Genomic DNA, 57,671 nt, shown 5'->3' with positions numbered 1-57,671 from the left:
AACAGTGGGAGCAGGATAACATCGATATCCGGCTTATTTTGAAAGGCGGGGGATGTGAGAATAAGAACATTCAGTACAGCCTGCCCGCTGAGCTGGAAGGACTGGGTAAAGCAGGACGGGATCTCGAAGGAATCCGTAAATGTATTCTTCATGCTGTATATCAGGCTCAGGGACAAGGGTGCAGCGCGGGATTCATCGGCGTCGGAATCGGAGGAGACCGGACAACAGGCTATGAGCTGGCCAAGCAGCAGCTGTTCCGTCATATTGACGACGTGAATACCAATCCTGATTTACAGAAGCTCGAAGAATATATTTTGGAATCAGCCAATCAGCTGGGCATCGGAACGATGGGCTTTGGTGGTGAGGTAACACTGCTGGGCTGCAAAATTGGAGCGATGAATCGTCTTCCGGCGAGCTTCTTCGTATCGGTTGCTTATAACTGCTGGGCATTCCGCAGACAAGGGGCGCTAATCGATCCGGACAGCGGTGAAATTCGTGATTGGCTGTATGAGAGCGGCAGCGGGATCTCCATGCAAACAGAGAGTGAACAAGAAGCATCAGCAGCGAAGGAGCTTCAGAAGCAGGAAGCCAAAAACCGTGAAATCGTGCTTCAAACACCGATCAGCGAAGAGCAGATCCGCAGTCTCAAGGTAGGAGATGTGGTTGTGATTCGCGGGGAGATGCATACTGGCCGTGATGCGCTTCATAAACACTTGATGGATCATGACGCTCCACTGGATCTGAACGGTGCGGTTATTTATCACTGCGGTCCTGTCATGCTGAAGGATAATGAAGGCTGGCATGTCAAAGCAGCTGGACCTACCACAAGTATCCGTGAGGAGCCTTATCAGGGTGACATTTTGAAGAAATTCGGCATCAGGGCAGTAATCGGAAAAGGCGGCATGGGACCTAAAACGTTAGAGGCTTTAAGGGATCACGGCGCTGTATATCTCAATGCAATCGGCGGTGCTGCCCAGTATTATGCAGAGTGCATTAAGAATGTCAATGGTGTTGACTTTATGGAGTTCGGTATTCCCGAGGCCATGTGGCATCTGGAAGTAGACGGGTTTGCCGCCATTGTCACGATGGATTCTCATGGCAGCAGTCTGCATGCCGATGTGAGCAGAGATTCCGCAGCGAAGCTGGAGCAATTTAAAGAACCGGTATTTGTATAAATTTAAAATGAAATAAAACAATGAACGGCGCTGCCTAGAACGAAGTGCTCCCCTAAGATACACAGGTGAAACAACAGGCCTGTTTACCGTAGGGGAGTATTTATCATTCTGTATGGATTAATTATAAAATTCACAATGTTAACGTAGAGTGAGAACCGATCTGGAGAAGCGAAGCGCTCGGCTCAAAGCTTTCCGAAGGAAAGCTAGTATCGGAAGCATAAGCTATCCCCGGATTTATCATTACAAAGGTATTAATTCAAAAAAACCGGGGATAACAGCGATCGGAAGATGGTTCTCAATCGAAGTGGACCTGTTGGAATTTATAATTTCAATTTATGTATTGAAATGACCTGGTTGCGCACCGCAGGACAGAGGTTTATGATGAAACCAAAATACAGTGCCGGTTTTTAGGAGGAACGTTGTGAAATCTTTTGGATTGTCTTTTGCTGCCTGGTTTGAAAAATACACGTTTATCCTGATTCCGGGATCGTTGGTCGCAGGATGGTTTCTATCAGAGATGATATCTTCATACGCCTATCTCATTCCTTATATGTTCGGATACATCACATTAGTCATGGCAATGGGCTGTGGTATAGGTCACCTGAAGGCCGTGCTGAAACGTCCATTACCAGTTGTGCTGACACTGCTTCTAGCTCATGCGGCGGCCCCCCTGCTTGCGTATGGGACGGGAGCGGTCATATTTGGACCTGAATCAGCGTACACAACTGGTCTGATTCTGTTCGCCATCATTCCGCTGGGAGTGTCCTCTGTGCTGTGGGTAGGCAGCTCAGGAGGCAGCGTACCTTTTATATTGTCCGTTGTCGTTCTGGATACCATGCTCAGCCCGATTATTGTTCCGTTATTAATGAACCTGTTTTCAGGAACGTCCGGCATGGAATGGGAAATGAGAAGTCTAATTATCGATCTGTTTACCATGGTGGTGTTCCCGACCGCGATTGGCGTCTTATTGTATGAGGTGTCCAAAGGCAGGGCCAAAGCCTGGTCGGCACCAGCAGCCCAGCCTGTATCCAAGCTCGCGTTTATGCTGGTCGTTATGCTCAATGCAGCGGTCATAGCACCGCAGGCACAGAGTATCAAGCAGGATCTCGGCATCGTTGTGCCGGCAGTCATCCTGCTCATTATTCTATGCTACGGGCTTGGCTATGTCGGGTCCTTTCTTGATCCTAGACGTACAAAGGAACTGAGCATCACACTGACATATGCTTCCGGCATGCGAAACATTTCGCTCGGCATGGTGCTCGCGACCGCTTATTTTCCTCCCTCAGTCTCTGTTCCGGTCTTGCTGTCCATCATGTTTCAGCAGCCGGCTGCGACCGTGGTACACGCCATTATTAACAGATTAAAGACTACATCTGCAAAGGACGGGAATCATGAAACCTTTTCGTAACCGTTTGACGTTGATCATCATGACACTCATTGGACTCTCCATGCTTGGAGCTGGACTGGCCATGGCGAACGTATTTAAGCAGTCTCATATTCAGCTCCTGGAAGAAAATATGGTAAGGGAAATCAATCTGATTCAGGCGACGCTTGAGTTTCCTTCCCATAATGGTTCCGAGGCGGTCACGTATTACACACAAAAATCCAAAGAGCTGCAGCAATTGGTAGAGGCCCGTGTCACGTTTATATCGAATAACGGAACGGTTTTGGGAGATTCGGAATCTGAACCGCAAAGCATGGATAATCATGCGCTCAGAGAAGAAATGGTACAGGCCCAGAAAGAAGGGACAGGGCGGACCATCCGCTACAGCTCAACACTGGGACAGGATATGATCTATGTTGCACGTCCTGTCAGCGAAGGGGGATTTGACGGCTATATTCGCTTGTCGAAAAGCCTGGTTGAGGCGAACCAGGGGGTACGGCAAGGATGGATGGTTATGGGTGCAGGACTGCTGGTTCTGTTTGTGCTTGCCGCTCTGATCAGCTACCGAATCGCAGCAGGACTGACCTCTCCCCTGGAAAAGATTACTCGTGTGGCCCGGCAGATTACAAGATTGGACTATGATGCCCGGGTCGATATTCAGCGGAAGGATGAAATTGGCCAGCTCGCTCATGCTATAAACGGTATGGCGGATAGTCTTCAGCTGCAGCTCAAGACGATCCGTGACAACGAGAGTCTGCTGCAGAGTGTGCTCAACAACATGACAGGCGGCATTCTGATGATCCGTCATGACGGCCTTGTCATGCTGATTAACCGTGCAGCGGAGGGTATGCTGGGCATCAGAGCCGAGCAGCTCACAGGCAAAAACTACAGAGAGATGAAGCAGCATTACGAATTGACCATGCTGATTCAGGAAGGATTGGAGCATCGAACGCATTTCCGCGAGGAACGGAATTTGTATTTTCCTGTGGAATCCACGGTCCGGCTGGATGGTGTGAGCATGACACAGGAAGATGGATCATATAGGGGGATGCTGTTTCATCTGCAGGATGTGACCGATATCCGGAGACTGGAGCGAATGCGCAGCGAGTTTGTGGCGAATGTGTCGCATGAGCTGAAAACACCGCTTGCCGCAGTGAAGGGCTTTGCTGAAACCTTATTAGGCGGTGTTAGTGACGAGAAGACGTCCAGATCGTTCCTTCAAATTATTTATGATGAATCGGAACGGTTGAACCGGTTGATCCGCGATATTCTGGAGCTGTCCAAGATCGAATCCAAGCGGAGTGCTATGGAGTATTCGCCGATTCATCTGTCTACATTTTTTGAATCCATGTTTGAATTTATGAAACCTTATGCAGATAAGAAAAGAATTCAGCTGAAAATGGAGGTGCCGGAAGAACTCTTTATCGAGGGAGATGAAGACAAGTTAAGACAGATATTCACCAATCTGCTGTCCAATGCGGTCAGTTATTCCCAGGAAGGCGGACGTGTGCAGCTTACAGCAGAGGAGATGCAGGAAGGTGATAACTTACGGTTTACCGTGAAAGATTCGGGGATTGGCATTCCCAAAAAGGATCTGCCGCGTATCTTTGAGCGGTTCTATCGGGTAGACAAAGCACGCTCGAGAGTTTCTGGCGGTACAGGACTCGGATTATCCATTGTGAAGCACCTGGTTGAGCTGCATCAGGGCAGTATCAAGGTGGAGAGCGAGCCGGGGATGGGAAGTTCTTTTATTATTGAGATGCCGCTGCTGCAAGAAGGATAACGGCGTTAACATAGGGATAACATTACGTTGATACAATGAACTAGATTAGGAAACCATAAACGTAAGGACGGGATAAAGATGGCTCAACGATTGCTTGTCATCGAGGATGAACCGACGCTTTCTCGACTTTTGTCATACAATTTGAAGCAGGAAGGCTTTGATATCACGGTAGAAGAGCATGGGGTTGAAGGGTATGAGCGTGCCAGCAGGGAGGAATTTGATTTGATTCTGCTGGATGTGATGCTCCCGGGCATGAATGGATTCTCCATTCTCGAAAAGCTGCGTCAGCAGGGGAATTCCACGCCTATTATTATTTTGACTGCAAAAAATGCCGAGGAAGAAGTCGTTCAGGGGCTGAAGATGGGGGCAGACGATTACATTACGAAGCCTTTCGGCGTATCGGAACTGGTTGCGAGAGTTTCTGCGGTCATGCGCCGTGTATCCGGTCATGCGTCTGAAGAGATTCGCAGTGAAGAAGAATCAGGCAATGTGATTACATTGGGGCAGCTGCAGATTTATCCGGATAAATATGAAGTCAGGCTGGGCGGCCAGAACATTAACTTAAGGCCCAAAGAGTTCGAAGTGCTGCTGTATCTGGCACGGAAACCTGGTGTCGTACTCACACGGGATGATCTGATGAACGTTGTATGGGGGTTTGATTATATTGGCGGCCAGCGGACCGTGGACGTTCATGTCAGCTCTCTCCGCAAAAAGCTGGAGCTTGATCCTGATTCGGTATTTATTGATTCCATCCGCGGGGTAGGTTATAAACTTGTAGTAAGACCAAAGTAGCATTTTTTGGTCTATTTTACATAGAGTTAATCAAAAACTACAATACCATTAACACTTTCTGAATAAACTGCGTCTTAGGAACCAATATAAAAGGAGTGGACCCTTTATGACGCTGCTTCTAGCCAAGCCCAAGAAAACCCTGGAAGATTTACCATCGAAACAGCAGGGGAATTTGAAAACCTGGAGACAGGTGCCTGCCATTGGAGATCGTGAAACCTGTCTTCAGGTGATGCATTTGTTCGAACAACACCCTGAAGTGCCTTGCATGGTGGTATGCCATGAAAATGGACAACCGAAAAGCCTAATCATGCGGGACAGCTTCCACAGACTGATGAGCGGACGGTTTGCCCGGGAAATTTTTGATCAGCGTCCGGCAGCCGGTGCAGCTGACAAGCATCCGATGATTGTAGATGCTTTGCAGTCATGGTCTCATATCCTGAATCAGGCGCTGGAAAGACCTGAGTCCGACTTCTACGATTGTATTGTGGTTATAGGAGAGGATCAGCTTCTGGGTGTTCTAACGGTCCGTGATCTGCTGCAGCACGCCTCTGAAATTCAGAAGCAGACCGAATCAAGGCGTGAAGAGATGATCACGGACAGCAAGCGGCATACGATGAGCATTGAAACATCCTTGGGTGAAGTGAAATATGCGGCTGGCATGACAAGAGAGAAGTCAGAAGATATGCAGAAATGGTCGGTATCAGGGAGAGAAAACCTGGAGCAGGTCCAAGCCGCTTGCCGGAACCTGATGAATGAGATGGAAAAGCATGCAGCGTTTGCAAGGCAGCTCCTCACTCATACGGATGGAATATCCGGGATCACGGATCAGATCAGCGAGCTTGCGAATCAGAGCAGTCTTTTGGCATTAAATGCATCGATTGAAGCAGCACATGCGGGTGAGCATGGCCGTGGCTTTCAGGTCGTAGCTGGTGAGGTGCAGTCGATGGCCAGGCAGACACGTGAACTTTCAGGCCGTATTGCCAGCATGCTGGCTCAAATCTCACATCTGGTGACGGATACCGCCAAAGCCGCCGTCTCCAGCCTGCAGGAGATCAACAACTGTGAGACCTTGATCTCGGCCGGCAGCAGCTCCTTTGTTCAGATGGAGCGGGCCAGTGTTGAGGTACGGGAGGCGGGAAGCGAAGTTTACGAGCTTACAGAAAAGGCTACAGCTGTCATTCACCGCATTCAGAATGAATTATCCTCGATCCAGCGTGCCGCGAAAGCAGATATACCTACCTGAGACTTAAAGTTTTACACTGCGTTAACACTTCTCTTACTTTGTAATGACAAATGATTTATATAATGGGTGTCTGACGGAAAACATGGATAAAGCAATTCTTCTGAATCAAACCGAAGGAGACACGGATAATTTATGGCATCCATTATTGAAATCGACCAGCTGGACCTTTATTACGATACATTTCATGCCTTGAAAAAAGTAAATCTCAGCATTCCCGAAAAGGCAGTTACAGCTTTCATCGGCCCTTCCGGCTGCGGGAAATCCACCCTTCTGCGTACCTTGAACCGGATGAATGATATGGTAAACGGAGTCCGGATCGAAGGCAGCGTCAAAATCAGCGGAAAAGATGTTTACAGGGAAGACATATACGTAGAAGAGCTGCGAAAGCAGGTCGGTATGGTATTTCAGCAGCCGAACCCGTTCCCTAAATCCATCTACGATAATGTAGCCTACGGTCCTCGTCTTCATGGCATTCGCAGCAAGGAGGAACTGGATGGCATTGTTGAGCGGAGCCTGAAGCAGTCTGCACTATGGGAAGAGGTAAAAGATTTCCTGAAGCGCTCTGCGCTCAGTCTGTCGGGCGGACAGCAGCAGCGTCTCTGTATTGCCCGTGCGCTTGCAGTACAGCCTGATATTCTGCTCATGGATGAAGCCACTTCTGCTCTTGACCCTATCTCAACATTGAAGATTGAAGAACTGGTACAGGATTTGAAGAACGAATATACCATCGTAATGGTTACACATAACATGCACCAGGCTGCCCGGGTCTCTGACCAGACGGTATTCTTTCTGAACGGTGAGGTTGTGGAATCAGAGCAGACAGAGGTATTGTTCTCGACACCGGCAGATTCGCGTACGGAAGATTATATTTCCGGACGTTTCGGGTAAGCCGTGTTTTACAAAAAGTGATTGGGAGGATACACAATGATCCGGAGAACTGGTTTTGACCAGCAGCTTGAAGAACTAAAGAACCTGCTTAAAAATATGGGTTCACACATGGTAGAGGCTCTCGATCTGGCCGTTTCGTCCCTGCAGAATATGGATGCAGATAAAGCACGCAGGGTGGTAGAGCAGGATGCACGCTTAAATGCAATGGAGGAGCAGATCATGGAGATCGGCTCCAGACTGATCGTTACACAGCAGCCGGTCGCCAAGGATTTACGCCGAATTCTGGTTGCTTTCCGAATTGCCAGTGATCTGGAGCGGATGGGAGATCTCGCCCGGGATGTCGCTAAAGTAACCATTCGCCTTGAAGGAGAAACATTGATCAAGCCGCTGGTGGACATTCCAAGAATGACAGAGATTGTCCGGGGCATGGTGACCGAATCCATCGAATCCTATTTAAAGGAAAATACAGACCTCGCTTACAAAATGGCAGGGGATGATGATCAGGTAGACCATCTGTACAGTGTGATCCTGCAGGACTTGTTCAAATATATAAGCACCGCACCGGAAGGCGCAAATCAAGCGATGCTGCTCGTCATGGTAGGCCGTTATATTGAGCGGATTGCAGACCATGCTACGAATATCGGGGAGAGCACCGTATATCTCGTGACTGGCAGCCGGCCGGATCTGAATCAATAATCATAAGCAGTCAGTCAGGGTACTTCCTGGCGTGACTGCTTTCTTTTTTCGATTTGAGGGGAACCTATGGTATCATGTGGGAAGGAAACGACAAAGAGGGGCAGGTGCCATTGTTGGACAAGTTGATTGTCATTGATGGAAACAATATTATTTACAGGGCGTTTTTTGCCATGCCGCCGCTTAGTAATGCCAGCGGCCAGCAAACCAATGCCGTCTACGGATTTACAACAATGCTGCTGAGGCTCATTGACGAGCATAAGCCAACACATATAATGGTCGCATTTGATGCGGGTAAGGAAACGTTCCGGCATGCCGACTATCAGGAGTATAAAGGCAAACGTGAGAAGACTCCGCCCGAGCTATCGGGACAATTCCCGCTGCTCAAAGAACTGCTCCAAGGACTGGGCGTTCCCCAGTTTGAGATTGCGGGATATGAAGCCGATGATATTATCGGAACCCTGACTCGTCTGGCAGATCAGGAGAAGCGTCAGGTCATGGTGGTATCCGGGGATAAGGACATGCTGCAGCTGGCATCCGAGCATGTCACGATCGCGATGGTCCGTAAAGGCGTGACAGATATTGAACCCTTTGGCCCTGCAGAAATTCAGGAACGGTACAACCTCACGCCTGAACAGATCATTGACTTAAAAGGTTTGATGGGGGATACGTCAGATAACATTCCGGGCATTCCGGGTGTCGGCGAGAAGACAGCCCTGAAGCTGCTGCATGAGTTTGGCTCGGTAGAGCAGGTGCTGGAGCGTTCCGATGAGCTTAAGGGCAAGATGAAGGAGAGAGTCCAGGAGCATGCCGATTCTGCGGTGCTCAGCAAGAAGCTGGCGACCATATTCCGTGAAGTTCCTCTGGAGCAGACCTGGGAGGATATGAAGTTCGACGGACTCCATCCGGAAACCGCAGGACCTGCGCTTGCAAAGCTGGAGTTCAAATCGCTCCTGGAGCGGCTGAAGCTGGATGACGGAGGTACCTTATCTGCTGAGGCTGCTTCCCAGCCAGAGGCGGAAGTACAGGTTTCCATCGTGGATGAATCCAATTTGACCGAAGTACTGTCCAAGCTGGACGAAATTAAGGTGCTGCATGTTGAGACTCATGGCGATAATCCGCATCATGCAGATGTCGTGGGCATCGTGCTGGCATCGGCGGAGCAGCAGTATTTTATTGCCTATGACTTCATAAAAACCGAGGCAGCGCAGCCGCTTCGTGACTGGCTCGGGGACAGTGCTGTACCCAAACGCGGATATGATCTGCACCGGATCGATTTGGCGCTGCACTCGAAAAATATTGCTTTTGCAGGCGCTCAATTTGATGTTCATTTGGCCGGGTATTTGCTGGATCCGACAGAAGCCAATCAGACGCTGAGCAGCCTAGCGGCGAAATACAGCATGTCTTACCTGGCTTCGGACGAGGGTGTGTTCGGCAAGGGAGCGAAATGGAAGGTACCGGATCAAGATACACTGAGCCGCCATCTGGCGCGCAAATGCGCTGCTGTCGCTCAGATTGTGCCTCTGCAGGAAAAAGAACTGAGCGATAACGGCATGCTGCCGCTGTTTCATGAGCTTGAAATGCCGCTGTCCCGGATTTTAGCAGACATGGAGAAGCAGGGCATCGCTGTCAATGCAGATGAACTGAAAGAGCTCGGACGAGAATTTGAGGGACAGATTGCGAAGCTTGCAGCTGAAATTTATGAAATTGCCGGTACGGAATTCAATCTTAATTCCCCGAAACAGCTGGGAGAAATTCTCTTTGTCAAGCTGGAGCTCCCGGCTGTCAAGAAGACTAAAACAGGTTTTTCAACAGACGCCGAGGTACTGGAAAAGCTGGCTCCCTATCATGATATTGTCCGTCTGATTCTTCAATACCGTACGATTGCGAAACTGCAGTCTACCTATGTAGAAGGACTTCTGAAAGAAATATCGGATGTGACGGGAAAGGTGCATACATTTTACCGCCAGACAATTGCCGCCACAGGACGTCTCAGCAGCCAGTATCCGAACCTGCAGAACATTCCGATTCGTCTGGAGGAAGGCCGCAAGCTTCGTAAGGTGTTTGTTCCTTCAGAGCCAGGCTGGTCTATTCTCGCTGCGGATTATTCCCAGATTGAGCTTCGGGTTCTGGCGCATATTTCAGACGATGACCGCCTGAAGGAAGCTTTTGTACAGGATATGGATATTCATACCAAAACAGCGATGGATGTTTTTGGCGTTAGTCCTGAAGAGGTTGACGGCAATATGCGGCGGTCTGCGAAGGCTGTTAACTTTGGCATTGTGTATGGCATCAGCGATTACGGACTGTCTCAAAATCTGAATATTCCGCGTAAGGAAGCGGCCAAATTTATTGATCAATATTTTGAGGTCTATCAAGGTGTTCGGCGGTATATGGATGAGATCGTCAAGCAGGCGAGAGGAGACGGTTATGTAAAAACACTCTTAGAGCGAAGACGCTACCTTCCGGAAATTAATGCGCGAAACTTCAATATCCGTTCTTTCGCTGAACGTACGGCCATGAATACACCAATTCAGGGTACAGCGGCCGATATTATCAAGCTGGCTATGGTCAAAATGGATGCGGCACTAGCTGATAACAAGCTTAAGAGCCGGATGCTGCTTCAGGTGCATGATGAACTGGTGTTTGAAGTGCCGCCGGAAGAGCTGGAGCTGATGAAAAAACTCGTGCCTGAGGTGATGAGTCAGGCGCTGAAACTGGCTGTGCCTCTGAAATCAGAGGTCAGCTACGGCGAGAACTGGTATGAGGCAAAGTAAACTGCCGATAATCGGTAGTCGTGCTTTTGCTCCTGCATCCGTTATAATAGGGATGAGGTGAAGACATCATGCCGGAACTGCCGGAAGTAGAAACTGTTAAACGAACTTTGAATGAACTGATTCAAGGTAAACATATAGATCATGTCACCGTGAAGCTGCCGCGAATTATTCAGCGGCCGGATGATATTGAGGCATTTGCCTTTATGCTGAAGGGTCACACTGTAGAACGAGTTGAGCGCCGCGGAAAGTTTTTGAGGATTGTCATGGACGGACTCGTACTGGTCTCCCATCTGCGGATGGAAGGAAGGTATGGGCTGTATGAGAATCACGATCCAGTGGAGCTCCACACTCATGTTATTTTTCACTTTGATGATGGAACAGAGCTGCGCTATAAAGATGTACGCCAGTTTGGAACCATGCATCTGTTTGCACCAGGTGAAGAATTCAAGAATCCTCCGCTGAGCCGGCTTGGTTATGAACCGCTGGATAACACCTTTACACTGGGTACTTTTCAGGAAATGCTTCTGACCAAAAAAACTAAAATCAAGGTGGTTCTGCTCAATCAGGCATATGTCGTGGGAATCGGCAATATTTATGTGGATGAGGCGCTGTTCAGAGCAGGAATACACCCTGAAAGAACAGCGAATTCACTTACATCTGACGAACAGTCGTCATTGTATCATGCGATCGTGGCTACACTGAGTGAAGCGGTGGAGGCCGGAGGCTCATCCATCAAATCATATGTGAACGGCCAAGGTAAAGCTGGAAGCTTCCAGCACAGTCTTCGGATTTACGGCCGGAAGGACGAGCCGTGTGATCAATGCGGGAATCCCATCGTGAAGACTGTGGTTGGTGGACGAGGTACACATTTCTGTCCTTCCTGTCAGCCGAGCCCTGTGAAATCAAAAGCTGTAAAATAGGCGTGCACCCATCTCCTCCTGAGCCCATATATTATGGGGAAATCAGCCCGAGCAGGATACATTCTCGCTATGTTCGAAATGTATCGTCTGACAGTCGGGCCGGAGGAGGTATATGGGTGCTCGGTCTTGTTTTAACACCTGTAGTGCTGGCCCTGGCTTTGAGTTTGGACGGATTCGGGGCCGGCATTACATATGGCATACGTAAAACCAGAATTCCACTGCTGTCTGTTTTGATCATTTCAATGTGCTCCGGTCTGGTACTGTGTATTTCCATGCAGGCCGGTTCTCTGTTAGAAGGGGTTTTATCCCCGGATTCCGCTTCTTTTCTGGGAGCACTTATCCTTATTCTTTTAGGAGGGTGGTCCTTGATTCAGGGGCTGATCGGCAGAGGCACAGAGGATATTGAACCAGATGAGGATGTGCAGGAAGAAAAGAGCGAGTTACACATCGCCAAGAATGAAAGGGTGTTTACACTCGAAATCCGCAAGCTGGGACTGGTGATCCAGATATTGAAGAGTCCTTCACGAGCAGATTTGGATCGTTCAGGAAGCATCTCGGCCTGGGAGGCGATGCTGCTGGGCATAGCCCTCTCTCTGGATGCCTTTGGTGCCGGACTGGGTGCAGCAATGATGGGGCTTTCTCCTTGGCTGACATCCGGTATCTCGGCGTTCTTTTGCGGTATGTTTCTGATTCTTGGTATGAAGACGGGATTTAAGGCTGCCTCCGCTCGAGGCATCCGGTTTATTTCTCTCATGCCGGCGTTGTTGTTAATAGGGATGGGAATAATGAAGTTGTTATGAGGTGAATTCATGAATATCGGTTTAACCGGAGGAATTGCAACCGGCAAAAGCACCGTGTCCTCCATGTTTCTCCGAAAGGGCGCGCTGCTGGTGGATGCCGATGTGATCGCCCGGGAGGTCATGCTCCCGGGACATCCGGTTCTGGCAGAAGTGGCGGCTCATTTCGGATCCGGAATTCTTCTGCCTGACGGGCATCTGGACCGCAAGCGGCTGGGGGAGATTGTATTTAATGAGCCGCAGGAACGGCTTGTGTTAAATGGAATCACACACCCGGCCATTCGAGGAGAAATCAAAAGACAAATCGAAGAACACGAACAGAAGAGTCCGGACCGGCTCATCGTTGTGGATATCCCGTTATTGTTCGAGTCCAATCTTCAAGCACTGTATGATCAGACCGTACTTGTGTATGTACCTAGGACACTACAACTGGACAGGCTGATGAAGCGTGACGGGCTGAGTCTGGAACAAGCAGAATCCCGGGTTAACAGTCAAATGGACATTGAGGAGAAGAAGAAACTTGCGGATGTTGTCATTGATAACAGCGGCAGTCTGGACGATTCACAATCTCAAGTGGACAAGCTGTGGAACAGGATGAGCGGACGATGATCTGGCTCAAGAAAAAAAGAGTGCTGCTGCCGGTCCTGTTATCATTCATTGCGGTTTTGTTTCTCAGCAGCCACTGGATGACCTGGCTTTATCCGATCTATTATAAAGATCAAATCCGGGAGCATGCATCTTATTATGAAGTGGACCCTTTTCTGGTGGCTTCCATCATTCGAGTAGAGACGAACTACAAGCCAGGCAAGGAATCCAAAAGAGGTGCACTTGGAATCATGCAGCTGATGCCGGATACCGCAAACTGGGCGATGGAAATGGCGAAGCTGCCTGCGGTTACGCTGGATGATGTCAAGCATGAAGCAAGTGCCAATATTCAGCTTGGGACCTGGTATATCAAGAAGCTGCATGAAGAGATGGACGGGAATCCGATTGCCGCCATTGCCGCGTACAATGCGGGTCCGGGAAATGTAAGAAGCTGGATTAAAAAAGGGCTTTGGGACGGGAGTTATGAAGATGTAAGAAACATTCCTATAGGTGAAACCCGGCACTATGTGCAGCGGGTGATCTATTATTACAATCAGTACAATGATGTGTACGATCATTTTTGATATTTGGATTTCATGACAGCAAAAAAGAGTGCTGGACAGGCTTTCACAAGCCTGTCTAACACTCTTTATGAGATAAAGAATCAATTATTGACCGGAAAATTGACCAGCCAATTGCTGCTCAGCCAGGGTTACCAAACGCTTGGTAATGTATCCCCCGATCGAACCGTTCTCGTAAGAAGTCATGTTACCTTGGTATCCGTCTTGTGGAATGCTGATGCCCAGTTCTTGAGCAACCTCGTATTTCATTTGCTCAAGAGCACCTGTAGCACGTGGCACTACCAGGTTGTTGCTGCTGTTTCTGTTACCTTGTCCCATTGATGTTCACCTCCTTGAGTTGGTAAAAGTATTATGTCTCGAAATTACAATCTTCATAACTTTAACGGACATGCATTTTATGGAAAAGTTAAATCGAAAGGAAGTGATCAGCATATGAAATGTCCTTACTGCGGTTTTGCAGGAACGAAAGTGCTGGATTCACGGCCTGCGAATGAGAATAAATCCATCCGCAGGCGCCGGGAGTGTGAGCAGTGCAGCCGCCGTTTTACAACCTTTGAAATGGTGGAAGAGACGCCGCTTATGGTTATTAAGAAGGATGGCAGCCGGGAAGAGTTCAGCAGGGAGAAGGTTCTCCGCGGCTTGATCCGAGCTTGTGAGAAAAGGCCTGTCTCGGCAGATCAGCTGGATTTGATGGTTTCTGAAGTGGAGAAGTCACTGCGAAACACGGCTGCGGCCGAAGTGGAGAGCAACGAAATCGGTGAGCTTCTAATGGAACAGCTGTATGCTGTGGATGAAGTCGCTTATGTCCGTTTTGCTTCCGTGTACCGCCAGTTCAAAGATATTAATATGTTTATGAAAGAACTGAAGAGCCTGCTGTCCAAAGATCAAATGCCTGGCAGTCAGTCCTAAATGATTTGAAGAGTCCTCCTGTGTGGAGGATTTTTTTTGTGGAAAGATATAACTTTTTGTGACCAAAACGCGTCCAACATTGTGTTTAAGGTAAAGGAGGTCAGTGCAGGATGCAAAGTCGATCGCTCCGGCCGGGCGAAGATATTACCCAGGCAGTACAGAATTACGGGAAAATGCTGTTTAAAATCGCTATGATTCATCTTGGCAGCAAAGAAGATGCCGAAGAAGCGATACAAGAAACGTTCATCAAACTAATGAAGCAGGAGCAGGGATTTCAAGATCAGGAGCATGTCAAGGCCTGGCTGATTCGGGTATTGATCAACCATTGTAAAAATATGCGCCGCAGTCTGTGGAAGAGCCGTGTGGTGATCATGGACGCTCTAGAGGACTATTTTTACCATCCTGAGGAACGGTCCTTGATGGAACATGTGCTGGGGCTTCCCTTTAAGTACAAGACGGTCATCCATTTATTTTATTATGAAGGCTATTCCGTCAGACAGATTGCGGATATTGTGCAGATCAGTCAATCGGCGGTTAAAATGCGGCTGGCACGAGGAAGAAAGCTGCTGAAGATGGACCTTGAAGGGGTGATGGAAGCATGACACATAAAGAATACAAGCAGCTGATGGATAGAGTGGAACCAGATTCTACATTTGAAGAACGGATGGTGAAGAGCGTTATGGGACAAAGTAACAGTAATACAGGGGCAGGTCTTATAAAGAAAGGTAACAGAAACAGAATGCCTATCGTAACGGTGGCACTTGGTGGGGCGTTCGCACTCGGGCTGGTCGTGGTGCTGATGAACAGCTTGGGCGGACAACAGCCTGTTAACCTGGCAGAGCCGGTTCAGGTCAGTCCGTCAGGGACGGAGCAGCAAAATGTGGAGCCCTCCGGGAGTAATGAAGCTGTAACGATTCCGGCGATCGAGCTGCCCAAGGAAGACAGTGGTGTTCAGGCAAAAATGATCGGACTTGTTGTTTATCAGGGGCAAATCTATACACAGTCGCGCACAACACTGAGTCCTGAAACCGCGAAGGAACTGCTGGGTGATAAGCTTGGACGCACGAGGGCAGGTATCACGGAATGGAGCAAGGAAGAGGATTATACAGAGCTTGCTTCTACCATTGGAGAGGCGGACATTTATGCCGTGAACGGGTACGATCCCGGATTCCGGATCATGTCTTATACTGAGATCGACGGTCAGGTTTTTGCGGAATTGTATGAGCATTTAAACGGGATTACAGTTGCAAGCGGTGAAGACCTGATTGGCCCGCTGCACATGCAGGGGAATGTGGCATCGGTTCAGTGGGAGTCGTATGATAGCTGGAATATGGGCGAAGGCAACAAGCAGACGCTGGAGGCAGATGAAAGTGCTGTCGCAAGCTTCCTGGATGCCTTGTACACTGCAAAGCCGGTGGCTGAGGAAGCATTGGCTGATCAGGATATCTATTTGGCTGAAGGTGATGTTCAAAGGTTTGTTTATATTACTTTGGAAGATGGCACGACCGTTCAGCTGCGGCTGTTCAAAAATGGCGGTTACGTGAATTACGGCATGGTACCGGTGTTGTTACAGTTGGATGAGGCGAGTTTTTCGGCATTCTGGGAAGTCATGAAATAAACAGCAAACAAGCTCTTTTCCCCCATAGGAGGGAAAAGAGCTTGTTTTGTGCTGCATGCGGCGTGATGGTGACTCTGATCGGTTGCAGATCCTTGGCTAAGGTGCCAGGTGTCTTGTTAAAGACCTTGCCTAAGATCCGCCCACCCAAGACACCTGTTAAAGGCCTGACTCAACGTTGTACCTCCAAATGGTTTAGACCAGCTTCAGGTATTCCACAATAGTGAGCAGCCCCAAATCAAAGTTCTCCAAGTTGAAATGCTCATTCGGTGCATGCAGATTTTCATCCGGCAGACCAAAGCCCATCATGACTGCAGGTGCGTTCAGCGTGCTGGACAGCTTCTCGACGATCGGAATGGAGCCGCCGTCTTTGGTGAACAGTGCCCGGGTGCCATAAACTTCTTTGAAGGCATCTGCAGCTTTCTGCAGCAGCGGATGGGAAGGGTCCACGTTGAAGGCGAAAGCTTTCTCCTTGGGCTTGAATGTAAGCTTCGCACCGGGTGGCGTGTGTGCCTTCAGATGCTTCTCGATCGCATTCAGCACGGCCTGCGGATCCTGGTCTGCGACCAGACGGCAGGTAATCTTGGCATGCGCTTCTTTTGGAATTACCGTCTTGCTGCCTTCACCCTGAAAACCGCCGTATACGCCGTTCAGTTCCAGTGTCGGACGAGCGCCGACGCGTTCCACAAACGAGAAGCCTTCTTCGCCGTACAGAGAATCGAGTCCGAGCGAATCCTTCAGCTGCTCTTCATCAAACTGCTGCTTCGCAAATTCTTCCCGCATTTCCGGTGACAGTTCCTGTACACCGTCATAGAAGCCCTCAACACTTACCCGTCCTTGCTTGTCATGAAGGGAAGACAGGAGTTCAACGATAGCATGGAGTGCATTCGGCACACCGCCGCCATATGTACCGGAGTGAAGGTCTGTGTTCGCCGTTTCCAGCGTCAGCTCAAGCGAGCAGAGTCCGCGGAGTCCTGTCGAAATCGCTGGCTTGCCCGGAGCGAGCAGGGAGGTGTCGGAGATGAGGATAGCATCAGCCGCCAGCTTGTCTTTATGCTGCTCCAGATAGAGCGGCAGGTTCGGGCTGGATACCTCTTCTTCCCCTTCGATGCAGAATTTCACGTTGACGGGCAGTGATTTCTCCTGCTTCAGAATAGCTTCAACGGCTTTTACATGAAGGAACAGCTGCCCTTTATCGTCCGTTGCTCCGCGCGCGTACAGCTTGCCGTCACGAATTTCTGGCTCAAACGGCGGCGTCTGCCATAGATGAAGCGGGTCCACAGGCTGCACGTCATAATGGCCGTAAATCAATACGGTCGGCTTGCCCCCGGCATGTAGATAATCCGCAGTGATGATCGGATGACCCGCTGTCTGATGAATCTCCACATGCTCCAGGCCTGCGGCGTTCAATTTCTCTGCAAGCCAATCTGCGGCTTTTGCGACATCTTCTTTATGTTCAGATATAGCGGAGATGCTCGGAATGGACAACCACTCCTTCAATTCGTTCAGATGTTGCTCACGGTGTTCGGCAAAATATGCTTTATAATCAGCGCTCATGTAATGATCCTCCTTGATGTGGATGGCTTTGGCATACTCAATTATGCCCATACCGTCTATTTTACCCTTTTTTCAGGAAATACGAAATGAAGGGGGCTTGAAGAAATAATTTTTGAAAAAAAGTAGTTGCAAACTTAAAGATGACATGATACATTATTAGAGTACTGTTTTGAACGGGCTAATTAGCTCAATGTAATGGATGCTGTGAACTGAATGCTGCGAGTCGTTATGCTACAGCAACAATGTTACTTAGTTCGAAATCCCATAATTATAAAAATTCGGGGCCTTAGCTCAGCTGGGAGAGCGCATCGCTGGCAGCGATGAGGTCAGGGGTTCGATCCCCCTAGGCTCCATACATGTTATTGAACTTTCAGCCTATATTAGGCTGTTTTTTTATATGTTGCAGGGATGGTGAGCGCTTTTTCTTATTGAACGCACTCCGTGTCAATGTATTATTGTGTTTTGTACGATTCATCATACAAAACAAGTCATCATTTAGTGAATTCGTCCGTTTTTGTACGAATCATCGTACAAAATTAGAGGTTTCAAAGGTAAATCGAAGTTAATTGTACGACAAATCGTACAATTAACTTCGATTACTATAATTAGTTAAAATATTGTATGATAAATCATACAAATAAACGATGTGGCGAAGCACGCCCCGATCATTTCTGCCTGAGCAGGAAGGATCGGGCTTTTTTATATTCAAAAGGAGGCGAAGATGATGAGTTTTGAAACTGAACATGCTAACTGGATCCACTGGCATTCCAGTCGTCGTACGGGAGAGCGTAAAGATGCATTGAAGCGGGGGCATGGTTATGGGAACCAACTGTTTGCAGAAAAGGTCTGGTGGCCACTGATGGGGCATTTTCGTGATTTGCATCCAGAGTACGAGGTGTTGGATTGGCGTGGACGGTCATATTTTGTGGATTTCATGTGGATTATGGGAGCGCTTCGCTTTGCATTCGAGATTATGGATTTTGGATCGCACGGCAAAGACCGAACAAAATATCGGATGGATCTAAATCGAGCATTGTTTCTCCAGTCTCAGCAATGCCACGTCATATCCATTTCACTTGATGAGATGAAAGAAAATCCTTCGTTTATTCAATCGATTCTACGTAATATGCTGGCACCATATTTAATATCTGGCAAGCCTCTACTACAATCGTTCGGCAAAATTGAACAATTGTTGATACGTTATGCAGCATGTCATAATCGAATCGTAAGACCTGTGGAAGCGGCAGTCGATTTGAATCTTCATAAGCAAACGGTCATCAAGTACTGCCGAGAGTTGGTAAGCAAAGGGAGACTCCGCCCTATTTCATCCGGCAGTTCAGGTAAAGTGTACAAATATGAATTTATAGGATCCATATTAAGTTTTGAATTGATGTGATATGTCTAATTATTTTTTATCCAAATTTGTCAAATGTGGTGCGAGAAAGAGAAACCGGTTTTATCGTTACGGGTGAAGTGTATGGTTTTGATTTGAACTTTGTCATTCCCTGTCATGGAATATGCTGGTATAATAATTCTGTTTTTGTCGTAACATTATTCAACATATTTCATCATTTATTTATCGTGATGCAGGGGGAGACGGGGAAGTAATCATGGGGGCAAGAAAACGGGATTTACGATCAAGAAGATCGGCAGCAGGACTGCTTAAAATGGTACTGATCATGGCAATATTGATGCTTGTCGCAGCGCCCTTCCAGTCAGAGGAAGTTCAGGCGGCAAGTGTCTGGACCGTTTACAAAGATGCACAGAAGCTGGAGGCCCGCGGCAAATACAAGGAAGCAATTGCCAAGTATAAACAGATTGCACCGGTATTTGTAAAGGATAAGGAATACGGGAATGCCGCTCAAATGTACCGCCGGATCGGCGACTGTTATAAGGGATTGAAGCAGTATGACAACGCGGTCGTGAACTGGGATCTGGAGGCGGACTATTCGGGCAAGGCAAACCAGACTCAGATCAGCATTGCAGCTAAACGCAAAGCCAATATGCTGCGCAGCACGGCAAAGCTGTATGTAGAGCAGCAGGCAGGACAGGGAACGACCTATAAAGGAACAAAATTTGTTCCGGCTAATGGCGCATTGATCGGCGCGTACGCGGAGATGGACAAAAAGGTGAATGATCCGAAGCAGGGCAAATATTTCACCAAACAGTTCCCTGTTATGACTGGAAAGAAGCACGCTGCCTATCTGCTGTATTTCAACTACGGCAGTGATCCGGTTCTGCTGGCCAAACACCTGGAGCGTGCGGAGGCTAGCGGTACGGCACTGCAGATTGGTGTGCAGCCCATTCATGGACTGGAGCAGGTGAAGGATGATGCCTACCTGCGAAATTTTGCGCGTATGATCGGTGATACAGAGGTTCCGGTTTTTCTGCGTTTTGCCAATGAAATGAATGGCGGCTGGGTGAAGTGGAACGGTGACCCGAAGAAATATATCGAGAAATTCCGTCTGGTCGCCAAGGTGTTCCGGGAAGAGGCTAAGGACAATGTGGCTATGGTCTGGGCACCAGGTGCTAATCCTACGTATACAATAGAGTCATATTATCCGGGCGATGCCTATGTGGATTGGGTCGGTGTAAGCCTGTATTCGATTTTCGACCCGTCGCTTGATCCGCTGAAGCAGGGCGAAGACCGGTCGAGCCATCTGGATAAATTCGATTATATCTACAAGCTTTATGGAGATCGCAAGCCGGTGTTCATCTCTGAGGGCGGCGTGTCTTACATGTACCCGGAGAAGCGTCAGGATAAAACCTCATGGGCCGTGTACAAGATGCAGGAATTTTACGCTTCCCTGCCGATGGTTTACCCGAAAGTGAAAGGTGTCTTTTGGTTCGACAGCAATGGCAATGCGACAGAACGAATCAAATATTATATGCTCTCTGCGAACAGCAGGCTGCTCCAAGCATATAAAGATGCCGTCGCGAATCCATTTTACTTAAGCTCGATCGGTGAAAAAGCTTCCGTGTCCTATAAGCAGATCAACAACAGCACCATTAACGCAGGCAAACTAAAGGTGTCTGCTTATGTAAAAACCTGGGCACCTACGTTATCCAAGGTCACCTATAAGATTGGCGGCCTAACGGTTGCCACAACCTCTGCACCGCCTTGGAAGGCGGAAGTTGACTTTAGGCCCTACAAAGGCAAGAAGATTGAGCTCTCCATACAGGCGTATGATTCCAGCGGCAAGCTGGTGACGACGCAGAAAGTAAAGGTCACGGTGAAATAATCGGGATCCACAGAATGTTAACGGACACTACCAAATCCAATCTAGGAGACAACCATGTATAAAGTACTCTTAGTAGATGATGAATTTATGATCTTGGACGGCATTTCTTCGGTTATTGAATGGGAAGTTCTGAATACCGAACTGATTGGAACCGCCCAAAATGGACAGCAGGCGATGAATATCGTTAGGCAGAACCCTCCAGATATCATCATTACAGATATTCGTATGCCTGGAATGGACGGTCTTGAGCTGGTGCGGACGGTTCATGCCATTCATCCGGATATTATGTTTATTTTATTGACAGGGTATTCCGAATTTGAGTATGCCAAGACGGCTATGCAGTATGGCGTAAAGCACTATCTTCTGAAGCCCTGCAGTGAAGAGAGTCTTAGCGAGGCGATTGGTGAGTTAGTCGAATCCAGAATGATAGAGGATGATAAAGAGGCCTTCGTTCAATCTGTTCGATATGGGCTGGAAAGGATTAAACCCTACGCAAAAGAGCAGTTTCTCAAAGAATTTTTGACGAACAAGACCTATGGCACAGAAGAATGGCACTATTTTGGTGAATTATTCGGATTTCAATTCCAAAGCCAGCAGGTCCGTGTGCTTCTATTTCAAATTGACGGTGAGCATGAATATGAACATCTATTTGCCGTGAAAAATATTACGGAGGATGTATTTCGTAATCCGATGTTGAGCTCAACGGTGAGCAAGCATGTCCTGATACTTATTGAAGATACACTCACGGAACCGGAGCTGTTTGAACGAATTCAAAGCATTCGTTCTATTTTCACGAAATATTATAATCTGGATCTGACGGCTGCGCTAAGTGATTCCGGCGAGCTGGCGCAAGTCCGCAGGCTCTATAAACAAACGATTGACTGCTTGAGTCATCAATTTTACCTCGGTAAAGGGAGTCTGATTACTAGAAGAGATATTTCCAACTCGTTGGACCAGGGGCGGCAGGAAGATTTCAGCTATGATGAAGAAAAGCTGATCATGGTGATCAAAGCAGGACATTGGGACGATGCAGAACGTGAGTTGACACAAGTTTTCCAGCGGTTGTCCGAACTTCGTATGGACTCCGCGGAGACCAAATCCTATATCATTCAGCTGTTCATGGGCATCATTCGCCTCGGCAGCTCCGACCGTATAGCAGAATATCTAGGCAGGTTAACGACCGTTATCGAGTCCAGTACGTTTCAATCGGTCCAGGAGCTTGTCATGTCAATATCAAGAGACATTGCACTCGAAAGATTTGAGAGAACACGCAGCCAGCATTCCCAGCTTGTCCAAAGCGTCGTACAAATTGTTCATCAGCGACTGCATGACGAGCAGCTGACCCTGCAGATGGTATCCAATGAAATTTACATGAATCCTGATTATGTGAGTAAGGTTTTCAAACGAGAAATCGGGGAGAAATTCACGAATTATGTGATGAGGCTCAGAATGGAAAGGGCCCTGGAACTATTAGAACAGGACAATGAGATCAGAATTAGCCATCTGGCTGAAATGGCCGGATTTGGAGGCAATTCGCCTTATTTTAGCAAGGTATTTAAAAAGCATACAGGCTTATCTCCATCCGAGTACAAGCAGCAGTATTTTTAAAAGATATGAATGATTTCATCTGCAGCGCTGCAGCGGCCGCCATAAAAGATGATTCCTGGTTTACACAGGAATCATCTTTTTTTATATTCGCGAACAAGTCGGTTTTGTGCACAAACAGAACGGTTATGAGCATGGGAATTTTTATGAAAACGCTTTAAAGTGAAGATTAGCTGCAAGAGAAGCTTAATCATTGGCAAGGGGGATATGAATGGCACAACCTCAACGACAGTTGGTTCAACGGCCCGAGATTCAGCAGGGAAAGATGAGTTTTTTGAAAAAAGAACTGATTCGCAACAAATATGTCTATATCATGCTGATCCCGGTCGTACTCTACTACCTGATTTTCGCCTACGGACCAATGTATGGACTGCTTATGGCATTCCAAAAAACATACAGTCCGATTAAAGGCATCTTGTCGGGAGAGTGGGTTGGACTGGACAACTTTAAAATGTTTTTTAACAGCTATTATTTCGAAAGACTGATCAGCAACACGCTCATTCTTAGCTTGTACAGTATTCTGCTTGGTTTTCCAGCTCCTATTATCCTTGCACTTCTTCTTCATGAGGTCAGGAAAAAGTGGTTCAAACGAACCGTACAGACTGTCAGCTACCTGCCTCACTTTATCTCGGTTGTTGTCGTCGTCGGTATGCTCAAGACGTTTTCATCTCTGGACGGCGGATTGTTTAACGTAGTGCGCGGTTTGTTCGACCTGCAGCCCATCATGTTTCTGGCTGAAAAGGATATGTTCCGGCCGATGTACATCCTCTCTAATATTTGGCAGGGGGCGGGATGGTCTTCCATTATATTTCTAGCCGCGCTCAGCGGGGTGGATCCACAGCTGTACGAGGCAGCCAAAATAGACGGGGCAGGCAGATGGAAGCAGCTTTTGCATATCACGCTCCCGGGCATTATGCCTACAATTGTAATCATGTTTATTTTGAGGATGGGTGCGATTATGAATGCAGATTTTCAGAAGATCCTTCTTATGCAGACGGCGCCTACTTACGAAACTTCAGATGTGATCTCAACATTTATTTATCGTACAGGGATTCTCGAAGGCAACTATACGTACTCCACAGCGATCGGTTTGTTCAATGGAATTATTAACTTTTCGCTGCTGCTTCTAGCTAATGCACTTAGTAAAAAGGTCAACCAAACAAGTCTCTGGTAGAGGGAGGGAAAGTTTATGAAGCGTTCTACCGGTGAACGTGTGTTTGATGCAGTAAATATCATTTTTCTAATCTTTGTCATTGCAGTTTCTTTATATCCTATGCTGTATATCCTGAACTCTTCCGTAAGTGATCCGGACCGGTTAATCCGTTCCCAATCCTTTATGCTGCTTCCTGAAGGGTTTCAGCTGAAGGCCTATCAATATGTCTTTCAGAATCCCAAGATTTACACCGGTTATATGAATACCTTGTTCTACGTTGTGGCAGGAACGGCTTTGAATCTATTAATGACATCGCTGGCCGCCTATACCTTATCCCGAAAAGATCTGCTGGGCAGAAAATTTCTGATGAAGCTCATCACGTTCACGATGTTCTTCGGCGGCGGAATGATTCCGACTTTTCTGCTTGTGAATAACCTGGGTCTGGTTAACACTCCATGGGCGATGATCGTGCCTACGGCGATAAATACATTTTATTTCTTGATCATGAAAACCAGTTTTGAAGCTCTGCCGATGGAAATGATCGAATCGGCAAAGATGGATGGCGCCACAGATTTCACCATACTATTTCGTATCGTGCTGCCGTTATCCAAGTCTATCCTGGCGGTCATGCTGCTGTACTATGCTGTGGATCACTGGAATGATTTTGTGACACCTCTGTTATACCTGCGGGATCAGTCACTTTATCCCATCCAGATTATTCTGCGGGATATTCTTATTGGAAGCAGTACAGAATCCATGGGTGCAGGTGTGGATACCGGCTATGCCATCGGGGAGAACATCAAGTATGCAACGATTATTATCTCTACACTTCCGATTATGCTCGTATATCCGTTTATCCAAAAATATTTTGTTCAAGGCGCTCTCATCGGTGCTGTGAAACAATAAAGAACTAATGAAAGAGGAGGCAGTTTAATGAAGAAAAAATGGGGGTCACTCTTGTTGTCTGGACTGCTCGTTGGCAGCCTTTTAGCGGGCTGCACTGGCGGAGGTAAAAACCAAGAATCTGAAAACAACAACAACCCGGGCACGAATGATGGGGAAGTACAGGAAGCATTGACAGAAATTCCTCTGCCGATTACAGACGAAAGCTTTACCATTGATTATTGGCGTGCGAATGATGCCAAGCTTACAGCATCGCTCGATAATTTCGGAGAAATGGCATCTTATAAGAAAAAAGAAGAACTTACAGGCATCAAAACGAAATTTACACACCCGCCGCTTGGCCAGCAAAAAGACCAGTTTAACCTGCTCGTTTCGACCAATGAGCTGCCGGATATTATTTACTACAACTGGGCAGATGCTATTGGCGGACCCGAGAAAATGATTGAGGATGGACGGATTATCCGCCTCAATGAACTGATCGATCAATATGCGCCTAACTTGAAAAAAATCATTGATTCAGATCCTGACGTGAAAAAGCAAATTTCTCTCGATGATGGAACCATTTATATGTTCCCGCTGATGAAACTGGATGCTCTGAAGCTGAACGCAACCTCAGGTCTCATTATGCGTAAGGACTGGCTGGATAAACTCGGTCTGGAAGCACCAACGAATATTGACGAATGGTATACCGTATTAAAGGCGTTTAAAGAAAAGGATCCGAACGGTAATGGAAAAGCGGATGAACTGCCGTTCACCGGCAACTGGGGTCCAGGTAATCTGACGAAGCTGCATGACTTTGCTCCTGCTTTCGGTGTGGTCGGCGGATTCCAAATGAAAGACAACAAGGTAGCGTTCGGTCCGATCGAACCCGGTTACAAGGATTTCCTTGAGACGATGGCTAAATGGTATAGTGAAGGACTGATTGATCCGGAGATTATGACCAATGATGGAAAAGCCTTTGATTATAAGATAACCAATCATCTGGCTGGTTCTTATAATGGCGGTGTATTCAGCGGGATGGGTAAATATTTTAACCTGATGAAAGATGACCCTGATTTTAATGTGACAGGTGTGCCATGGCCGGTTTCGGATAATGGTACAGCTTACGCAACGTTCAATATGGAACAGAAAGTACTCTCTTATGGAGAAGCGATTACTTCAAGCGCTGATAAAGATAAACTGAAATACATTGTACAGTGGATGGATTTTAATTACAGCCCTGAGGGCCATGATCTGTTCAACTTCGGTATTGAAGGAGAGAGTTACAGCAAGGAAGGAGATGCGATCAAGTTTACAGACGCCATTGTTGATAATCCGGACGGACTCACTTATGATCAGGCATTATCCACGTTTGCACTATCCATTATGGATGGTCCAATTAATCAGGACAGCCGGTATCTGGATGCGCTGATGTTTAATGAAGGCCAGCGTTCTGCTAACACAGAGTGGATGAAGGCCAGTTCGGAGCTTACGCTGCCTCCAATTCGTCTCAGTGCAGATGAAGCCAGAGCCAGCACCTCGATCATGAGTCAGGTGAACACCTACCTGAATGAAACCATGACAGCAATCATTAATGGCAGCAAACCCATCTCGGAATTTGATAAAATGGTAGAGACGATCAAAGGTATGGGCATAGATGAAGCCATCAAGGTGCATCAGGCTGCTTATGATCGCTATCAGAGCAAGTAAGCTCCAATTATACTTATACTGATTCATGCTGGGACTGCCAGGAGAAACATCTCCTCTGGCAGTCCTTTAGCAGTATAGGTGGACCCCTTGCTCTAACATTTCAAGTGTGGTTCGTAACTTTGAACCATAAAAGGGGCACCGGCTATGAAAGCATACAGGCATATGAGATTTAAATATAAACTGCTGGTCATTTTGTTATCCATGCTGGCCATACTTGTATCTTTGAATTTTGGATCGCTATACTTCACGTATTCTGTGTACGACAAGCAGCTGTATGAGAAGTCATCGCTCTACTTGAATATGTCTTCAAGAGCTGTGGATATGGAATTGAAAAAGCTGGAGTCGATGTCCCTCAATATTGTTTCAGACAAGCAAATTCAGGAGAGCTTGAAGGAGCTTGCGGATGGCGATATTCCTGATTATGCGGCATATTTGTACAGGAATACCATGATGGACCGGTTATGGAGCCATATCAGCGTATCCGTTCCGTATGTCCAGTCGGCACATATAGCGGATTTGACCGGCAGAGAAGTCAGATACGGGGATACAGTGGCTTTCTCCGAAGAAAAATACGATCGGGTGAGAGAAGAATCTGTGACCGGAGAAGGGGCCATGCGCTGGTTGAACCCGGATGAAGCGGATCCCATGCTGATTATGGTAAGACAAATTCGAGCATATGAACCATTAACGCTTGAACCGATAGGCATCTTATATCTGCGCATCGATATTGAACGGCTGATCAAGGATTATGCGGGAAGAAATGATGATAACGGCATCATTGTTCTTAAATCAGAAAATGAAACCGTTTTCCCAGCGAGAAGGGTGGATTACAGCTTTACTGCCCAGTTAAACTCCCTGGCACCTGGTGCCAGTTATGAAGTCATGAACACTACGGAAGGTGAGGCATATTTCGTATCCCGTGCCCAGTCCGCTTATACAGGATGGATGTATTATCATGCTCTCCCCTACGATGTAATTTTCAACACCATCCATTGGCTGAAGCGGTCGCTCATTCTGTTATTCAGTGCAGTGGTCATCCTGGTTGCTGCTGCAGGCATGAAGCTGGCTCGCGGGATGACCCGGCCGATCGAGTCTCTGATTAAGCAGATGAAAGATGTGCATGATCTGGAGAGTATGGATCAGAGCTTGAACACAAGAACGGAAGTACAGATGGACGAAGTCGGTCTTCTTCACCGTACTTATCGTCTGATGCTGGCGCGAATCAACATGCTGATCAAGGAGAATTATGCCAAACAGCTTGTGATCCATGAAACGGAATTCAAAGCACTTCAGGCTCAAATGAATCCTCATTTTCTTTACAATACGCTTGAATCGATCAATTGGCTGGCCAAAAAGAACAAGCAGGATCAGATTTCAAGAATGGTAATATCTCTGGGTTATCTGCTTCGTTCATCGATTAGTCTGAAAGATGATGTGATTACCTTGAGAGAAGAGCTTCAAATTGTGGAGCATTATGTCATCATTCAGAAGTACAGATTCCGTGACCGACTAAACTTTAGTGCTGACATCCCGGAAAGATGGCTGCATACCAAAGTGCCGAAACTTACACTTCAGCCTCTGCTGGAAAATGCCGTTTTGTATGGACTGGAGACCATGGTGAATTCATGCAGTATTCGGATTTATATGGAGGAAGAGGATGAGCGCCTGGTTGTCATCGTGGAGGACAACGGACCCGGTATGAGTGAGGAATTCCTGCAGCGTATGATGAAGGGAGAAGTGAAAACACGGGGGACAGGTATAGGCCTTATGAATATTAGGGACCGTATTAAGCTTACTTTTGGAGAACAGTACGGGATTGAGGTTGAAAGTACATCAGGGGTGGGCACAAAAGTAAGGGTGCTGATTCCCTATACGATGGAGGATGAACCATGAGAAGATGCTATCGCTGCGTTGTCTTCCTTCTGCTGGCTGCAATTATCATGTCTGGCTGTGTTGGGCAGCAGGGTGACTTATCCAACACCATTCAGGAGCCAGTTACATTGAAAATTTCATGGTGGGGCAGTCAAATTCGCCACGATGCAACCATTCAAGTGATTGAGATGTATGAAGAGCAGTATCCGCATATTCAAATTGAATATGATTACAGCTCATTTAATGAGTACTGGAAAAAACTGGCGCCCATGGCTGCGGGAAATGCGCTGCCAGACATTATACAGATGGATGTCTCCTATTTGTCTTTGTACACTTCCTTGGAGCTGATAGATGATTTGTCACCTTATATCCGCAGCGGGATGATCGATACACAAGATGTTAAGGACCAGTTTTTATCAGGCGGAAAAGTCCATGGTAATCTGTTCGGCATCCCTTTAGGGGTAAATGCCTTAAATGGAGTTTATGACCCGGAAGTTTTTATAGCCCATGGGATAGAGCCGCCTGATCAGGATTGGACATGGGATGATTTTGAGGCTATGGGGGAGTCGTTAAGGGGTAAGGGAGTGTATCTCGGAACGCAGTTTACCCCGGAACAGTTTTTTGCCTATTATTTAAGACAGCATGGTGAAACCATGTTTGCTGCAGACGGGGCTTCACTTGGTTATGAAGATGATGGACTATTCATCGATTTTTTCGGTCGGCTTCAAAGGCTGGCACAGCAACAGCTAATATATGCTCCTGATATTTGGACTTCGAACAGCATTAAACCCAACGCTGACCCTTTTTATGAAGGTAAGGCTTTGTTTAACTGGGGATATTCCAACCAGTTTATCGGGAAGGCTGAGTCGAATGGGAGTAGATTGAAAATCATTCCACTGCCGGGTCCGAACAGTGACAAAGGTCTATTTTTGAAACCGTCAATGCTCTTCTCTATATCAAAAAATTCCACGCACAAAGAAGAAGCAGCAAAGTTCATCAGCTTCTTTATTAATAATATAGAAGCGAACAAGCTGATGAAAGGAGAGCGGGGGATTCCGATCTCGTCCAAAGTCACGGAAGCATTGAGTTCAGGCTTGGATGCAGATTTTGCAGAGATCTCAGATTATATTGCTTGGGTTGCCGGTCACAGCAGTCCGATGGATCCGCCGGATCCTCCGGGAACCGCGGATGTAACTGTGATTCTGCGAGAATTAAATGACCTGCTTCTATTTGATAAAATTTCTCCCGAAACGGCCGCTCTCCAATTTCGCCAACAAGCGAATCAAATTCTTGCTCGAAATAAACACGATTTCTAAACTTCTGGCCTATTCAAGCTATTATAGGAGGGGCATATGGAACGTATACCTATGAAGTTGCAGCTAATCGTCATCTTTTTCTGTGTGATGGCTGTGCCAGCGGTCATATTAACCTGGTACAGTGGTGAGCAGGTCCTACGAAATTCGGAGCATGCCATAGCTGAATCCTCACTCGCCGAATTGAACGCAAACCGGGAGCTTATTGAACATGCCCTGAATAATCTGGTACAGAACACCGTGCGCTTAACCTCAACTCATGTATTCGATCGAATACGTACTTATGACACTTTTATGGAGCTCAACTCTAGTTACAGCACGGTCAGCGGGGCAAGGGCTGTCCTTCAGGAATTGTTGAACTTGAACAGAACGAATGAAGGCATTGACTCTTCCTTTTTTCATCTTAGTGATTCGGATTATGTAATATCCACAGACAAGGGAATTAAAAAGCTGGAACGTTATGATTCCATTGACTGGATCAGTGACGCTCTTTCAAGACACAGAGGGATCGCGGGAGTGTGGTATCCGCGAAAGCTTGATTCGGGTATCAACGTCATGTCGTATGTGCTTCCACTAAACCGGCTGTCTACGACTACACGTGGAGTTCTGGTCATTAACCTAAAGGAAAGCCAAATCGGAAGTTTATTTCACTCCGCTGGTACTGGCCAGCAAGAATACATGCTGCTGAATGCTGAGGGAATGATTCTGTCTCATTCAGACAAAGCCAAGCTGCTTCAAAATGCCGCCGAACAGCCGGTAGTGCAGGATATTGTCCGTGATAAAGCCTCAGAAGGCTATAAATACGTTGAGCGGATGGGCGAACGGCTGCTGTACACATGGTCCAGATCAGGCAAACTGGGATGGATGAATGTGAACATCGATTCTGTAAATACATTAATGGCTGGTTCTCACGCAGTGCAGCGGGACATTATGCTGCTGACTGCCATAATTGTCTTGTGCGGAACGGTGCTGGCTGTGATCCTCGCAACCTGGGTTTCCAGACCTGTACGAGAGCTCGTAAGGGCGATGGGTGCGCGAAGCAGCCTGGGGACAGGGATTATTCAGGGTAAGAATGAACTCAACTTTCTCGACAAGGCGTTTAAGCGAATGCAGGAAGAAGAAGAGGTGCTGAATCGGCTTCTTCAAGTCCGGGAACAGGATGCTCACAATTTGGCTGTGCATCGAATGATCAGAGGAGAAACAGCACCACAGGCTGATGAGCTTTTTCCAGACAAGTATTTTATGGCTGTCATTGTTTCGATTGACCGATACCGGAACTATATTAGCAAGACCAACCCGGAAACCCGGAGCTATCACCGGTATCACATCATTTCTGATTGTGAAGATATATTCCGGCAAGAGGGAATTCGGGCGCGGAGTATTTATCATGGCGACGGATGTTTTGTTATCGTGCTTAACTTCGGATTCTCCGATGAGGGCAGCCCTGTGGCTGCCATCCAGACTGCCTTGAATGTGGCTCGAAAACAGGCAGGACAGCTGCTCGGCAATTCTGTCACGATCGGTGTCAGCAGCCAGGCAGATCGTAGTGAGATGCTGGCAGATTGTGTCTCGGAGGCAATGGAAGCCATTAAACAGGGCATGGTCGTTGGCAGCGGAGAAATCTTGTACTGGGAGGATGAAGCTGTACGTGACAAAAAGTATATATACCCCGTTCATAGTGAACGGCGCATTTTGAACTTTCTGGACAAGGGAGATCTTAAAGGCATTGCCAGAGAGCTTCAGATTATAGGAAATGAGATTCGTTCTGCAGATTATGTATCCTACGATAATATTGTGTTCATTTATTATCAGCTGGCGGGCGTTACCATGAAGCACCTTAGAGAAAATAATGTCAGCACAGCACGCATCTTCACTGGTAGAGGGAATATCTACGCCACATTGGCTGCTATGGATACGCTGGATGAGCTTGAAGAATATCTTTACGAATTTTTTGACGAGATCGTTCAGTATTTCACACGTTCTTCCGGAGAGGCCAACCATCACCTGACCCGGATTGTTCAGTACCTGAAAGAACACTATCATAAAGAAATTGTGTTTGAGGATATGGCGAGAGACGTTGGGATCAGTTATTCCCACATGCGCCGGATTGTTTATGAACTCACAGGAAAAAGCCTGAATGACTACCTGAACCACCTTCGAGTAGAAAGAGCGAAGGAGCTGCTTCGAAATTCTCCCCTCACAATTACACAAATTGCGTCTGAAGTTGGCTATTACAATGCACAGAGCTTTAATCGCTTCTTTAAAAAATTCGAAGGAATCTCTCCGAGTGCTTATAAAATGACCCAAATTGAATAAGGGCACCTCATCTAAGACAGTGAATTTTGATCATGATGATCAAAATTGATCATGTTTAAAGAGACGAAAGTTGAAGACATGCGGAATGATCAAAAAGCAAAGACCATGATCAAACCTGAAGATTTACCGGCTGAACGAGAGAACGATATGATGGGACCGAACCTTAGAGCAGCATGATCAAGGTTTGAATTACAAATATTTCTTGGCAGTAGGAGGTGGATACATAATTACGGTTAGACGTGAATAGTGAGGTCAAAAATGAAATCGCTTTCTAAATCCGTCAAAGGAGTGAGTTCATGCAATTTAAAGCTCTGAAGCTGAAAAAATCATTATGTGCTGCATTCTTGTCTGTGCTGATGCTGTGTTCGTTAATTGTTTCCCCCGCTCCCATGTATGCGGATACATCTTCGACCGTGCCCGCTCGTCAGGCGGAGTATCTGAACCGGGGATTGGTTGCAGTACTGGTAGATGGCGGTGTGTTTTTAAGCTGGCGTTATTTGAACAGTGACCCGGATGAGGTCACCTTCAATGTGTATAAAAACGGAATCAAGGTGACAGCTGCACCCATTGCAGACAGAACGAATTATCTGGATACAACGGGGTTTGACAGCTCACAGTACCAAATCTCTACGGTGATCAACGGTAGAGAAGAGATGGTGCCGGATACCGTCTCGGTATGGCATCAGAATTATTTGCCGATCCCGCTGGATAAGCCGGCCGACGGCCGAACCAAAGATGGGGGCCACTATACCTACATAGCCAGCGATGCTTCGGTGGCCGATGTGGATGGAGACGGGGAATATGAAATAGTGTTTCTCTGGAATCCGGACAATGCCAAGGACAATTCGCAGGCCGGATATACAGGAAATGTCCTGATCGATGCTGTGAAGCTGGATGGTACCAAGCTCTGGCGCATAGATCTCGGCGTTAATATTCGGGCGGGAGCGCATTACACCCAGTTGATGGTGTATGACCTGGACGGTAACGGCAAAGCCGAAGTGGTCGTCAAAACCGCAGATGGAACGAAAGACGGAAAGGGCAATGTCATTGGCGATGCCTCCAAGGATTACCGTAATGAAGGCGGGTATATCCTGACCGGTCCTGAATATCTGACCTTGTTTAACGGGGAGACCGGCGAAGCAGTGTCCACCGTCCCTTATGATCCACCGCGGGGTGATGTGAGCGCATGGGGTGACGGTTACGGAAACCGGGTGGACCGGTTTCTAGGCAGCATTGCTTATCTGGACGGTCAAAAGCCAAGTGTAATCATGTCCCGCGGCTATTACACACGCACCGTACTGGCGGCATATGACTATATTGGCGGTCAGCTGGTCAAACGCTGGATATTTGATACGAATGTGGTCGGCAAACAGTACGAGGGACAGGGAAATCATAATCTAAGCGTACTGGATGCGGATGGTGACGGTAAAGACGAAATCATGTTTGGTGCATTGGCGATCGATGACAACGGCACCTTGATGTACAGCACCGGATTAGGTCACGGTGATGCCATACATGCCGGGAAACTCGATCCGAACCGGGATGGGTACCAGGTCTTTAGTGTGCATGAGCACAAGGATGCCGAATATGGAATTGAAATGCGTGATGCAGGTACCGGGGAGATCATATGGGGGGAATATACCGGTACTGACACCGGGCGCGGGATGTCCGCAGATATTGACCCGAATTATCCTGGTTATGAATCCTGGGGAGCCGGGATTGTGAATGGACAGGTGACCCCTGAGACCCGTGCTTATTCAGCAGCCGGAGAAGTCATTTATGAATCGGGGGAAGCGCCGAGCAGCGCTAACTTTGCGATTTGGTGGGATGGAGATCTTCAAAGGGAGCTGTTTGACCATAATTGGGATAACAATACGGCCAAAGGAATCCCGGTCATCTACAAATGGGACTATGATAACAAGAAATTGAATGAAATTTTCAGAGCTGAAGGTACGTTAACCAATAATCATACGAAAGGTAATCCCGCGATCCAGGCTGATATTTTAGGAGACTGGCGGGAGGAGATCCTGCTCCGCAATGAAAACAGTACAGAGTATCGTCTGTATACGACTACGATTCCTACAGCGTACCGGATACCGGCACTGATGCAGGATCCGGTCTATCGTTTGGCGGCAGCCTGGCAGAATGTAGCCTACAATCAGCCGCCGCACACCGGCTTTTATATTGGAGCGGAGGCGACGGCATTTCCGAAGGCCGATCTTGATATTATTGGAGGTGTGAAGGCTCCTGAGTCCATCTATTATTTTGATTTCGGTACGGACACAGCGCCCGGTGCTGTGGGGGTGCAGGATACACTGTATTCTGCAGCAGCCGGATACGGTTTTGAAGATATAACCGGAATTACTGCAGCGGCAAACCAAGTATCTCTTCCTGAAAATTCCAAGTTCGCTGTCGACCTGCCCAATGCCAATTACCGAATCACAGTCAAGCTGGGAAGTGATGCGCGTGACAGCAGTGCAGGGATCCAGTCAGAGTACGTCCGAAAGCTGGCTGTGACAACCTCAGCAGCGGGGGAACCTTTTGTTTATTCTTATGACATCGCACTTGTTGACGGACAGCTGGAATTTATCTTTACCGGAGACGCCATCGATGTGCAGGAGATCAGAGTAGACAAACTTCAGGACAAAACGGCAGGTGCTGCAGCCACGATTTATATGGCGGGTGACTCGACGATGCAGAGTTACAGTGCATCGCAGGCCCCGCAGGAAGGCTGGGGACAGCAGTTCGGACGTTATTTTGCAAATGGTGCCGTTGTTGAGAATCATGCCATCGGGGGCAGAAGCAGCAAATCCTTTATGGTCGATGGCCGGCTGGATACAGTTTTGCGCAGCATCAAGCCTGGAGACTATTTCTTTATTTCCTTCGGACATAATGATGCCAGCGCAGGCATTCCGGAACGTTACGCATCCCCGGAGGATTATAAAAAGTATTTGGAGCGGTACGTGTTAGGGGCAAGACAGCGGGGAGCGACGCCTGTACTGCTGACACCTGTAGGCCGCAGAGATTTCAATACGGTGACACAGGAGTTTAACGTAAGCTTCCCGGAATACGTGAAGGCAGCCAAGGAGCTGGCACAACAGCTTGATGTGGCGGTGATCGATTTAAGCCAACTGAGCATTGCTCATTATAATCAGATCGGCCTTGCTGCGACAGAGAAGCTGTTTTTATACGCAAATCCCGGACAATATCCGAAATACCCGAACGGGATCAACGATAATACTCACTTCAGCGGGTATGGCGCTAACGTGATCGCCGGTCTGGTTGCAGGTGCTGTGAAAGAAATGAATGTAAGCATCTCACCATTGGTTTTGGAACTGGATACGGGAGAACCGGAGCCGGAACCGGAAAACCAGGTGTATACAGAGGACTTTGAGGGAGATCAGAATGCGGCCAAGTATGCCATGATCAATGCCACCGGCATTCCGGGACAGATGTCTGGAACCGTAGTAGAGCAAAACGGAAATAAAGTGCTTTCCGTTACGGGCTCTGGCTCCGGCAACCGGTCCAAAGTGTTCCGCTTGTTTGATGCGATTGGCGGAGATGTAGTTAAAGTCAGCTTCGACTGGAACTCCGGCAATGTAGGAGCTTATCCTTCTGAAGGACATCTGACACTGCAGGATGCTGAAGAGAATATGATCTTAACCTTATACACGACTAGCGGCAACAATACGAAGATTGGTTATTTCCCGGGCTATTATGCTCCTAGTTACGATGCAGGGAATTCTGTCATTCCTGGCGGGCAAACGACTGATATTTCAAAAAATCAGTGGGTCCGTGTGGAAGCGCTCATTCACTTTGCAGACAAGAAGATCGATTTGACGCTGACCAGTCTTAATGACAGCAGCATAACACAGAAAATTGAAGGCATTCCGATGAGTGCCGGAACCGCCTACGCAGACAATGTCAGAGGCATGCGTTTCCTTGGTACAAGAAAGGGCGGCGGAGGCACATTGAACTGGACCACACACATTGACAATGTTCATATTGAAGGTGTTAAGCTTCCGCCTTCAGCAGGAGATCAGGAAACCCTGATCGCCTTGTATGAAGAGATCAAAGCTTTGGATCTGTCGCCATACTCTGAGCAGTCTGTCGCGGTATTGAACAAGGCTTTGGCGGCTGCAGAAGAAATCATGGGCACTGAAGCAGAACAGGGTCGTGTGAATCATGTGTTTAACATGCTGAATGTGGCTAAAGCATCTTTGACCAGTGACCCCGTCAGCAGCGTGAGCGAATACCGTTTTGATTTTGGCTCCGGAAATGCAGCGGCGGGATATACCAAGGTAGATTCCAAGAGAGCTTACATTGAAGGGAACGGATACGGTTTTGCTGATACATCCCGTACCGCTGATGAAAATCGGGGCTCTGGAGATGCGCTGACGGAAGACCTTGTTCGTGTGAACGGCACTTCATTCCAGGTAGAGATGGAACCTGCCAATTACCGGATCACGATGACAATGGGTGATGCGGCAGAGGCGACCCAGGCTTCCGTGACTACGGAACAAATGGAGAAGGTGCCGGCGACCGTTATACCAACCGGCGAGTTTAAAGAAATCACATATGATGTAGCTCTCATTGACGGCATATTTAACTTTGATTTTTCAGGTAATGCTCCAAAGATTAATGCCCTGACTATTGAACGTCTGCCCGGCAATACAGCTGGAGATAAACCGGTGATTTATCTGGCAAGTGACTCTACAGTGGCGAATTATGCGGAAAGCTATCGTCCGCAAGCTGGCTGGGGAGAAACATTAGGCCGCAACTTCAATTTGGAAAAGGTTAGTATTGATAACCGGGCTGTCGGCGGTTTAAGCAGCAAAACTTTCCTGGTAGGCGGATATCTGAATGATCTTCTGCTCGACATCAGCGAAGGAGATTATCTGTTTATGCAGTGGTCTCACAATGATTCCACCCCATCGCGTCCGGAAAGATACCTAACACCAGAGCAGTTTAAAGTCTATTTGAAAACATACATTGACGGAGCAGTGCAGAGAGGTGCGGTTCCGGTTCTGGTAACACCGGTCAACCGCCGTGATTTTACGGGTGATTCACTCAATAAGAGTTTCCCGGAATACGTGCAGGCCATGAAAGAAACGGCTCAAGAGACGCAAACGCTGATCATTGATCTGAATCAGGCCAGTTGGGAGCATTTCAGCGAGCTGGGTCCTGAAGGGACCAAATCCATCTTCATGTGGGTAGACGGAAAAGAGGATAATACCCATCTGCAGATGAATGGTGCGATCAAAGTGGCCGAACTGGCTGCAGGACTGGTGAAAGAGCTGAACATTCCGCTTTCCCAGTGGGTGACTCTTGAGAATTCAGAGGAACCTGAAGAACCTGAAGAACCTGAAGAGCCAGGAGAGCCGGGTGAGCATTGGGCGTCTGCGGTCGTTTCCGGAACATACAACACGTATCCGGGACAGCCGATTGAGCTGAATGTGGATCTCTCCACTGTAACCCAGAAATTCACCGTGATGGATGTGATTTTTCAGTATGATCAGGCCAAGTTGGAATTTGACACCGTAACGGCCGAGGACAACACCCAGGTACTTGCAGACGGTGCTATTGTTTCCTGGCAGGACCATGTGCAAATTCTTGCTGCAGCCGTTCGTCCGGAGGAGGGACAGATTCGGGTCATCCTGATGAGTGAAGGCGAAGAGCGGGCTGTCAGCTCCAGCGGCAGTTTGTTCACATTACACGGGAAAGTTAAGCCTGGCATTTCGAATGGCAGTGCCTTGACATCCGTGACCAAGTTCGAAGTATCCCATGATGGAAATGCAGGGACCGTGAACATCTCGAATGCTTTCCACTCCATCAGCATCGGCCAGACACCACCGGTCGATCCGGTTGAAGCCGATAAAACTGCCTTGATACAGGCGATTGCTGCGGCTCAGAATCAGCTGAACAAGGCGGTGGAAGGCGATAAAATCGGTAAGTACCAGGTTGGCTCCAAAGCCGAGCTTCAAGCAGCCATCTATTCTGCAGCAGCTGTTCGAAACGATGATTGGGCAGCGCAGGCGCAGGTGGATGCTGCGACAGCAGCGCTGAATGCGGCAGTGCAGCAGTTTAAGGGCCGATTTATCAGCCTGGTTCCAGGACAGACTCAGATTTCCATCCGTGATCTGTCCGTGATTGCGAAGTATTTCGGAATGACGTCAAATGATCCTCGCTGGAATGAAATCAAGATTGCGGATCTGTTTGACGAAGGTGAGATCAATATCCGTGTGCTTGCCGGTGTGGCTCGAATGATCTTATCGGACTGGAATACAGTTCAAAATAACCAGCCGTAACTCACGTTAAGAAAGAAGGAGAGAGGAAGGAGCATGAAGCTCTTTCCTCGATCTCCTCCTGGGAAAGGAGAGACATATGATTTCGATTAAAAAATTAGGTTTTATTGCGGTCGTTCTGTTCATGGTATTGTCTCTGTACCCCTCGGGAGCACTGATGGCTGACAGCGGACCGGTGATTACTATAAAAGCAGCTAACCAGGGATCGAATGTAATACTTGAAGTGAAAGGACAGCGTTTAACCGATCTGTACGCGTATCAATTCAATCTTGCCTATGATACGAAGCGGCTAAAGTTTATTGAAGCGAAAAGTCCGGTATCCGGCTTTACGGTCGATCCGATTCTGAAGGATAATGATCTGCTGTTTGCGCATTCCAAGGTTGGAAATGTCAAAGGAATTCAGGGTGAAGCATCTTTAGCTGTGCTTACATTCGAACGGCTTATATCTCATTCTGGTCCGGCTGAATTTAAGCTTCATCACATTAAACTGGTCGATTCGGGACTGGAGATGGCTGAGCTGAAGAATGAAGTTCGAGCCATTACTGCTCAATCCATTACATTCACTGATATTAAAGGCCACTGGGCAGAGACATCCATTTTGAAAGCTAGTGAACTCGGCTGGGTCAACGGATACAGTGATCAGACCTTCCGGCCTCAGAAGCAGGTGACACGTGCTGAATTCGTTACGATGCTTGTACGGGCTTTAGAACTTCCTGTCTCCGAAGCACCTGAACTGCAATTCAAGGATAGCAGGAATATTCCGGTGTGGTCCAAGGGTTATATCCAGACAGCAGTAGAATCGGGGCTTATTGAAGGATATGCAGACGGAACCTTCCGTCATAACAGGCTGATTACACGTGCAGAAATGGCTGCCGTCATCGTCAGATCACAAGGCGTTGTTCCAGATCCTGCTGCCAAACCGAAGTTCTCGGATACAGAGCAAATCCCGGCTTGGGCACAGCCATATATTGCCTCTGCGGTCGATCGCGGGTGGATCCAAGGTATTGGAAGGAATCAATTTGCTCCATTAAAGAATGCCAATCGTGCTGAAGCGGTTCACCTTATTCTGGCAATTGATCCATCCCTCTCCGGAGTTAAGGAGGTGGGAGATTGAGAGCAGCAGCTAGAGCTGACGCGACTGTGGCTTCATTGCATTTGAAGAAAGAAAAAAAAGGAGGGTTCTATTTTCTTCGCAGAGACTGGCAGCTTTATGCACTGCTGCTGATACCACTTACGTTTGTCCTGATTTTCAAATATGCTCCGATGTCCGGTCTCATGCTTGCGTTTAAAGATTACAAAGTTGCCAGAGGCTTTTGGGGCAGCGAGTGGGTCGGGTTTGAAGTGTTTCAGCAGTTGTTTGCCAAGTCTGACTTTGGGCGGGCCGTTCGCAATACGCTGATGCTCAATACGCTGGATCTTATGTTCAGCTTTACGATGCCGATCGTACTGGCATTGCTGCTGAACGAAATCAAGGGTGTCGTATTCAAGCGCGTGAATCAAACGCTTCTTTACCTGCCGCATTTCCTGTCATGGGTCATTATCGGTGCTATCGCATACCAGCTGCTGGGTGAAGGCAGCGGCATGATTAACAATGTGATCGAGCAGCTGGGGGGGAACCGTATTCCTTTCTTGCAGAATGATACAAACTGGTTGTTTAGCTATATCGCCATCGGCGTGTGGCAGAGTATGGGCTGGGGTACGATTATTTACCTCGCTGCGATCAGCGGAATTAATCCGGAGCTGTATGAGGCGGCGACTGTGGATGGAGCGGGACGATTACGTAAAATGTGGAATGTGACGCTTCCGTCGATCCGGGTGACCATCGTTACTTTACTGATACTGAGCCTTGGACATGTGATGGGCGGATCGTTCGAGCGAGTATTTGCTTTGGCAAACAAGGCAACGACCGAATACACGACAACGATCCCGGTACTGGTGTACCGCTGGGGTATTGAAGGCGGCAACTTCAGCCGTGCGACAGCACTTGGATTGTTTCAGGCGATCATCGGGTTGATTCTTGTACTGCTCGCCGACCGGATCGCCAAGAAGCTTGGCGAGGACGGTTTGATTTAAGTAAGGAGGCTATTCATGAAAATACCTGACAGCACCAAGGTCTCACCCCGAAGGTGGAGCCTGGATATTTGGGATGTGCTGATTCGCCTTTCACTGCTGATCTTGTCTCTGGCATGTTTGCTGCCATTTCTTCATGTTGTCGCCAAATCATTAAGCGACGACGCCTATGTGATCGCACAAAAGGTGTTTCTCTTTCCGAAAGGATTCACGCTCGAAGCCTACAGCAAAATTTTTGCCGACGCCAGTATTATTAAATCTTTATATGTAAGCGTTATCGTAACCGTATTATTTACTATTATTGGCATGATCGTTACGATCTGCGCCGCTTATCCGCTGTCCAGGCCGCAGCTCAAAGGGCGCACAGTTATAACTTTCTTGTTTGTGTTCACGCTTTATTTCGGCGGAGGAATCATTCCCGATTACCTGCTGGTCAATAGTCTCGGAATGCTGGACACCATCTGGTCACTCATCCTGCCGCTGTCTTTCAGCGCTTTTAATCTGCTGATACTTAGGAGTTCCATTGCCAGCAGCATTCCCGTCAGTCTGGAAGAGTCAGCCCGGATCGATGGAGCAGGACATTTCCGCATCCTCATCAGCATTGTGCTTCCGCTTTCCAAGCCCATCCTCGCCACCTTGTCCTTGTTCTATGCGGTTGGTCGATGGAATGCTTATCAGGACGCCTTGTTTTACATTAAACATAATATTGATTTAAGGCCGCTGCAGCTGAAGCTGTACTACTTGGTAGTTCAAGCGAGTGAAAGTTTCCAGCTGGAGGCTACCAGTGTGCAGCTTAGCAATCCGGAGGTGCTGAAGGCTTCAGTCGTCGTCTTCGCTACCCTGCCGATCATCTGTGTTTATCCGTTCATTCAGAAGTATTTTGTTCAGGGTGTAATGCTCGGATCGGTTAAGGGATAGTCTCTATGGCCGGACTAGAGCAGAAATATGAATATATGGAGGAGTTACGATGAAAAGAAGAAAAATGGCCGCCATGTGTATGGCGTGGATGTTGATCATCAGTCTTCTGGCTGGCTGTACAGGAAATAACAGTGGAAACAGCGCGGGCGGAAGCGATAACGGACAGAAGCCTTCAACTAATAATACCGGTAATACCGGGGAGAATGCAGGAAAAACAGGCGAAAACAAGGAGGGTTATCCTGATTATTCCCAGGGGTTCAAGGAGACTGTTAATCTGGATATTCCGGTCTATGAACGGGCGTTTGAGGGCTGGAATGTGACAGATAATTATTATACACGCTGGATTCAGAAGGAGTTTGGGGATAAGTACAACATCAAGGTTAAGTTTATCCCGATCACGCGCAACAACGAGGTTACGGATTATGAGCAGCTGCTTGCGGCACACAAAGCACCGGAGATTATTTTTCACTATGACATGCCCCAAGCGCTAGCTTACTACGGTGAAGATGTTATGCAGCCGCTGGACTGGGAAGAGATCGCAAACTATGCTCCTACATACTGGAAGAACATGGGGGAAACGAATCAGAAGTATGGTGTGGTGGACGGAAAAAATATGTTTGTCTTTGCTGCACGTCCCGATACCGACAATTTTGTCACCTTAATTCGTAAGGATTGGGTAGAAAAAGTAGGCATGAAGGTAGAAGATTTATCTTCTCTTGAGAAGTATAACGATATGCTGAAGAAGTGGAAGGAAGCCGGACTCGGCGTCAACGGCGGGTCGCTTACGCGGAACAATTACACCTACAGCTACGGCTTCCGGGATTGGCCGGTGGATCCGGCATATCGGGCACTGTATTCCGATTTGGCCGTCGCGGATTTTACAACCAAGGATACCGAGAAATGGCTGCGAAATCTGAACTTTCAATATCATAATGGATTGATCGACAAGGAATTTTATCTGCGTGATGATGACAATAAAGTGAAATCCGAGTTTGTCGCAGGCCGGACAGGAACCTATCCTTTCTATCTTGCAAGCAATACCGATGTATTTGAAGCGACCTTGAAAAATAATCCGGATGCTGAATTTGCTGTTGTACCTCCTGGTGCTGGTGTTCCGGAAGGGAATGTACCGCAGACCCGTGCTTACTGGCCGTTTGGTTTCATTATGGGCATCAACTATGAATCCACGGATGAGGAACGTGCAGCGGTCTGGATGTATCTGGAGTGGATGAGCCAGCCGGAAAACTTGTTCGTGCTTCAAAATGGTGTGGAAGGCGAAAATTATACCATGGACAGTGAGGGACTTCCCTTAAAAAATCAAGACTTTAAAGGCGAGTCTGTCCTCTCTCAAAACAATAATAAAGACTACTGGGCCTTGGTGACGGAAACGCCGGTATTTGCAACGCCGGAGTTAACCCACAAGGCGAACATGAGAAACTGGGCACCGGCAGGATACGAGCAGCTTGCTGAAGATATGATTAAATATCGGAACGACACCGCTGAATATCGTACACCAGACGCTTTGTTCTCTGTTGTGCTTGAGAATCTCAATGAGTATAAGGCCGATCTGAATGCCCTGTTCCAGGAACTGTACCTGGACATCGTGCTGGCACCAGAAGCCGAGTTCGATTCCAAATACGAAGCCGCCAAGAAGAAGTTCCTGGATGCAGGCTACCAGGAGATTCTGGACGAGAAGCAGAAAGCGATTGACGCTGGTCAATTCCGCTAATTCTCCTTTACCCGCCGTTCTTTCGGTTTTATAATTTTTGTGATGAAACGTCGACCTATAGAGGTCGGCGTTTTTTTGATCTGTGATTTATAAAACCCCGTGGAATTTCAACATTGAAGTGATATTTTGATATATCCCGGACCATGATGCCCTCCTATAATAAAAATGTAGCTACTTACTAAAGGGGGAAGGAAATGAATAACATCAAGCCAGGCCAAGTGTCTCGTCTGCATACCAGGCTAGACAGGTCCTTACTATCAAGAGATAAGTATAAGTTATTTTTGATGGCGCTTCCGTTTCTTGCTCTGGCCTTTGTCTTCTCCTATTTACCGCTCTATGGATGGATCTATGCCTTTTATGACTACCGGCCCGGCATCCCGCTGAAGGACAGTGAATATATGGGGTTCTATTGGTTCACATCCATGTTCTCGAATGACGTTCGCCGTCAGGAAATTGTCCGTGTCTTGACTAATACGTTTGCTATGAGCGGGCTGAGTCTTTTAACTTCTGTACTTCCGGTTGCTTTTGCCATCTTCTTAACCGAAATTCGCAGTACCTTCTTCAAACGAATGGTGCAAACGCTTACTACACTGCCGAATTTTATTAGCTGGGTGCTGGTTTATTCCTTTGCATTTATGCTTTTTTCTGTAGATAACGGTTTCTTGAACAATGTATTGCTTAACTTAGGTCTTATTGATCGCCCAATGAATATTCTTGCCTCTGATTCTAATACATGGCTGGCGATGACGCTCTGGAGTGTGTGGAAAACACTGGGCTGGAGTGCAATCATGTACATTGCTGCTATAACGGGAATCGATCAAGAATTATACGAAGCTGCCAAGGTCGACGGCGCGGGCCGTTTTCGATTGATGTGGCATATCACCGTACCGGGCATCATGCCAACGTTCTTCGTACTCCTGCTCTTGTCCATCGCAAACTTCATTAACAACGGATTTGAACAATTTTACGTGTTTCAGAATGCGATCAATATGGGAAGGATCGAGGTACTGGATTTGTATGTGTACAACATAGGGATGATGAATTCCAACTTCTCGTTTTCCACGGCTGTCAGTTTGTTGAAGTCTATTGTCAGTATCGTTCTGCTTTTTGCAGCCAATCATTTATCGAAGCTGTTCCGCGGGGAGAATATTATCTGAGATATTTGCAGGAAAGGAGAGCAGGAGGGTTATGGTAGAAAAGAAAGAGAAGCTCGGTATTTTTCAAATTTTGAATTATTCGGGATTCGCATTGTTTACGCTGTTGTGCATTTTTCCTTTCTATTATTTGTTCATTAATACGATCAGCAACAATGATCTGAGCAGCAGAGGACTTGTATTGTTCTATCCGATTGATGTCCATTTTACGAATTATATGGATGTATTCAAACTGCCGGGTCTCGGACTGGCGGCTTTCGTCTCGCTGTCAAGGACGGTTATTGGTACTGCATTGACTGTATTTGCCTCCGCGTTTCTCGGTTATCTGTTCACGAAGAACGAAATGTGGGGACGTAAATTTTGGTACCGCTTTCTTATGATTTCGATGTATTTCAATGCAGGATTAATTCCTTGGTATCTGACCATGCTTAATCTGGGGCTAGTTAATAATTTCCTTGCTTATATCCTTCCTGCTATCGTGTCACCATTTTTCATTATTTTGGTAAAAACGTTCATTGAGGCAACTCCGATCTCACTCCAGGAATCCGCGCAAATTGACGGAGCTGGTTATGTTGTTATTTTCGCTAAAATTATCCTTCCCTTGAGCATGCCGATCCTGGCGACCATCGCGATCTTTGCCGCTGTAGGACAATGGAATTCATTTACTGACACATTGTTTCTTGTGACGGATCAAAAACTGTTCTCTCTTCAATTCATACTGTATCGATACATGAATGAAGCGACATCGCTGGCACAATTAATGAAGCAGATGAGCGGGTCAGCCAATATGGATCTGGCTAATATGGCGACACCTACTTCTATTCGGACGACGGTCTCTATGGTTGTTGTGACACCGATCCTCCTGGTATATCCTTTCTTCCAGCGTTTTTTCGTAAAAGGCATCATGATCGGTGCTGTCAAAGGATAAGCAGCTTTTGGACGAATTAAAAATATTTCATTATGTGTAGAGAGGGGTTAGTGACAATGAACAGAAGAAAACAATGGTCTGTATTTACGATTCTGATTAGTATTATGCTGGTATTCACGGCTTGCAGTGGAGGGGGTTCAGCTAACAACGTAAAAAATACAACGGAAACAAAGCCGTCAGACAGCTCCAGCTCTGCAGAACCGGGCAAAGGAGATGCAAATGGGGAGTCAGCTGCCAAAGAAGAAATCACGATCACCGTATTCTCGATGCTGGCTAACTATGCAGGTGAGCAGCCGGGATGGTTTGCTAAGCTGATCAAGGATAAGTTTAATATCAAGCTGAACATTATCGCATCCAACCTTGCTGGAGGACAGCAAAAGATTGCAACGATGATGGCTGCCGGTGATCTGGGTGACCTCGTTGTATTCGGAAGCAATGGCGATGATTATCAGGATGCCATCAAGGCCGGCCTGCTTCTGGACTGGAATCAGAATGGACTGCTTGAGAAATACGGACCGGACATTCTCAAAAACGCCGGCCAGGCCATAGATGCTAATAAGCAGCAGTTCGGCGGAGGTACAGCCATATACGGGATCGGACACGATGTCGGCTCAGGCGAAGGTCCCTCCGAGGGAGCGGAGATGGTTTTCGGTCCGAATCTTAGATGGGATCTATATCAGAAGCTGGGCAGCCCTGAAATTAATACGCTGTCTGACTATCTGAATGTGTTGAAGCAGATGAAAGAGCTTGAGCCAAAGAGTGATTCAGGACGTCCGACTTACGGCATATCGCTCTGGTCGGATTGGGACGGCAATTATATGACGCTTGCCAAAGTTATTTCCCAGATGAACGGCTATCAAGAAGGCGATGGTTTCAATCCTGCGGGTCTTACACTCGTCTCCGTTAACACAAAAGAGTGGCAGGGAATTCTTGATGATGATGGTTACTACTTAGAGGGATTGAAGTTCTACTTTGATGCCAATCAGATGGGGCTGCTCGATCCGGATTCCTTGACGCAGAAATTCTCTGATGTTTCAAACAAATTTAAAGACGGCCAGGTTTTCTTCTCACAGTTCCCTTGGCTCAGCAATGCATATAACACACCGGAAAACACCGCAGCTGGTAAAGGTTTTGCCCTGATTCCGTTCCAACAAGAGAAAATTGTGTCCTATGGAATGAATCCTTACGGGGGGAACCGTGTCTGGGCCATCGGTTCCAAAGCGAAAGACCCTGAACGCATCATGGAATTTCTCAATTGGCTGTACACGCCGGATGGCATGATGGAAGCGAGCTATGGGCCCAAAGGGTTGGCATGGGACATCGACGGTTCAGGCAAGCCGATTGTAACGGATTACGGATATAAGGCACTGCCAGCGAATACAGAACCGGTACCTGAGGAATTTGGCGGTGGTACGTTTAAGGATGGCATGAATCAGATCAATAACACGACCTTGAAAAACTCCATGATTCATCCTGATACAAAAGAGCCTTATGATTACAATCTTTGGACCTCGGTGTTAAATCACGATCCGGATCCGGTTACCAAGAGCTGGCGTGAAGCGATGGGGGCCATGACACCGAGAGAATATTTTGTGAAGAATGATTTAATTGCTGTACATCAGCCGGTATTTACAGGAGATGCCCCTGCTACACCGCCTGCCGATATTCAGCAGAAGTTGAGCGAGATCGGAAAAGTGATCAAGGAATATTCCTGGAAAATGGTCTTTGCGAAAAATGAAGAAGAGTATAATAAACTTAAGAACCAGATGGTTGATAAAGCCAAGGGACTTGGCTATGACGAAGTGATTAAATACGATGTCGAGATCACGGAAAAAACAGTTTTCGCTAACCGATAATCGTCATTTCAAAATGAAAATTCCCGTTCCGGCTTCAAGCTGGAACGGGAATTTGATTTGAACAGAAAATCCCATTTTCATGCTACAATATGAATAGAATGGTTTCCAAATATAAACAGATGGAGTGTTCGCCCTTGCGCTTGTCACGGAACTGGAATCTGAGCGTTACCTGGAAGTTTATTCTGGCTTTCTTGTTTATTCTAACTCTCTCGATGACGACGATGGGGATCATTCTGTATTACCAGGCGTCGAAGTCTGCGATTGGTCAGGGTCAGGTTCTAATGAATCAGAATGTTCTGCAGATGAAGAACAATATTTTGCAAAAGGCCAATATGGTGCAGGATCTTGCGGAGATTATTGCCTTTGATCCAAAAATGCAAAATTTCTTCGAGAGTCCATTCCTGAACGGGCCGCATCAGCTGGAGGAATATCGAGATACCATCGCTCCGATTCTTGATAATCTGAAGCGGCAGAATGCATATATCCACTCCATTCGCGTTTATATGGCGAACAGTACAATCCCGGAGAGGCATGATGGTTTTTATCATATGACCCGCTTATCAGCCAACCTGCGCTACTCGCCGTTTCTGAATGATTCCCGATTAATTTCCAACTGGCAGGGGCTCCATGAGGAGCAGGCACAGATTGTCCTGCCTGGATCCAGACATAAAGAGCAGGTATTCTCATACAACCGGAAGATCTTCTCAAGTAATTACTCAGATATTGTAGGCTTGATCGAGATTGAGGTGGGACGTAATTTGTTCTTCGAAGCGATTCACCATCCCTCCGCACCCTACGCCGGTAATATCATGATTGTCAATGGACAGGATCGAGTCGTTTCCGAGCCTAATGGTGACAGCAAATGGCCCTGGATTTCTATTCAAGAGTTAGGACTAGACAATATACCGGGGGAAGACTTAAATAAGATAATGGATGTTAGAGGAGAGCGCTCAATTGTTATTTCCACGCCGCTTGGGGGACCGGAGCTGCGTCTTGTAGGCATTTTTCCGGTAACGCCTTTTATCTCCAGTATGAAAAGCAGCCAGATCCGTATGTTCGGTGTACTCCTGGCAGCATTGCTGTTGCTCAGTATCATCGTATATTGGATCACACATGCATTACTTCATAGAATGAAGGTACTGTTAAGTGCTATGAAAGCTGTCAGGGAGGGGAATCTGAATGTATCGGTCCCGGTGGTCTCTAATGATGAATTTGCTCAGATGTCGCTCAGCTTCAACTTGATGACAAGTCGAATTCACGAATTGGTTGAAACCGCTTACAAGATGAAAATTTTGGAGAAGGAAGCCGAACTGCGGGCCTTGGAGTCGCAGATTAATCCGCATTTTCTTTATAACACACTCGCCACTATATCCTGGGTGGGCCGGAAAGTACAGTCTCCCGATGTGGTTCACCTGTCCAATTCACTCGCCAGATTTTATCGTCTCGTGCTTAATAAGGGAAAATCAAGTATTGAAATACAGGATGAAATCGAGATGGTCCGCACTTACGCCAACATTCAAAAATTTCGATTTGAGAATTTGTTCGACATCGTTTTTGAGTTGGATGAATCCGTCTTACTGGAGGTTATCCCGAAAAATATTTTGCAGCCGCTGGTGGAAAATGCTCTGACGCACGGGATTGAGCCGAAACGGGAACATGGAACCGTTACAGTCAAGGCGGCTCTGACATCCTCTGGTCATTCTATTGTGATTCAAGTCATGGATGATGGGGTGGGGATGACCGAAGAACGGATCGACGAGGTATTGAACGGACAGGTGGAACGGACAAGTGGAAGCGGATATGCGATCAAGAACATTATTGAACGGCTAAACGGATATTATGGGAATCAGGCTGACTTTAAAGTTCGCAGCCGTCCCGGTGCCGGAACTGTCTTTACACTCACATTGCCGAAGGAGTGAATCTTCAATGTATAGGATGCTGATTGTGGAAGATGAGCGTTGGGAGAGAGAAGGTCTGGTCGATTTGTGGGATTGGAGCGAGCTTGGCGTCAGGATTGAAGATACTGCAGCAGATGGAATTGAAGGCTGTGAAAAAGCGCTTGAGATCAAGCCAGATATCATTATTACGGATATTCGCATGCCGGGAATGAGCGGGCTTGAGATGGCTAGAAACATCCGTGAGCAGCTGCCTGAGGTTCGTATTATTGTGCTGACTGGGTACAGTGACTTCGAATACACCCGGGAAGCGATAACCATGAATGCAGACGACTATGTACTGAAACCGATCGAAGAAGAAGAGCTGCGCTTGACTATGCTGAGTGTGATCGAGAAGTGCAGACAAATAGGACTTCGCCGAGACAGAGAAATGGACATGATGGAGCGAATTCAGATCGGTAAGCGCCTTGAGGCGGAGAAGTATCTGACCTGCCTGCTGCTGAACAGGAATGGGGATCATCGGGCGATGGCTGCCGAGCTTCAGAAGCTAAATCCTGCTCTTGAGGCAGCCGATTACACGGTATCGGTTGTCGTTTCACACGAATCTGTAGACCCGGAGGAGATAATAAGCGAACTGTCTCCGAAATGGTACGTTATGCCCTGCGATGCATGTGATGGTGGACTAACACTGATAATCCCCTTAGCAGATTCACTTGAGGAGGAGCATGGGATTGCCGGCCAGCTGAAAAGCTTGGAAAACGTGATTCGGCAGCCGGTTGTCATTGGACTAGGCAAGCATGTAAGTTCCTTGGAAATGCTGGGCGAGTCTTACGGTGAAGCTGTATCTAACGTCTCTTACGGCATGTTTTTTGAAAGAACAGGATTGGTGACAATGGCGGATGTGACAGCATCCATGCAGCAGTGGTCTCAGACCGCAAACGTCTTCCGCTCCAAATGGCTGAATCTTTGCCGCGAGCTCAGGATCTGCGTCTTAAAGCTTGAGGAAAATATGGCGAGCAATGTACTTCAAGTGATGTTTGATCTTCTGCGAAATCATCCGGGCGCAGGGAAAAACTATATTTCAACGCTTGTTCAAACGCTGCTGCTCGACTTGTCCGTACTGAAGAATGATCATGTATGGGATCATCATGGAGGCTCGGCGGCTGGACGGCAGCTGGACAGCAAGGATCTGATCAAGATAAACCGGCTGCAGGATCTGCATGATGCGGCACAGGCATTTATTTCGGTGCTGATGGGTGGTCTGGATAGTAAGCGGAACCGAAAAGACGATTACATTGCGGAGAGAACCATTCAATTAATTGAAGAAAATTATGCATCAAGCGCACTTTCACTGGCTATGCTGGCCGACCAGATGTTTCTTTCGCAGAATCATTTGGGCGTATTGTTCAAAAAGGCGACGGGCAGAACTGTACACCAATTTATTATAGACTACCGTATGCGGAAGGCCGAAGAACTGCTGAACCGTACAAAACAGAAAGTCTCTGAGGTTGCCGAACGGATCGGGATGTCCAACCACTCCTATTTTTGTGCGCTGTTCAAGCAGAAGTATGGAATGTCTCCAGGTGAATACCAAGAGCTCATGCAGCGGCGCTAAAGGAGGACAAGGAGATGAAACACGGGATAAACCACATACATGTTATGACTTGTTTAAAAATGATGCTTCTGACAGCAATGATTCTGGCCGGCTGTAAAAGTTCTGAATATGCTGAGCTCCCGGTTGCTGTTGATCAAAACTTCTCGAAATCCTCTTTAAGTTCACCAGATGCTGTCATGAAACAGGAAGAATATCTAACTCAGCATACAACCAGATACGGAGAGCTCTCCTGGAGAGAGGATACCTCACCCTTCAGCTTCACCCAGTTTTTCTACGGTAATTGGGCAGGACATTACGTCTGGAGAGATCAATATGCGATGAAGCTGATTACTGAGAAGACAGGTGTGCGTATTGACCGCAAGCTGTCAGCAGGAAGCGATGAGGATGATCTGAACATGATGATCTCGACCGGTGAGCTGCCGGATACTATCATGGTGGATTGGAACAGTCCGGCCGTCGCTAAATTGATCGATGGAGGACTTGTTTATTCTATGAACGAATTGATTAACAGGTTTGCCCCTGGTTTTTGGAATATTCTAGACCCGGATATGGTAAAGTATCACGCTAAAAATGGACTGCTATGGTATCTGCCGAATGTGTATGAGCAGGAGAACCGATTAAAGGAAGGCAAGCCGGTTATCTCAATCCGCCCTTGGTTTATTCGCAGAGACATCTACGAGCAGCTGGGCAAACCCAAGTTGGAAACAGTCGAGGATTTGAAGAACATTCTAACCGATATTAAGCAGCAAGGATATGCGCGTTATCCGTTGGCTCTTGATTTCTTTGATGTGGCTAAGAACGGATTCAGCGGCAGTCTGTCACTCGACTATTTGATTTATACGTTTGCGCCTTATTTGCAGGAAGAACGAATTATAGTGGAGGAAAAAAAGATTTTATATCCCATGCGTCATTCCGGCTTTATTGAAGCCTTCCGATTTGTGAACAGACTTTACCGGGAGGAGCTGCTTGATCCAAAATTTTTAATTGCCAAACAAGTTCAATATGAAGAAGGAATGTACCGGGCAGAATATGCGGTTGCATCACAATTCCTCAACGGGATGTACAGTCAGTTTAACCCGACCATCGGGACTGCACTGGGCAAAGAAAAGACCTATCTTGTACTGGACGGTCTGAAGGCGGGAGACCGCATACTTCGCTTTCCTGCGTCACGGCTGCTTGGCTGGCAGGGATTCTTTATAACTAAAAAGGCGAAAAACCCGGAGCGAATTATAAGGTTTGCGGAGTATGCATGGTCAGATGAAGGTCAGCTCGATTTTCTTTACGGCAAGGAAGGCGAGACATTCACTATGGAGAGCGGTCTTCCCAGGTATGTCCCTGAGGTCCGCGAATTGATGAACAAGGACTATTTGGAATGGCAGCAGCAATATGGATTTGGTGCCTCAACTTTGTTATGGAGAGACAGTCCAATGCTGAATAAGGCTGAGTTACGGGAAATGATCTTATCTCGTCCCGATGAATATAATGCTTCCATGAAGCTGTCGCGCTTCGGTTATGACGATTATCCACTGGGGATGAGCAACCTGGAGCCTGAGGGCTCTTCCAGAGAAGGGGTTATCAATGCCAATATCAAAGAGCTGTGGAATAAAGCAATTCTTCATTTGATTATGGCAGCCTCAGATGCGGAATTTGACAACACTTACAAGACATTTATAGATATGATGGACGCCGCTGGCGCTCAAGAGGTGGAGCGCGCAATGTACCAGAATCACCTGCAGGATCTGGCCAAGAAAGGAATTACTGCTGTTGATCTGCCATTTTAGTACAAAGCCTCAACAAAGAACAGCTGTTCAAGAAATAACAGAGCCGTACTGAGCAGAGAATTTTGCTTAGTACGGCTCTTATTCAGGTTTTCAAGAGCAATTTAATCTATTTCCGCCGAAATGGTGTGTCATAACAAAAAAAGAATACAGCCGATCACGCGGAAAGTGTAGTCCCACAAAAATGGAAGCTATCAACCCGTCAGACTGCTGTGATAGCTTGAAGGGGAGCTGAAAGGCGAATAAAAACGATGACAGAAAGGAGATGCATATGAACCGGCAAGCTTCTTTAAAAACTCCAATATCCTCGAAGAATGAAGTGAAACAGAAGTCAGCACTTTGGAAAGAAATTTTCCGTAACCGCTTTCTTTATCTGCTGCTGCTTCCGGTTGCCGCCTATCTTGTTTTATTTAAATACGCCCCGATGGTAGGAGAGATTATTGCATTCAAAAATTACCGCTTGTCTGAAGGAATCTGGGGCAGTCCGTGGGTCGGGTTTGAGCAGTTTGAAAAACTGTTTTCCAGTAAAGAATTTTACCTGGTGCTCAAGAACACGCTGCTTCTCAATTTGTATCATCTGGTGTTTGCATTCCCGGTTCCTATTATTCTGGCAGTGCTTCTGAATGAGGTTCGGGTGGAGTGGTATAAGCGAACGCTGCAAAATCTGCTTTATATTCCGCATTTTATTTCCTGGATTGTGCTGGGGAGCATCATTATTGCCCTGCTCTCTCCCTCTACCGGTTTTGTCAACTATGTACTGCAGGCGTTTGGCCTGGAACCGATCTATTTCCTTGCTGACAAGTTTTGGTGGCCGGTTACATTTATCGGATCAGGGATCTGGAAGGAAGCGGGATTCGGTACCATTTTGTATCTGGCTGCGATGGCTTCGGTCGATCCTACACTTTATGAAGCTGCTAAAATTGACGGGGCCAATAAATTAAGACAGATTTGGCACGTAACACTTCCTGGCATCCGCAGTACGATCGCCATATTATTGATTCTTCAAGTCGGGCGTATGATGGATGTCGGCTTCGAACAGGTGTACGCTCTTAGGAATCCAGCCGTAACAAGTGTGGCGGAAGTTATCAGTACATTTGTGTACACGCGGGGCATTGTGAACCTGCAGTACAGTTACACCACTGCTCTCGGGCTGTTTCAGTCACTGATTGCGCTGATTTTAATCGTGTCGGTGAACCGAATCATTAAAGCATTGGGGGAGAGAGGCTTATGGTAACAGACACAACATCGATGGCAAAGCCGCTTCGCCGTCCATTTAGTCGATCCAGATTACTGCAATGGCTGAATTATGTCTTGTTGGCTCTGTGTGCATATACGACTTTGTTTCCATTCATCAATATCATTGCCGTATCATTCAGCAGCAGCCGGGCCATTAATGCCGCCGAAGTATTCATGTGGCCGGTTGAGTTTAACATAAACGCCTATTTTAATCTCATCAAAGATGGGCAGCTTTTTGTCGCGATGAAGAATACCTTTCTGATTACCGTCGTTGGAACGGTATTGAATATGGTATTTACCATTATTGCGGCCTATCCGCTATCAAAATCCCGCCTCAGAGGCAGAAATACCATGCTGATGCTCATTTTGTTTACGATGCTGTTCAGTGGAGGGCTGATTCCGAACTTTTTGCTGATCAACAGTCTTGGTCTCGTTAACAGTTACTGGAGTTTATGGTTTCCCGCATTAATCAGTGTGTACAACATGTTTGTCATGAAGTCATTTATGGAGGGGCTGCCGCAGGAACTGGAAGAATCAGCCCAAATAGACGGAGCAGGAGAAGCTCGGGTTTTATGGCAGATCGTCCTCCCGCTGTGTAAACCGGTCATCGCTGCCCTGACGCTGTTCTATGCTGTTGGCTGGTGGAATTCCTATATGAATGTATTAATTTATATCCGGGATACAGATAAATTGTCGCTTATGGTTAAACTGCATCAGATGATTTCGCTGCTAAGTCCCGAAATGCTCCGGAGTGGCGAAGGGGTTCAGCAGGTTGTCCTGACACCGGAAGGCATTCGCGCAGCGGCTGTCGTTATCGCCATTGTACCTATATTGTGTGTGTATCCTTTTCTGCAGAGACACTTTATTAAGGGGGTACTGCTTGGCTCGGTTAAGGGATGAGGCGCTAACTAATGAATGCGCTTTATTTATACATTTGTTATACTAAATATCAAATTATTGGAGGTCATGATGAACATGAAACCAACATCCAAGGGACGGTTTTTGTTTGTGTTTATGCTGGCTGCGGCCATGATGCTGAGCGCTTGCACTGGCGGTGGTAATGAAGCGGATGGCTCGAAAGGATCTTCTTCCGAGAAGGGAAACGCCTCAGGGAACAAAAAAGTCAGTATTTCCATGTTTGACCGCGGGCAGGTGTCAAGCGATGAAGGTACTTATGAAGAAAACCGCTGGGTGAAATGGATTCGGGAGCAGTCAGGGATCGATGTGAAGATGGTTCCCGTACCGCGTAACGAAGCCCAGAGTACGCTAAACGTCATGATCGCTTCCAACCAGGCACCGGATCTCATCTGGGAATTCGACAGGACCTATATTGGCAGACTTGTCTCACAAGGGGTCGTGCAGCCCATCGATGAATACATTGAGCAGTACAGCACTTCATATAAAAAGTATTTGGAGGAGAACCCGGAATTGAAGGCTCACCTGACCTTTGATGATGGGAAAATGTATGCGGTTGCAACAAAGCGTCCAATTACCGCTGTTGCTAACCATGGCATGTGGATTCGTCAGGATTGGCTTGATGAAATCGGGATGGAGAAGCCAAAGACCCTGGATGAACTGATTCAGGTAGCGCAAGCATTCAAAGAACATTACCCGGACAGCACACCGATCGTAGGGCCGACCACAGCAGATATTTATGCTGGCCTGAACGCTGCCATGAGCACACAATGGTATTTGGAGGACGGGCAAATGAAATATGGAGCGACACTGGATCGCTTCCGGGATGCCATCGCATTGGAGAAGCAGCTGTTTGATCTCGGCTTGGTCGATAAGGAATATTTCACGGACAGCAATAATCAGCGTGCCAACCAGTTGTGGACTACAGACAAGGCGGGGATCTGGATGTTTCAGTGGGGATCAGGTCAAGTGGATCTGATGATGAAGGATTTACTCACGAACGTACCGGATGCCGAGCCGGTACCGCTGGAATCTGTAGAAACCGTAAACGGAAAGCACGGTCTGTATCAGGAAGCCATTCCTCATATTTATGTAGCTTTTAACAAAGACATGAAAGATCCTGAAACAGCTGTAAAATACCTGGACTGGATTGTAGATCAAGGATGGTTCACACTGATGAACGGGGAAGAAGGGGTCCATTACACCAAATCCGGAGATACCGTCAAGCGGATGGATACAGACAAATACAACAAAGAAGTTTTATATGCAAATGAATACGCTGTTCTGAAACAAATGGAAGTGAAACCGGAGGATCTGATCGAGCAGGCTGCAGATGATGAGCTGTCACAGCGTCTTGCCACGTTAAGTGCAGAGGCTTTGGAGACCGCGTTAAAGAACGAGTTCCGCCGTGACATCCCTTATCAGCCGAATTTTGATGAAATCAACGAAATCCGTTCTACACTGGATACATTTATTCGTGAAACCCGGGCTACGACGGTAACCCAAGGAGAGAAGTATACAGCGGACTGGGCGATTGAGGAGATTCGTAAAGAATGGACTCGTTTAGGCGGACCCGAGGCAGAGAAAATTGCACAACAGTGGTACGAGGACAATAAAGCTAATTTTTAGATGAATCTAACACAGACAAGGTGGGAGAGGCATGGGGCAAATTCAGAAAAAGCGATTGATTAACGCTATTGTCATGCTGTCCGCCATACTGCTTCTCCTTGTCTGTTCTTCTAATTTTTTAACCTATATTTTCTTTAACGGGCAGTTGGAACGGCAGCTGACTGCTACCAATATGGAGCTGCTTAAGCAGCAGGAGCATAAGCTGAATCTTGCGCTGCAAAATATCGACAAACAGGCGATACAGCTGCTGAGACATGACGATATCATCCGTTTCTTTGAATACGATCTCAGTGAGCAGGCCATGCGAAATAACCGGTATCGAATTACGAACATGATCACAAATGTGATTAACAGCAATGATTATATATTTTCTATCGATTTCTATTCCTATGTTCAAAATCGTCTCGTGTCCGGAAACATACTCACAGAACAGGATTTGCAGCAGGATTTTATGTGGATCAACCAGTTTCGGCACTATGATGGTTATGCAAACTGGATGCCGACCCGCAAAATTCAGCTGACCCGCTCCAATTACCCCATATTCCGAAATGTGATAACACTGGTCCGCACGTACCCGCTCATTCATTCCCCGGATGGGAGAAAAGGTGCTGCAGCGGTCAACGTGAAGGAAGATGTATTATTTGACTTGATTCGTAACTCATCTGGAGATGATGTCGGCGAGACTTTTGTAGTGGACAGGGAAGGAATCGTTATCCTGCATCAAGACAAGAACAAGCTTGGTAAAGATATTAGTGAATTTCCATATATCAGCACCCTGATGGAGGCACCCGATGGTGAAGGGATGTTCACAAGTCGCGTAGAAGAAACGAATTCATCGGTATTTTATGTAAACAGCAATTATTCCGGATGGACTATTCTGCGCGTCGTACCTGATGTGCAGATGACACGTCCGCTTGAAGGCTTCCGCAACGGTTTGATCTTGCTGGCCCTGGTGTTGTTTGTGGCAGCTGCTGTGTCAGCGGCGGTAATTGGAAGATGGACCTACAAGCCGGTTAACCGGTTTATCCAGTCGATGAGCCAGCATCTCAAGGCGACATCATCTAAAAAGACGTATCGCGATGAATTTCAATACTTTGAATCTACCGTGCAGGAAATACTTCTTGATCGGGAACAGCTGCAAAAGGATGTGCACGAAAGCAGGCCGTATATCAAATGGAAGCTGATGACGGATCTGATCTCAGGGAATCGAAACAATCTTGCTCAACTGCAGTCTCTGATGAACCGGATCGGGGTAAGTCTCCATAGTGGACAATATATCGTTATGAGTGTTGAATTTGATAACCGCGAGGATATTCCAAGTCCTCGTGATCTAACGCTGTACTGCTATGCTTTGTGCAATGTGGCCGAGGAGCTGATCAATGCAGAAAATCTGGGCCTGGCTGCCGAAACCGGAAGCGGCAAAGCCGTAATTCTGATGAGTTTCGAAGAATCCGAGGATGAGCAGAGAGTGATGATGCGGGCAGTATCGGTAGCCGATTTGCTGAAAGATTTTGTTCAGCAGTATTTTGGCCGTACGGTCACCATCGGAATCGGAGAAGTAGTTCGCGAACTGAAGAAACTCAATCAATCTTATAAATCCTCGGCAGAAGCTATAAGATATAAGCTGGTAACCGGAAGCAATACGATCATCACGGCTGATGATATCTCTAGTGAGCCATCGCCCAAACTGTACCGTCTGGCCGCGATGACCGATCATATACTCGCAGCTGTCCATCTCCAGGATAATGAAAAAATGCATCTGCAGGTGAGACGCTGGTTTGAGATGCTTGCAGAGCAGAGCGTCCCGCCGGAGCTGATTGTTCAGCTTGTCGTTCAGTGCATGATGAAGGC

The 57,671-nt window shown here is 47.3% G+C and carries 42 protein-coding genes, 1 tRNA gene and 1 pseudogene (2 of these 44 only partly in view); 42 read left to right on the top strand and 2 right to left on the bottom strand.

What is annotated here, in order from left to right; all coding sequences use genetic code 11:
• The 12 genes from HII30_RS06765 to HII30_RS06710 all read left to right on the top strand — a co-directional run.
• A protein-coding gene (locus HII30_RS06765; protein ID WP_169504261.1) for a fumarate hydratase crosses the window boundary here: on the top strand, window positions 1–1,175 show its 3' portion. Its footprint begins 379 nt before the window's first position; the window shows 1,175 of its 1,554 coding nt (coding positions 380–1,554); its start codon lies beyond the left edge, outside the window; it ends in the stop codon at window positions 1,173–1,175.
• 421 nt (window positions 1,176–1,596) lie between these two features.
• Entirely contained in the window at window positions 1,597–2,583 is a 987-nt protein-coding gene (locus HII30_RS06760; RefSeq protein WP_169504260.1) for a bile acid:sodium symporter, read from the top strand.
• Window positions 2,567–4,342: a two-component system histidine kinase PnpS gene (pnpS, locus tag HII30_RS06755; RefSeq protein ID WP_169504259.1), complete on the top strand. Its 1,776-nt coding sequence runs from the start codon at window positions 2,567–2,569 to the stop codon at window positions 4,340–4,342. Before HII30_RS06760 ends, pnpS begins: the two co-directional genes overlap by 17 nt.
• 78 nt (window positions 4,343–4,420) lie before the next feature.
• Complete coding sequence (locus HII30_RS06750) at window positions 4,421–5,134, top strand: response regulator transcription factor (RefSeq protein ID WP_169504258.1); 714 nt, start codon at window positions 4,421–4,423, stop codon at window positions 5,132–5,134.
• Window positions 5,135–5,240: 106 nt separating this feature from the next.
• Window positions 5,241–6,377 carry a methyl-accepting chemotaxis protein gene (locus HII30_RS06745; protein ID WP_169504257.1) on the top strand — a complete coding sequence of 379 codons (1,137 nt, stop codon included), beginning with the start codon at window positions 5,241–5,243 and terminating at the stop codon, window positions 6,375–6,377.
• 132 nt (window positions 6,378–6,509) lie between these two features.
• The gene (gene pstB / locus HII30_RS06740) at window positions 6,510–7,265 is read left to right on the top strand and encodes a phosphate ABC transporter ATP-binding protein PstB (protein WP_169504256.1); all 756 of its coding nucleotides are present in this window, start codon (window positions 6,510–6,512) and stop codon (window positions 7,263–7,265) included.
• A 36-nt stretch (window positions 7,266–7,301) separates the two neighbouring features.
• A complete protein-coding gene (gene phoU, locus HII30_RS06735) occupies window positions 7,302–7,961 on the top strand; it encodes a phosphate signaling complex protein PhoU (RefSeq protein WP_169504255.1) in 660 nt (219 codons plus the stop codon).
• Window positions 7,962–8,074: 113 nt separating this feature from the next.
• Entirely contained in the window at window positions 8,075–10,735 is a 2,661-nt protein-coding gene (gene polA / locus HII30_RS06730) for a DNA polymerase I (protein WP_169504360.1), read from the top strand.
• A gap of 68 nt (window positions 10,736–10,803) precedes the next feature.
• On the top strand, window positions 10,804–11,655 hold the full coding sequence (mutM, locus tag HII30_RS06725) for a DNA-formamidopyrimidine glycosylase (protein WP_169504254.1): 852 nt from the start codon (window positions 10,804–10,806) through the stop codon (window positions 11,653–11,655).
• A 116-nt stretch (window positions 11,656–11,771) separates the two neighbouring features.
• Entirely contained in the window at window positions 11,772–12,455 is a 684-nt protein-coding gene (gene ytaF / locus HII30_RS06720) for a sporulation membrane protein YtaF (RefSeq protein WP_343045071.1), read from the top strand.
• Window positions 12,456–12,464: 9 nt separating this feature from the next.
• On the top strand, window positions 12,465–13,061 hold the full coding sequence (gene coaE, locus HII30_RS06715) for a dephospho-CoA kinase (RefSeq protein ID WP_169504252.1): 597 nt from the start codon (window positions 12,465–12,467) through the stop codon (window positions 13,059–13,061).
• Entirely contained in the window at window positions 13,058–13,621 is a 564-nt protein-coding gene (locus tag HII30_RS06710) for a lytic transglycosylase domain-containing protein (protein WP_169504359.1), read from the top strand. Before coaE ends, HII30_RS06710 begins: the two co-directional genes overlap by 4 nt.
• An 84-nt stretch (window positions 13,622–13,705) precedes the next feature.
• Here HII30_RS06710 and HII30_RS06705 read toward each other — a convergent pair whose 3' ends face one another.
• On the bottom strand, window positions 13,706–13,936 hold the full coding sequence (locus HII30_RS06705) for an alpha/beta-type small acid-soluble spore protein (RefSeq protein ID WP_169504251.1): 231 nt from the start codon (window positions 13,934–13,936) through the stop codon (window positions 13,706–13,708).
• A gap of 114 nt (window positions 13,937–14,050) precedes the next feature.
• Here HII30_RS06705 and nrdR point away from each other — a divergent pair, with 114 nt between their 5' ends.
• The 3 genes from nrdR to HII30_RS06690 all read left to right on the top strand — a co-directional run bounded on the left by nrdR (window position 14,051) and on the right by HII30_RS06690 (window position 16,145).
• Window positions 14,051–14,527, top strand: coding sequence for a transcriptional regulator NrdR (gene nrdR / locus HII30_RS06700; protein ID WP_169504250.1), 477 nt, complete (start codon window positions 14,051–14,053; stop codon window positions 14,525–14,527).
• Between the two features lie 110 nt (window positions 14,528–14,637).
• Window positions 14,638–15,129 carry an RNA polymerase sigma factor gene (locus HII30_RS06695; RefSeq protein WP_169504249.1) on the top strand — a complete coding sequence of 164 codons (492 nt, stop codon included), beginning with the start codon at window positions 14,638–14,640 and terminating at the stop codon, window positions 15,127–15,129.
• Entirely contained in the window at window positions 15,126–16,145 is a 1,020-nt protein-coding gene (locus HII30_RS06690; protein ID WP_169504248.1) for a hypothetical protein, read from the top strand. The genes HII30_RS06695 and HII30_RS06690 overlap by 4 nt, the downstream gene beginning before the upstream one ends.
• Window positions 16,146–16,337: 192 nt before the next feature.
• Here the strand turns inward: HII30_RS06690 and HII30_RS06685 are convergent, their stop codons facing one another.
• The gene (locus HII30_RS06685) at window positions 16,338–17,699 is read right to left on the bottom strand and encodes a dipeptidase (RefSeq protein WP_169504247.1); all 1,362 of its coding nucleotides are present in this window, start codon (window positions 17,697–17,699) and stop codon (window positions 16,338–16,340) included.
• A 280-nt stretch (window positions 17,700–17,979) separates the two neighbouring features.
• On the opposite strand from HII30_RS06685, the gene HII30_RS06680 reads away from it, so the two are divergent.
• The 27 genes and pseudogenes from HII30_RS06680 to HII30_RS06560 all read left to right on the top strand — a co-directional run.
• Window positions 17,980–18,052 (top strand) — tRNA-Ala (locus tag HII30_RS06680).
• A 371-nt stretch (window positions 18,053–18,423) separates the two neighbouring features.
• Window positions 18,424–19,095, top strand: a complete 672-nt coding sequence (locus HII30_RS06675; RefSeq protein ID WP_169504246.1) for a hypothetical protein — start codon at window positions 18,424–18,426, stop codon at window positions 19,093–19,095.
• A gap of 214 nt (window positions 19,096–19,309) precedes the next feature.
• Window positions 19,310–20,941, top strand: a complete 1,632-nt coding sequence (locus HII30_RS06670; protein ID WP_246246163.1) for a glycosyl hydrolase — start codon at window positions 19,310–19,312, stop codon at window positions 20,939–20,941.
• Window positions 20,942–20,995: 54 nt separating this feature from the next.
• Window positions 20,996–22,549, top strand: a complete 1,554-nt coding sequence (locus tag HII30_RS06665; protein WP_169504245.1) for a response regulator — start codon at window positions 20,996–20,998, stop codon at window positions 22,547–22,549.
• A 208-nt stretch (window positions 22,550–22,757) separates the two neighbouring features.
• Window positions 22,758–23,720: an ABC transporter permease gene (locus HII30_RS06660; RefSeq protein WP_169504244.1), complete on the top strand. Its 963-nt coding sequence runs from the start codon at window positions 22,758–22,760 to the stop codon at window positions 23,718–23,720.
• Between the two features lie 15 nt (window positions 23,721–23,735).
• Window positions 23,736–24,605, top strand: a complete 870-nt coding sequence (locus tag HII30_RS06655) for a carbohydrate ABC transporter permease (RefSeq protein WP_169504243.1) — start codon at window positions 23,736–23,738, stop codon at window positions 24,603–24,605.
• 27 nt (window positions 24,606–24,632) lie between these two features.
• Complete coding sequence (locus tag HII30_RS06650) at window positions 24,633–26,291, top strand: type 2 periplasmic-binding domain-containing protein (RefSeq protein WP_169504242.1); 1,659 nt, start codon at window positions 24,633–24,635, stop codon at window positions 26,289–26,291.
• 162 nt (window positions 26,292–26,453) lie between these two features.
• Complete coding sequence (locus HII30_RS06645; protein ID WP_246246162.1) at window positions 26,454–28,184, top strand: sensor histidine kinase; 1,731 nt, start codon at window positions 26,454–26,456, stop codon at window positions 28,182–28,184.
• Entirely contained in the window at window positions 28,181–29,479 is a 1,299-nt protein-coding gene (locus tag HII30_RS06640) for an ABC transporter substrate-binding protein (RefSeq protein WP_169504240.1), read from the top strand. Before HII30_RS06645 ends, HII30_RS06640 begins: the two co-directional genes overlap by 4 nt.
• Window positions 29,480–29,530: 51 nt before the next feature.
• Window positions 29,531–31,792: an AraC family transcriptional regulator gene (locus HII30_RS06635; protein WP_246246161.1), complete on the top strand. Its 2,262-nt coding sequence runs from the start codon at window positions 29,531–29,533 to the stop codon at window positions 31,790–31,792.
• Window positions 31,793–31,843: 51 nt separating this feature from the next.
• The gene (locus HII30_RS21790) at window positions 31,844–31,969 is read left to right on the top strand and encodes a hypothetical protein (protein ID WP_281363443.1); all 126 of its coding nucleotides are present in this window, start codon (window positions 31,844–31,846) and stop codon (window positions 31,967–31,969) included.
• 212 nt (window positions 31,970–32,181) lie between these two features.
• Window positions 32,182–34,014, top strand: a pseudogene (locus HII30_RS22040) (rhamnogalacturonan lyase); the annotation flags it as partial.
• 15 nt (window positions 34,015–34,029) lie between these two features.
• On the top strand, window positions 34,030–38,100 hold the full coding sequence (locus tag HII30_RS21785) for a GDSL-type esterase/lipase family protein (RefSeq protein ID WP_484549378.1): 4,071 nt from the start codon (window positions 34,030–34,032) through the stop codon (window positions 38,098–38,100).
• Window positions 38,101–38,176: 76 nt separating this feature from the next.
• Window positions 38,177–39,211 carry an S-layer homology domain-containing protein gene (locus tag HII30_RS06625; protein WP_169504237.1) on the top strand — a complete coding sequence of 345 codons (1,035 nt, stop codon included), beginning with the start codon at window positions 38,177–38,179 and terminating at the stop codon, window positions 39,209–39,211.
• 26 nt (window positions 39,212–39,237) lie between these two features.
• Complete coding sequence (locus HII30_RS06620) at window positions 39,238–40,170, top strand: ABC transporter permease (protein WP_343045074.1); 933 nt, start codon at window positions 39,238–39,240, stop codon at window positions 40,168–40,170.
• A 15-nt stretch (window positions 40,171–40,185) separates the two neighbouring features.
• Window positions 40,186–41,085, top strand: coding sequence for a carbohydrate ABC transporter permease (locus HII30_RS06615; RefSeq protein WP_169504235.1), 900 nt, complete (start codon window positions 40,186–40,188; stop codon window positions 41,083–41,085).
• 49 nt (window positions 41,086–41,134) lie between these two features.
• Window positions 41,135–42,814: a type 2 periplasmic-binding domain-containing protein gene (locus tag HII30_RS06610; RefSeq protein ID WP_169504234.1), complete on the top strand. Its 1,680-nt coding sequence runs from the start codon at window positions 41,135–41,137 to the stop codon at window positions 42,812–42,814.
• A 194-nt stretch (window positions 42,815–43,008) separates the two neighbouring features.
• Window positions 43,009–43,971, top strand: a complete 963-nt coding sequence (locus HII30_RS06605; RefSeq protein ID WP_169504233.1) for an ABC transporter permease — start codon at window positions 43,009–43,011, stop codon at window positions 43,969–43,971.
• Between the two features lie 31 nt (window positions 43,972–44,002).
• Entirely contained in the window at window positions 44,003–44,896 is an 894-nt protein-coding gene (locus HII30_RS06600; protein ID WP_169504232.1) for a carbohydrate ABC transporter permease, read from the top strand.
• Between the two features lie 56 nt (window positions 44,897–44,952).
• Window positions 44,953–46,752: an extracellular solute-binding protein gene (locus HII30_RS06595; protein WP_169504231.1), complete on the top strand. Its 1,800-nt coding sequence runs from the start codon at window positions 44,953–44,955 to the stop codon at window positions 46,750–46,752.
• A gap of 89 nt (window positions 46,753–46,841) precedes the next feature.
• Window positions 46,842–48,671: a sensor histidine kinase gene (locus HII30_RS06590; protein ID WP_169504230.1), complete on the top strand. Its 1,830-nt coding sequence runs from the start codon at window positions 46,842–46,844 to the stop codon at window positions 48,669–48,671.
• A 7-nt stretch (window positions 48,672–48,678) separates the two neighbouring features.
• On the top strand, window positions 48,679–50,262 hold the full coding sequence (locus tag HII30_RS06585; protein ID WP_169504229.1) for a response regulator transcription factor: 1,584 nt from the start codon (window positions 48,679–48,681) through the stop codon (window positions 50,260–50,262).
• A 44-nt stretch (window positions 50,263–50,306) separates the two neighbouring features.
• Window positions 50,307–52,043: a type 2 periplasmic-binding domain-containing protein gene (locus HII30_RS06580; RefSeq protein ID WP_169504228.1), complete on the top strand. Its 1,737-nt coding sequence runs from the start codon at window positions 50,307–50,309 to the stop codon at window positions 52,041–52,043.
• 268 nt (window positions 52,044–52,311) lie between these two features.
• Window positions 52,312–53,274 (top strand): ABC transporter permease, encoded by a 963-nt coding sequence (locus tag HII30_RS06575; RefSeq protein WP_169504227.1) that lies wholly within the window; start codon window positions 52,312–52,314, stop codon window positions 53,272–53,274.
• Window positions 53,268–54,176 (top strand): carbohydrate ABC transporter permease, encoded by a 909-nt coding sequence (locus tag HII30_RS06570; RefSeq protein ID WP_246246160.1) that lies wholly within the window; start codon window positions 53,268–53,270, stop codon window positions 54,174–54,176. Before HII30_RS06575 ends, HII30_RS06570 begins: the two co-directional genes overlap by 7 nt.
• A 75-nt stretch (window positions 54,177–54,251) precedes the next feature.
• Window positions 54,252–55,820, top strand: coding sequence for an extracellular solute-binding protein (locus HII30_RS06565; RefSeq protein ID WP_169504226.1), 1,569 nt, complete (start codon window positions 54,252–54,254; stop codon window positions 55,818–55,820).
• A gap of 31 nt (window positions 55,821–55,851) precedes the next feature.
• Window positions 55,852–57,671, top strand: the 5' portion of a protein-coding gene (locus HII30_RS06560) for a helix-turn-helix domain-containing protein (protein WP_169504225.1). 496 nt of this gene lie beyond the right edge of the window; 1,820 of the gene's 2,316 nt are visible here — the first part of the coding sequence; it begins with the start codon at window positions 55,852–55,854; the stop codon falls past the right edge of the window.

Source organism: Paenibacillus lemnae (genome assembly GCF_012933385.1).
Classification (GTDB): domain Bacteria; phylum Bacillota; class Bacilli; order Paenibacillales; family Paenibacillaceae; genus Paenibacillus_AQ; species Paenibacillus_AQ lemnae.
Note: the sequence above shows the minus strand (reverse complement) of the source record. Positions and strands in the feature narration are given on the sequence as shown.

What these genes read in the sequence shown, in the direction of transcription:
- pnpS (WP_169504259.1), top strand. Translation starts at nt 2,567, where the DNA reads ATGAAACCTTTTCGTAACCGTTTGACGTTGATCATCATGACACTCATT.
- HII30_RS06750 (WP_169504258.1), top strand. Translation starts at nt 4,421, where the DNA reads ATGGCTCAACGATTGCTTGTCATCGAGGATGAACCGACGCTTTCTCGA.
- HII30_RS06745 (WP_169504257.1), top strand. Translation starts at nt 5,241, where the DNA reads ATGACGCTGCTTCTAGCCAAGCCCAAGAAAACCCTGGAAGATTTACCA.
- pstB (WP_169504256.1), top strand. Translation starts at nt 6,510, where the DNA reads ATGGCATCCATTATTGAAATCGACCAGCTGGACCTTTATTACGATACA.
- phoU (WP_169504255.1), top strand. Translation starts at nt 7,302, where the DNA reads ATGATCCGGAGAACTGGTTTTGACCAGCAGCTTGAAGAACTAAAGAAC.
- mutM (WP_169504254.1), top strand. Translation starts at nt 10,804, where the DNA reads ATGCCGGAACTGCCGGAAGTAGAAACTGTTAAACGAACTTTGAATGAA.
- coaE (WP_169504252.1), top strand. Translation starts at nt 12,465, where the DNA reads ATGAATATCGGTTTAACCGGAGGAATTGCAACCGGCAAAAGCACCGTG.
- HII30_RS06710 (WP_169504359.1), top strand. Translation starts at nt 13,058, where the DNA reads ATGATCTGGCTCAAGAAAAAAAGAGTGCTGCTGCCGGTCCTGTTATCA.
- HII30_RS06705 (WP_169504251.1), bottom strand. Translation starts at nt 13,936, where the DNA reads ATGGGACAAGGTAACAGAAACAGCAGCAACAACCTGGTAGTGCCACGT.
- nrdR (WP_169504250.1), top strand. Translation starts at nt 14,051, where the DNA reads ATGAAATGTCCTTACTGCGGTTTTGCAGGAACGAAAGTGCTGGATTCA.
- HII30_RS06695 (WP_169504249.1), top strand. Translation starts at nt 14,638, where the DNA reads ATGCAAAGTCGATCGCTCCGGCCGGGCGAAGATATTACCCAGGCAGTA.
- HII30_RS06690 (WP_169504248.1), top strand. Translation starts at nt 15,126, where the DNA reads ATGACACATAAAGAATACAAGCAGCTGATGGATAGAGTGGAACCAGAT.
- HII30_RS06685 (WP_169504247.1), bottom strand. Translation starts at nt 17,699, where the DNA reads ATGAGCGCTGATTATAAAGCATATTTTGCCGAACACCGTGAGCAACAT.
- HII30_RS06675 (WP_169504246.1), top strand. Translation starts at nt 18,424, where the DNA reads ATGAGTTTTGAAACTGAACATGCTAACTGGATCCACTGGCATTCCAGT.
- HII30_RS06670 (WP_246246163.1), top strand. Translation starts at nt 19,310, where the DNA reads ATGGGGGCAAGAAAACGGGATTTACGATCAAGAAGATCGGCAGCAGGA.
- HII30_RS06665 (WP_169504245.1), top strand. Translation starts at nt 20,996, where the DNA reads ATGTATAAAGTACTCTTAGTAGATGATGAATTTATGATCTTGGACGGC.
- HII30_RS06660 (WP_169504244.1), top strand. Translation starts at nt 22,758, where the DNA reads ATGGCACAACCTCAACGACAGTTGGTTCAACGGCCCGAGATTCAGCAG.
- HII30_RS06655 (WP_169504243.1), top strand. Translation starts at nt 23,736, where the DNA reads ATGAAGCGTTCTACCGGTGAACGTGTGTTTGATGCAGTAAATATCATT.
- HII30_RS06650 (WP_169504242.1), top strand. Translation starts at nt 24,633, where the DNA reads ATGAAGAAAAAATGGGGGTCACTCTTGTTGTCTGGACTGCTCGTTGGC.
- HII30_RS06645 (WP_246246162.1), top strand. Translation starts at nt 26,454, where the DNA reads ATGAGATTTAAATATAAACTGCTGGTCATTTTGTTATCCATGCTGGCC.
- HII30_RS06640 (WP_169504240.1), top strand. Translation starts at nt 28,181, where the DNA reads ATGAGAAGATGCTATCGCTGCGTTGTCTTCCTTCTGCTGGCTGCAATT.
- HII30_RS06635 (WP_246246161.1), top strand. Translation starts at nt 29,531, where the DNA reads ATGAAGTTGCAGCTAATCGTCATCTTTTTCTGTGTGATGGCTGTGCCA.
- HII30_RS21790 (WP_281363443.1), top strand. Translation starts at nt 31,844, where the DNA reads ATGTTTAAAGAGACGAAAGTTGAAGACATGCGGAATGATCAAAAAGCA.
- HII30_RS06625 (WP_169504237.1), top strand. Translation starts at nt 38,177, where the DNA reads ATGATTTCGATTAAAAAATTAGGTTTTATTGCGGTCGTTCTGTTCATG.
- HII30_RS06615 (WP_169504235.1), top strand. Translation starts at nt 40,186, where the DNA reads ATGAAAATACCTGACAGCACCAAGGTCTCACCCCGAAGGTGGAGCCTG.
- HII30_RS06610 (WP_169504234.1), top strand. Translation starts at nt 41,135, where the DNA reads ATGAAAAGAAGAAAAATGGCCGCCATGTGTATGGCGTGGATGTTGATC.
- HII30_RS06605 (WP_169504233.1), top strand. Translation starts at nt 43,009, where the DNA reads ATGAATAACATCAAGCCAGGCCAAGTGTCTCGTCTGCATACCAGGCTA.
- HII30_RS06600 (WP_169504232.1), top strand. Translation starts at nt 44,003, where the DNA reads ATGGTAGAAAAGAAAGAGAAGCTCGGTATTTTTCAAATTTTGAATTAT.
- HII30_RS06595 (WP_169504231.1), top strand. Translation starts at nt 44,953, where the DNA reads ATGAACAGAAGAAAACAATGGTCTGTATTTACGATTCTGATTAGTATT.
- HII30_RS06590 (WP_169504230.1), top strand. Translation starts at nt 46,842, where the DNA reads ATGAATAGAATGGTTTCCAAATATAAACAGATGGAGTGTTCGCCCTTG.
- HII30_RS06585 (WP_169504229.1), top strand. Translation starts at nt 48,679, where the DNA reads ATGTATAGGATGCTGATTGTGGAAGATGAGCGTTGGGAGAGAGAAGGT.
- HII30_RS06580 (WP_169504228.1), top strand. Translation starts at nt 50,307, where the DNA reads ATGACTTGTTTAAAAATGATGCTTCTGACAGCAATGATTCTGGCCGGC.
- HII30_RS06575 (WP_169504227.1), top strand. Translation starts at nt 52,312, where the DNA reads ATGAACCGGCAAGCTTCTTTAAAAACTCCAATATCCTCGAAGAATGAA.
- HII30_RS06570 (WP_246246160.1), top strand. Translation starts at nt 53,268, where the DNA reads ATGGTAACAGACACAACATCGATGGCAAAGCCGCTTCGCCGTCCATTT.
- HII30_RS06565 (WP_169504226.1), top strand. Translation starts at nt 54,252, where the DNA reads ATGAAACCAACATCCAAGGGACGGTTTTTGTTTGTGTTTATGCTGGCT.